This window comes from Actinomycetospora sp. C-140 (genome assembly GCF_054796175.1).
The window spans coordinates 56,575-113,654 of sequence record NZ_JBTWNF010000021.1 but is presented as its reverse complement, the minus strand read 5'-3'; the positions used below and the strand labels follow the sequence as shown (position 1 = coordinate 113,654).

At 75.2% G+C, this 57,080-nt stretch carries 50 protein-coding genes and 1 riboswitch (2 of these 51 only partly in view); of the genes, 17 read left to right on the top strand and 33 right to left on the bottom strand.

Annotated elements, in window-relative coordinates; genetic code table 11:
- Both ACR9E3_RS27790 and ACR9E3_RS27785 read left to right on the top strand, forming a co-directional pair.
- Positions 1-337, top strand: partial view of a DUF4396 domain-containing protein gene (locus ACR9E3_RS27790; protein ID WP_460384083.1) — the 3' portion only. The gene continues 122 nt to the left of window position 1, outside the view; only the last 337 of its 459 coding nucleotides appear in the window; its start codon lies off the left edge, out of view; its stop codon occupies positions 335-337.
- 10 nt (positions 338-347) lie between these two features.
- A complete protein-coding gene (locus tag ACR9E3_RS27785; RefSeq protein WP_460384081.1) occupies positions 348-1,358 on the top strand; it encodes an aminotransferase class V-fold PLP-dependent enzyme in 1,011 nt (336 codons plus the stop codon).
- A 1-nt stretch (position 1,359) separates the two neighbouring features.
- On the opposite strand, the gene ACR9E3_RS27780 is transcribed toward ACR9E3_RS27785, so the two are convergent.
- Entirely contained in the window at positions 1,360-2,835 is a 1,476-nt protein-coding gene (locus ACR9E3_RS27780; RefSeq protein ID WP_460384112.1) for an MFS transporter, read from the bottom strand.
- A gap of 45 nt (positions 2,836-2,880) precedes the next feature.
- Between ACR9E3_RS27780 and ACR9E3_RS27775 the strand changes: the two genes are divergently transcribed.
- Positions 2,881-3,687 carry a M50 family metallopeptidase gene (locus ACR9E3_RS27775; RefSeq protein ID WP_460384080.1) on the top strand — a complete coding sequence of 269 codons (807 nt, stop codon included), beginning with the start codon at positions 2,881-2,883 and terminating at the stop codon, positions 3,685-3,687.
- Here the strand turns inward: ACR9E3_RS27775 and ACR9E3_RS27770 are convergent, their stop codons facing one another.
- Positions 3,688-4,494, bottom strand: coding sequence for a (2Fe-2S)-binding protein (locus ACR9E3_RS27770; protein WP_460384078.1), 807 nt, complete (start codon positions 4,492-4,494; stop codon positions 3,688-3,690).
- Between the two features lie 20 nt (positions 4,495-4,514).
- Between ACR9E3_RS27770 and ACR9E3_RS27765 the strand changes: the two genes are divergently transcribed.
- Both ACR9E3_RS27765 and ACR9E3_RS27760 read left to right on the top strand, forming a co-directional pair.
- On the top strand, positions 4,515-4,847 hold the full coding sequence (locus tag ACR9E3_RS27765) for a hypothetical protein (RefSeq protein WP_460384076.1): 333 nt from the start codon (positions 4,515-4,517) through the stop codon (positions 4,845-4,847).
- Positions 4,848-4,979: 132 nt separating this feature from the next.
- Positions 4,980-6,692: a hypothetical protein gene (locus ACR9E3_RS27760; protein WP_460384074.1), complete on the top strand. Its 1,713-nt coding sequence runs from the start codon at positions 4,980-4,982 to the stop codon at positions 6,690-6,692.
- On the opposite strand, the gene ACR9E3_RS27755 is transcribed toward ACR9E3_RS27760, so the two are convergent.
- From ACR9E3_RS27755 to ACR9E3_RS27725, 7 genes are all read right to left on the bottom strand, one after another.
- A complete protein-coding gene (locus tag ACR9E3_RS27755) occupies positions 6,653-7,390 on the bottom strand; it encodes an urease accessory protein UreD (protein WP_460384072.1) in 738 nt (245 codons plus the stop codon). The genes ACR9E3_RS27760 and ACR9E3_RS27755 overlap by 40 nt on opposite strands.
- Positions 7,387-8,070, bottom strand: a complete 684-nt coding sequence (ureG, locus tag ACR9E3_RS27750) for an urease accessory protein UreG (RefSeq protein ID WP_460384070.1) — start codon at positions 8,068-8,070, stop codon at positions 7,387-7,389. Before ureG ends, ACR9E3_RS27755 begins: the two co-directional genes overlap by 4 nt.
- Positions 8,060-8,809 carry an urease accessory protein UreF gene (locus ACR9E3_RS27745; RefSeq protein WP_460384068.1) on the bottom strand — a complete coding sequence of 250 codons (750 nt, stop codon included), beginning with the start codon at positions 8,807-8,809 and terminating at the stop codon, positions 8,060-8,062. Before ACR9E3_RS27745 ends, ureG begins: the two co-directional genes overlap by 11 nt.
- Complete coding sequence (locus ACR9E3_RS27740) at positions 8,806-9,279, bottom strand: methylated-DNA--[protein]-cysteine S-methyltransferase (RefSeq protein WP_460384066.1); 474 nt, start codon at positions 9,277-9,279, stop codon at positions 8,806-8,808. Before ACR9E3_RS27740 ends, ACR9E3_RS27745 begins: the two co-directional genes overlap by 4 nt.
- Positions 9,279-11,330, bottom strand: coding sequence for an urease subunit alpha (locus tag ACR9E3_RS27735; RefSeq protein ID WP_460384064.1), 2,052 nt, complete (start codon positions 11,328-11,330; stop codon positions 9,279-9,281). Before ACR9E3_RS27735 ends, ACR9E3_RS27740 begins: the two co-directional genes overlap by 1 nt.
- Complete coding sequence (locus tag ACR9E3_RS27730; RefSeq protein WP_460384062.1) at positions 11,327-11,629, bottom strand: urease subunit gamma; 303 nt, start codon at positions 11,627-11,629, stop codon at positions 11,327-11,329. Before ACR9E3_RS27730 ends, ACR9E3_RS27735 begins: the two co-directional genes overlap by 4 nt.
- 75 nt (positions 11,630-11,704) lie before the next feature.
- Positions 11,705-12,295, bottom strand: coding sequence for a hypothetical protein (locus ACR9E3_RS27725; RefSeq protein ID WP_460384060.1), 591 nt, complete (start codon positions 12,293-12,295; stop codon positions 11,705-11,707).
- 110 nt (positions 12,296-12,405) lie between these two features.
- Here ACR9E3_RS27725 and ACR9E3_RS27720 point away from each other — a divergent pair, with 110 nt between their 5' ends.
- A complete protein-coding gene (locus tag ACR9E3_RS27720; RefSeq protein ID WP_460384058.1) occupies positions 12,406-13,368 on the top strand; it encodes a GlxA family transcriptional regulator in 963 nt (320 codons plus the stop codon).
- 2 nt (positions 13,369-13,370) lie between these two features.
- On the opposite strand, the gene ACR9E3_RS27715 is transcribed toward ACR9E3_RS27720, so the two are convergent.
- A complete protein-coding gene (locus tag ACR9E3_RS27715) occupies positions 13,371-14,330 on the bottom strand; it encodes a cation diffusion facilitator family transporter (RefSeq protein WP_460384056.1) in 960 nt (319 codons plus the stop codon).
- Positions 14,331-14,412: 82 nt separating this feature from the next.
- Between ACR9E3_RS27715 and ACR9E3_RS27710 the strand changes: the two genes are divergently transcribed.
- Both ACR9E3_RS27710 and ACR9E3_RS27705 read left to right on the top strand, forming a co-directional pair.
- Positions 14,413-15,048 (top strand): class I SAM-dependent methyltransferase, encoded by a 636-nt coding sequence (locus ACR9E3_RS27710; protein ID WP_460384054.1) that lies wholly within the window; start codon positions 14,413-14,415, stop codon positions 15,046-15,048.
- A complete protein-coding gene (locus ACR9E3_RS27705) occupies positions 15,045-16,634 on the top strand; it encodes a Na+/H+ antiporter (protein WP_460384052.1) in 1,590 nt (529 codons plus the stop codon). Before ACR9E3_RS27710 ends, ACR9E3_RS27705 begins: the two co-directional genes overlap by 4 nt.
- Before the next feature lie 51 nt (positions 16,635-16,685).
- On the opposite strand, the gene ACR9E3_RS27700 is transcribed toward ACR9E3_RS27705, so the two are convergent.
- The 6 genes from ACR9E3_RS27700 to ACR9E3_RS27675 form a co-directional block, all read right to left on the bottom strand.
- Positions 16,686-18,170: a sodium:solute symporter family transporter gene (locus ACR9E3_RS27700; protein ID WP_460384050.1), complete on the bottom strand. Its 1,485-nt coding sequence runs from the start codon at positions 18,168-18,170 to the stop codon at positions 16,686-16,688.
- Positions 18,167-19,327 (bottom strand): agmatinase family protein, encoded by a 1,161-nt coding sequence (locus ACR9E3_RS27695; RefSeq protein WP_460384048.1) that lies wholly within the window; start codon positions 19,325-19,327, stop codon positions 18,167-18,169. Before ACR9E3_RS27695 ends, ACR9E3_RS27700 begins: the two co-directional genes overlap by 4 nt.
- Before the next feature lie 52 nt (positions 19,328-19,379).
- Positions 19,380-19,484, bottom strand: a riboswitch (guanidine-I (ykkC/yxkD leader).
- 146 nt (positions 19,485-19,630) lie between these two features.
- Positions 19,631-19,936, bottom strand: coding sequence for a hypothetical protein (locus ACR9E3_RS27690; protein WP_460384046.1), 306 nt, complete (start codon positions 19,934-19,936; stop codon positions 19,631-19,633).
- Between the two features lie 97 nt (positions 19,937-20,033).
- Positions 20,034-20,843, bottom strand: coding sequence for a helix-turn-helix transcriptional regulator (locus ACR9E3_RS27685; protein ID WP_460384044.1), 810 nt, complete (start codon positions 20,841-20,843; stop codon positions 20,034-20,036).
- Positions 20,844-20,936: 93 nt separating this feature from the next.
- A complete protein-coding gene (locus ACR9E3_RS27680; protein WP_460384042.1) occupies positions 20,937-21,548 on the bottom strand; it encodes a hypothetical protein in 612 nt (203 codons plus the stop codon).
- Positions 21,545-22,450 carry a cation diffusion facilitator family transporter gene (locus tag ACR9E3_RS27675; RefSeq protein ID WP_460384040.1) on the bottom strand — a complete coding sequence of 302 codons (906 nt, stop codon included), beginning with the start codon at positions 22,448-22,450 and terminating at the stop codon, positions 21,545-21,547. The genes ACR9E3_RS27680 and ACR9E3_RS27675 overlap by 4 nt, the downstream gene beginning before the upstream one ends.
- A 161-nt stretch (positions 22,451-22,611) precedes the next feature.
- On the opposite strand from ACR9E3_RS27675, the gene ACR9E3_RS27670 reads away from it, so the two are divergent.
- Entirely contained in the window at positions 22,612-24,774 is a 2,163-nt protein-coding gene (locus ACR9E3_RS27670) for a bifunctional lysylphosphatidylglycerol flippase/synthetase MprF (RefSeq protein WP_460384038.1), read from the top strand.
- 10 nt (positions 24,775-24,784) lie between these two features.
- Entirely contained in the window at positions 24,785-25,012 is a 228-nt protein-coding gene (locus tag ACR9E3_RS27665) for a DUF2630 family protein (RefSeq protein ID WP_460384036.1), read from the top strand.
- A 1-nt stretch (position 25,013) separates the two neighbouring features.
- Here the strand turns inward: ACR9E3_RS27665 and ACR9E3_RS27660 are convergent, their stop codons facing one another.
- From ACR9E3_RS27660 to ACR9E3_RS27635, 6 genes are all read right to left on the bottom strand, one after another.
- A complete protein-coding gene (locus tag ACR9E3_RS27660) occupies positions 25,014-25,373 on the bottom strand; it encodes a nuclear transport factor 2 family protein (protein ID WP_460384035.1) in 360 nt (119 codons plus the stop codon).
- A gap of 92 nt (positions 25,374-25,465) precedes the next feature.
- Positions 25,466-27,019, bottom strand: a complete 1,554-nt coding sequence (locus ACR9E3_RS27655; protein ID WP_460384033.1) for an amidase — start codon at positions 27,017-27,019, stop codon at positions 25,466-25,468.
- Between the two features lie 93 nt (positions 27,020-27,112).
- Positions 27,113-28,810 (bottom strand): MFS transporter, encoded by a 1,698-nt coding sequence (locus ACR9E3_RS27650; RefSeq protein ID WP_460384032.1) that lies wholly within the window; start codon positions 28,808-28,810, stop codon positions 27,113-27,115.
- Between the two features lie 40 nt (positions 28,811-28,850).
- On the bottom strand, positions 28,851-29,507 hold the full coding sequence (locus tag ACR9E3_RS27645) for a TMEM175 family protein (RefSeq protein WP_460384031.1): 657 nt from the start codon (positions 29,505-29,507) through the stop codon (positions 28,851-28,853).
- Positions 29,507-30,133 (bottom strand): histidine phosphatase family protein, encoded by a 627-nt coding sequence (locus tag ACR9E3_RS27640; protein ID WP_460384029.1) that lies wholly within the window; start codon positions 30,131-30,133, stop codon positions 29,507-29,509. The genes ACR9E3_RS27645 and ACR9E3_RS27640 overlap by 1 nt, the downstream gene beginning before the upstream one ends.
- The gene (locus tag ACR9E3_RS27635) at positions 30,130-30,558 is read right to left on the bottom strand and encodes an HIT family protein (RefSeq protein WP_460384028.1); all 429 of its coding nucleotides are present in this window, start codon (positions 30,556-30,558) and stop codon (positions 30,130-30,132) included. Before ACR9E3_RS27635 ends, ACR9E3_RS27640 begins: the two co-directional genes overlap by 4 nt.
- A 95-nt stretch (positions 30,559-30,653) precedes the next feature.
- On the opposite strand from ACR9E3_RS27635, the gene glgX reads away from it, so the two are divergent.
- The 3 genes from glgX to nhaA are packed head-to-tail and all read left to right on the top strand — an operon-like array spanning position 30,654 to position 37,107.
- On the top strand, positions 30,654-32,876 hold the full coding sequence (gene glgX, locus ACR9E3_RS27630) for a glycogen debranching protein GlgX (RefSeq protein ID WP_460384027.1): 2,223 nt from the start codon (positions 30,654-30,656) through the stop codon (positions 32,874-32,876).
- Positions 32,873-35,233, top strand: coding sequence for a malto-oligosyltrehalose synthase (gene treY / locus ACR9E3_RS27625; protein ID WP_460384026.1), 2,361 nt, complete (start codon positions 32,873-32,875; stop codon positions 35,231-35,233). The genes glgX and treY overlap by 4 nt, the downstream gene beginning before the upstream one ends.
- A gap of 8 nt (positions 35,234-35,241) precedes the next feature.
- Complete coding sequence (nhaA, locus tag ACR9E3_RS27620) at positions 35,242-37,107, top strand: Na+/H+ antiporter NhaA (RefSeq protein WP_460384025.1); 1,866 nt, start codon at positions 35,242-35,244, stop codon at positions 37,105-37,107.
- Here the strand turns inward: nhaA and ACR9E3_RS27615 are convergent.
- From ACR9E3_RS27615 to ACR9E3_RS27590, 6 genes are all read right to left on the bottom strand, one after another.
- Positions 37,091-37,480, bottom strand: coding sequence for a VOC family protein (locus ACR9E3_RS27615; protein WP_460384024.1), 390 nt, complete (start codon positions 37,478-37,480; stop codon positions 37,091-37,093). The genes nhaA and ACR9E3_RS27615 overlap by 17 nt on opposite strands.
- Positions 37,481-37,511: 31 nt before the next feature.
- Positions 37,512-38,372 (bottom strand): ferric reductase-like transmembrane domain-containing protein, encoded by an 861-nt coding sequence (locus tag ACR9E3_RS27610; RefSeq protein WP_460384023.1) that lies wholly within the window; start codon positions 38,370-38,372, stop codon positions 37,512-37,514.
- 13 nt (positions 38,373-38,385) lie between these two features.
- Positions 38,386-38,565 carry a hypothetical protein gene (locus ACR9E3_RS27605; protein ID WP_460384022.1) on the bottom strand — a complete coding sequence of 60 codons (180 nt, stop codon included), beginning with the start codon at positions 38,563-38,565 and terminating at the stop codon, positions 38,386-38,388.
- A gap of 142 nt (positions 38,566-38,707) precedes the next feature.
- The gene (locus ACR9E3_RS27600) at positions 38,708-39,505 is read right to left on the bottom strand and encodes an alpha/beta fold hydrolase (RefSeq protein WP_460384021.1); all 798 of its coding nucleotides are present in this window, start codon (positions 39,503-39,505) and stop codon (positions 38,708-38,710) included.
- Positions 39,506-39,611: 106 nt separating this feature from the next.
- A complete protein-coding gene (locus ACR9E3_RS27595) occupies positions 39,612-40,652 on the bottom strand; it encodes an aldo/keto reductase (protein WP_460384019.1) in 1,041 nt (346 codons plus the stop codon).
- Between the two features lie 92 nt (positions 40,653-40,744).
- Positions 40,745-41,491, bottom strand: a complete 747-nt coding sequence (locus ACR9E3_RS27590; RefSeq protein WP_460384018.1) for a hypothetical protein — start codon at positions 41,489-41,491, stop codon at positions 40,745-40,747.
- Positions 41,492-41,646: 155 nt separating this feature from the next.
- Between ACR9E3_RS27590 and ACR9E3_RS27585 the strand changes: the two genes are divergently transcribed.
- Both ACR9E3_RS27585 and ACR9E3_RS27580 read left to right on the top strand, forming a co-directional pair.
- Positions 41,647-43,758 carry a sensor histidine kinase gene (locus ACR9E3_RS27585; protein WP_460384016.1) on the top strand — a complete coding sequence of 704 codons (2,112 nt, stop codon included), beginning with the start codon at positions 41,647-41,649 and terminating at the stop codon, positions 43,756-43,758.
- Positions 43,755-44,411 carry a response regulator transcription factor gene (locus ACR9E3_RS27580; RefSeq protein ID WP_460384014.1) on the top strand — a complete coding sequence of 219 codons (657 nt, stop codon included), beginning with the start codon at positions 43,755-43,757 and terminating at the stop codon, positions 44,409-44,411. The genes ACR9E3_RS27585 and ACR9E3_RS27580 overlap by 4 nt, the downstream gene beginning before the upstream one ends.
- On the opposite strand, the gene ACR9E3_RS27575 is transcribed toward ACR9E3_RS27580, so the two are convergent.
- Complete coding sequence (locus ACR9E3_RS27575) at positions 44,408-49,513, bottom strand: SpoIIE family protein phosphatase (protein WP_460384012.1); 5,106 nt, start codon at positions 49,511-49,513, stop codon at positions 44,408-44,410. The two genes, ACR9E3_RS27580 and ACR9E3_RS27575, sit on opposite strands and share 4 nt — an antisense overlap.
- 87 nt (positions 49,514-49,600) lie before the next feature.
- Between ACR9E3_RS27575 and treZ the strand changes: the two genes are divergently transcribed.
- Positions 49,601-51,322 carry a malto-oligosyltrehalose trehalohydrolase gene (treZ, locus tag ACR9E3_RS27570; protein WP_460384010.1) on the top strand — a complete coding sequence of 574 codons (1,722 nt, stop codon included), beginning with the start codon at positions 49,601-49,603 and terminating at the stop codon, positions 51,320-51,322.
- A gap of 45 nt (positions 51,323-51,367) precedes the next feature.
- On the opposite strand, the gene ACR9E3_RS27565 is transcribed toward treZ, so the two are convergent.
- The 3 genes from ACR9E3_RS27565 to ACR9E3_RS27555 are packed head-to-tail and all read right to left on the bottom strand — an operon-like array spanning position 51,368 to position 52,925.
- Positions 51,368-51,991, bottom strand: coding sequence for a protein-L-isoaspartate(D-aspartate) O-methyltransferase (locus ACR9E3_RS27565; protein WP_460384009.1), 624 nt, complete (start codon positions 51,989-51,991; stop codon positions 51,368-51,370).
- Positions 51,988-52,506: an STM3941 family protein gene (locus ACR9E3_RS27560; RefSeq protein WP_460384008.1), complete on the bottom strand. Its 519-nt coding sequence runs from the start codon at positions 52,504-52,506 to the stop codon at positions 51,988-51,990. The genes ACR9E3_RS27565 and ACR9E3_RS27560 overlap by 4 nt, the downstream gene beginning before the upstream one ends.
- Complete coding sequence (locus ACR9E3_RS27555; protein ID WP_460384007.1) at positions 52,503-52,925, bottom strand: CoA-binding protein; 423 nt, start codon at positions 52,923-52,925, stop codon at positions 52,503-52,505. The genes ACR9E3_RS27560 and ACR9E3_RS27555 overlap by 4 nt, the downstream gene beginning before the upstream one ends.
- Before the next feature lie 110 nt (positions 52,926-53,035).
- Between ACR9E3_RS27555 and ACR9E3_RS27550 the strand changes: the two genes are divergently transcribed.
- A complete protein-coding gene (locus ACR9E3_RS27550; protein WP_460384006.1) occupies positions 53,036-55,990 on the top strand; it encodes an FAD-binding and (Fe-S)-binding domain-containing protein in 2,955 nt (984 codons plus the stop codon).
- Between the two features lie 71 nt (positions 55,991-56,061).
- On the opposite strand, the gene ACR9E3_RS27545 is transcribed toward ACR9E3_RS27550, so the two are convergent.
- Positions 56,062-57,080, bottom strand: partial view of a MalY/PatB family protein gene (locus ACR9E3_RS27545; protein WP_460384005.1) — the 3' portion only. Its footprint extends 169 nt past the window's final position; only the last 1,019 of its 1,188 coding nucleotides appear in the window; the start codon falls outside the window, past its right edge; it ends in the stop codon at positions 56,062-56,064.

Sequence of the window (57,080 nt, the reverse complement as noted above, 5' to 3'; positions counted from 1 at the left end):
CGTGACCGTCGTCCTGTCGGTCGTGCTGGCGTTCGTCTTCGGCTACGCGCTCACCATGCGCGGCGTCCTGCGGTCCGGCGCGGACCTGCGCACCGCACTGCGCGTCGCCCTCGCCGCGGACACGGTCTCGATCGCCGTGATGGAGGTCGTCGACAACGGGGTCGTCCTCGCCGTGCCCGGAGCGATGGACGCGGGCCTCGGGTCGGTGCTGTTCTGGGCGTCGCTGGCCGTCTCGCTCGCGATCGCCTTCGTCGTCACGACGCCGGTCAACCGCTTCATGATCAGTCGCGGGCGGGGCCACGCCGTCGCCCACGCGTACCACCACGCGGATCACTAGCCTCGCGGGAGTGCGCCACGCGTTCGGCACGACGTTCGACGTCGAGGACATCTACCTCAACACCCCCTCGATCGGGGTCCCGCCCGGTCCGGTGGTGGACGCGGTGTCCGCCGCGGTCACCGCGTGGGGCCGGGCGGAGACCTCGGCGCCGGGGTTCGACGGCGTCGTCGCTACGGGGCGGGAAGCGTTCGCGCGGCTCGTCGGCGTGCCCGTGTCGTCGGTGGCGCTGGGCACCGTGGTGTCGGGCATGGTCGGGCTGATCGCGACCTCGCTGCCCGCCGGCGCGCGCGTGCTCACCGCCGACCGCGAGTTCACCAGCGTGAGCTTCCCGTTCGCCGCCGCCGGGCACGACGTCTCCGAGGTGCCGCTCGAGGAGCTGCCCGAGCGCGCCCGCGCCGCCGACGTCGTCGCGGTCAGCGTCGTGGCCTCCGCGGACGGGGCGCTGCTCGACCTCGCGGCCCTGCGGGCCGAGGTCGGCCCGGACACGCTCGTCGTCCTCGACGCGACCCAGTCGCTGGGGTGGCTGCCCGCCGACCTCGCGTGGGCCGACGCCGTGGTCGCCGGCGGCTACAAGTGGCTGCTCGCCCCGCGCGGCGCGGCCTGGATGGCGCTCTCGGACCGGCTCGCCGAGCGCCTGACCCCCGCCCTCGCCGGCTGGTACGCCGGGGGCTGGGACGCGATCTACGGCCTGCCCCTGCGCCTGTACGACGACGCGCGGCGCTTCGACCTCTCCCCCGTGTGGCTCGCGCACGTCGGCGCCGCGGTCGCCCTGCCCTGGCTCGCGTCCCTCGACGCCGCCGCGGTGCACGACCACGCCGTCGGGCTCGCGAACCGCGTGCGCACGGGGCTCGGGATGCCGCCGGGCGAGTCCGCCATCGTCTCGGTGCGCCACGACGGCGCGGCCGACCGCCTCGCCGCCGCCGGTGTGCGCGCGGCGGTCCGCGACGGCGCCGCCCGCCTGGGCTTCCACCTGCACAACACCGCGGCCGACGCCGACGCGGTGCTCGAGGCGCTCGCCTGACCTACGAGCGCGGGTACTGCTGGGGCGCGGCGACGCCGCAGTGGGTGCAGGACTCGGTGGGGAAGCGCGGCGGGGCGTGATCGTCCGGGTCGTCGGGCGGCGTCGCGGCCGTCCTCCGGGGACGCAGCAGCACCGCCGAGAGCACCGCGCCCACCACGAGCAGGCCGGCGGCGATCGCCATCGCGATCCGGTAGCCCGCCGCGAAGGACGGCGGGTCGGTGTAGTCCTGCCCCGAGATGCCGGCGACGGCGGGGATCAGCGCGACCGCGAGCAGCCCGGCGGCGCGGGCGATCGCGTTGTTGACCCCGGAGGCGATGCCGACGTGGCGGTCGTCGGCGGCGTCGAGGACGGTCGCGGTCAGCGGGGCGACGGTGCCCGCGAGGCCGAGCCCGAACAGCGCCACCGCCGGCAGCACGTCGACGAAGTAGGACGCGTCCGGCCCGATCCGCCGCAGCAGCAGCATCGCCACCGCCGCGAGCAGCAGCCCGATCGTCATGGGCCAGCGCGGGCCGATCCGCTGCGCGAGGCGTCCCGAGCGGGCCGAGAGCACGAGCATGATGAGCGTGATCGGCAGCGTCGCCATGCCGGCCGCCAGCGGGCTGAAGCCCGCCACGACCTGCAGCTGGAGCACGACGAGCAGGAAGTTCACCCCGAGCGCCCCGTAGACGAGCAACGTGATGATGTTCGTGCCCGTGAAGCGCGGGTTGGCGAAGAGCTCGCCGGGCACCAGCGGCGCCCGGGCGCGGCGCTCGACGAGGACGAAGGCGATCAGCGCCAGCACCCCGATCCCGCCCGCCACGACGGCGGAGACCGTCGAGCCCTCCTCGCCCGCGGCCGTGAGCGCCCAGGTCAGGGCCGCGAGCCCGGCGACGGCGAGCACCGTGCCCGGGACGTCGAGGTGCGTCGCGGCCTGGGGGTCGCGGGACTCGGGGACGTGGCGCAGTGCGACGACCACCACCACGGCGGCCAGCGGCAGGTTGATGAGGAAGACCGCGCGCCACGTCCACTCGACGAGGAACCCGCCCAGGAACGGGCCGACCGCGCCGGCCACCCCGCCGAGCCCGGACCACGCCCCGATGGCCGCGGCCCGGTCCTCGCCGTGGAACGACGCCGAGATGAGCGCGAGGCTGCCCGGCGTCAGCAGCGCCCCGCCGACACCCTGCAGGGCGCGCCCGGCGATGAGCAGCTCCACCGACGGCGCCAGCCCGCACAGCGCGGAGGCGACGGCGAACCAGACCACGCCGACGAGGAAGATCTTCCGGCGCCCGAAGCGGTCGCCCAGCGACCCGCCGAGCAGGATGAGCCCGGCGAGCGTGAGCGTGTAGCCGTTGATCGTCCACTGCAGCGCGGCGAAGCTCGCGTCGAACTCCGCCCCGATCCGCTCGAGAGCGATGTTGACCACCGTGGAGTCGAGCATCGCGAGCCCCGACCCGAGCACGGTGGTCAGCAGGATCCAGCGGCCCCGTGCGGTCCCCATCCGGATCGTCTCGGCGGCCCCCGCGGTGTCGGTCACGCGATCAGCATGGCCGCCGGCGGGACGCTCGGCGAGCGCGACACCGAGGCGCGACGGGGCACCTACTACCGTGCCCCCATCGTGACGACCGGCCTCCCGACCTCGCTGCCGTCGCCCTTCGACGGCCTCGACCAGCTCAGCACCGGCCAGACGCAGGCCACGCTCGTCATCGTCAGTGGTCTGGTGGCCCTGCTCGTCGTCGCGGTGCACGGCACCTGGCGGCTCGCCCGCAACGTCGTCACGATCGCGCACGAGGGCGGGCACGCCCTGGTCGCGATCCTCTCCGGGCGCACGCTGACCCGGATCCTCCTGCACTCCGACACCTCGGGCGTCACCGTCTCGAAGGGACGCCGCGACGGGCCGGGCATGGTCGCCACCGCCGCCGCCGGCTACGCGACGCCGCCGGTGCTCGGGATCGGCGCGTCGGTGCTGGTGGCGGCCGACGCGATCTCGGCGATGCTCGTCGTCGCCGTGGTCCTGCTGCTCGCGACGCTGATCCTCATCCGCAACGCCTACGGCGTGCTCTCGGTGGTGCTCACCGGCGCCGTGTTCGTCGTCGTCGCCGCCTACGGGTCGGCGAACGTGCAGTACGGCTTCGCCTGCTTCGTGACCTGGTTCCTCATCATCGGCGGTCTGCGCACCGTGATGGAGGTGCAGCGCAAGCGGTCCCGCCGCCGCGCGCCGGACTCCGACGCCGACCAGCTCGAACGGCTCACCGGGGTCCCGGGCGGGATCTGGGTGGCGATGTTCGCGCTGGTCGGGGTGTTCGCGCTGATCGGCGCGGGCCGGCTGTTGGTGGTCTGGCCGCCGGTGTAGCTAGCGGCGGTTGAGCACGCAGTCGCCGCACTTCCCGCCGCCGGGCACCTGGTAGTAGAGGCAGCAGGTGGTGCGCGCGAAACCGAGGCCGCTGGGGTGGTCGGGATCGGCGACGAAGCCCCCGAGCCCGGCGAAGGGCTCCTGGCCGAGCACGCCGCGGGCGAGGGCGAGGGCGGCGTCGTGAAGATCCGGGCGGGCGGAGCCCAGCACCCGGACGGCCCCGCCGAGGGCCCCGGCGGCGTTGCCCCACAGCACGCGCTCGGACACCGACGCCCGCGCCCGCATCGCCGCCACGACCGGCGCGACGTGGTCCTCGGCCAGCGCCCGGGCGACGGCCGCGGCCGTGCCCGGGTCGTCCGGCGCCCCGAGCAGGACGCCGTCGAGGCGCTCCGGGTCGGCCCACAGCGGCATCGGCCCGCCCGGCCAGGCCCGCGCGTGCAGGACCGACACCGGGGAGAGGTCGGGCAGGACGCCCTGGGCGGCCGCGGCGAGCAGGACCGAGACCGACCGCGACGCCAGCGACTGCCCCAGGAGGGACGCCGCGACGCGGCGGGGTGCGCCGAGCCCCGCGGCCACCTGCTCGAGCCGCTGGGCGAGCGGGTCGGCGCCCTGCTCGGGGACGGCGAGGAAGCGCGCGAGCGGTCGCCACGAGGGGTCGGCCGCCTCGACGTCGCGGGTCGAGATCGCGAAGAACCCGTCGACCGCGTCGCACGCCGCGAGAACCGTCCGGACCCGATCGGGCCCGGCGTTCGGGGCAGCACCGGCCCCGGGGATGTTCCTCCGTCGGCCGGTCGTCCCGCTGCTCACGGTGAACCATGCTGGCGGACGTGACCGCCGCGAGCACGGGCGGCCGACCCCGCAGACCCGTTCGGCCCGCCCGCCCCCGCCGTCCCGCCCGGCCTCCCCGCCTCACGTTCTGGGTCGATCGCGGCGGCACCCTCGGCCCGACCCTGCTCCGCTACGACCCCCGGAGCACCGGTGTCCACCGCGGCGCCCGGTTGGGGGTCGACGGTCGGTGGCACGCCAGCACCCAGCCCGAGGAGCTCTGGTGGGCCGGCCGGGGTGCGGGCGAGGAGATCGGCCTCGACGAGGCGCGGCGCATCGCCCGTGCTCTGGGCCTCGGCGACGCCGACCTCACCGACCCCCGCGTCCTGCCGTGAGCCCGGCGATCACGCCCGTCATCACCCTGCCATCACGCTGCCATCACCCCGTCATCACGCCGGGGCATCCACGATCCGTGCCGCGGAGGTCGATGCTCCGCCGTTCGGTCCCGTTCCGTTAGGTTCGTCGCCATGCTCGACTCCGGCGCCCGACTCGCCGCCGCCTTCCTCCCCGCGGGCGTGCCGATCATCGTCGGTCTCGTGGTGGCCCTGCTGCGTCGCCGCGAGCTGCCCGCCGTCTCGGGCCCGGCCATCGCCGGACTCGCGGTGCAGCTGGTCGCCCTCCTGATCCCGGCGTACCTCATCGCCGAGGCGACGCTGCACCTGTCCGGCCTGGCGCCGGAGTCGCTGGCGTCCGTCGCGAGCTCGCTCGGCCTCCTCGCGATCGTGCTGCAGGTGGTGTCCTGGACGCTGATCCTCATCGCCCTGTTCCGGCGCCTGCCGAAGAAGCCCGAGGACCGCACGCCGACCGGCCGGCACGCCCTGGTCGACGACCGCGGCGACCAGGTGATCGCCGAGGCCGGCACCACCCTGCTCCCGGTCGGCGCGGCCGCCGCCGGCGCGGGCGCCGGGATCGGGCTCGGCGCGGCCGCGGCCCGACCCACCGGCCCGCCGTCTCCGGGCATGCCCGTTCCCCCGCACGGCACCCCGCCCTGGGGCACCGGGCCCACGGCCTCCCCGCCGGCCGGGACCCCGTCGCGCCCCGTCCCGTCGTTCCCGATCCCGCAGGTCGGTGACGAGGAGCACGACGACCACACGGACACCGAGACCTTCGCCGCGGTGACCGAGGCCGATGTGGCGCCCGACGAGGAGGTCTCCGAGCCGAGCGCCGAGGAGTCGTCCGAATCGTCGGCGGAGGAGCCGACCGAGGAGGCAGGCGGGCGGCTCCACGACCCCGACGCCGACCGCTACCCCGGCTACCTGCAGGGCGCGGGGCGCGGCGGTGTCGTCCCGCCGCCCCCGGCCGCGCCCGAGGAGGACGAGACCACCGAGTACCCGGGATACGTCCAGGGCGCCGACGCGTCCGCGGACAGCGCCGCATCGTCGGAGGACGCCGAGGACGAGGAAGAAGGCGACGAGGGTTCCGGAGACGCTTCGGGAACCGAAGCATCCGCGTCGGCTCCGGCCGCCGGGTCCGCAACCGGCGCCGCCGGCCCCGCGACGGACGCCGAAGTCCCGCGCGACGCTTCGAGAACCGAAGCATCCGCGCCGGCTCCGGCCGCCGGTGCCGCCGCCGGTGCCGCCGCCGGTGCCGCCGCCGGTGCCGGGACGAACGCCGAAGCCCCGCGTGACGCTTCGAGAACCGAAGCATCTCCGTCGGCTCCGGCCGCCGGGTCCGCAACCGGCGCGCGGCCCGTCTCGGCGGCGGCGACCTTCGTGCCGGGCCGGTCGGCCGCCGAGGCCACGCCCGGCAGCGCCACGCCCGGCAACGCCACGCCCGGCAACGCCACGCCCGGCAACGCCACGCCCGGCAACGCCACGCCCGACAGCTCCACGGGGCAGGACGCCGAGGCAGCCCACGCTCCTGGGACCGACGGGGCGGACGACGACCAGGGTCGCGACGACGCGGAGGACGAGACCGGCGACGCCGGCCAGGCCGCGGATGTCACCGACGACCACGAGGACCACGACACCGACACGGCCGAGGCCGGGGACCACGCCGATGGCGCCGCGGACCCGGACGACGACGGGGCCGAGGCGGCCGGCGGCACGCCGTCGACGCCGCCCGCGCGGCCGGGCACCTCGCCCACGCCGCCGACGTCGCGGGGCGGCCACCCGTGGTTCGACCCGGACGGTGTGGCGGCTCAGGACGCCCGGGTCCCCCGGTCGCCCGAGCACCGCTGAGCCGACAGCACCCCGTCCAGCACCCCGGACACCGCCCGGGGCGTGCCCAGCGCGGTCAGCAGGGAGCCCGGCCCGGCGAGCGGGCTGCGGGCCCAGAGGACGTCCGCGTCGCCTCCGGTCGCGTCGTCGTCCGCGACGTCCGGGCCGGCGCGCAGGACCGTGCCCACCGACCGGGCGCCGGCGGTGCCGCCCGGTCCGGTGAGGGCGGGGTCGGCGCCGTCGAGGTGAGTGGTCGTGACGAGCAACGGCCGGCCGCCGGCCCGGACGTCGAGGGTGCCGGCGACGCGCCCGCCGTCCTGCCCGGAGCGGCCGAGCACGACCTGCTCGGCGACGGTCGCCGCGGCGTCCGCGGCGAGGTCGAGGCGCAGGCGGACGTCCCACACCGCGCCGTCGGTGACGACGGTGGGCTCCGGGCGCCAGACGAGGCTCCCGCCGGAGGCGACGCTCGCGGTCACCACGAACGTCGCCGCGGCGCCGGGCTCGCGGCCGGGCTGCACGACCGTGGCGGCGGCGCTGCGGAGCTCCAGGTGCTGGCCGGGTCCGACGACGACCTCGAGGCCCAGCTCGTCGCCGCCGAGCGGTCCGCCGCCGACCTGGACGAGGTGCACCCGCGCCGTCCCGGTGCGCCGCAGGACGACCGGCGGACGGGAGGTCCAGGTGACGCGCCCGGCGTCGACGGCCAAGTGGGCCGGGATCACGCCGCCAGGGCCCGTGCGGCGACGCGGGCGCGCACCCAGTCGGCGATCTCGGTGACCTCGGGGCGGGTGCGCACCGAGGTCAGGACGGTCGGGCGGCCCTGGCGGACGCGGGCGGCGTCGGCGGCCATCCGGTCGACGTCGGCGCCGACGAGCGGGGCGAGGTCGATCTTGTTGACCACCAGCAGGTCCGCGCCGGCGACGCCCGGCCCGCCCTTGCGCGGCACGTCGTCCCCACCGGCGGTGTCGACCACGAAGATCTGACGGTCGACGAGGCCGTAGCTGAAGGTCGCGGTGAGGTTGTCGCCGCCGGACTCGACGAGCACGAGGTCGGGGTCGAAGCGGGCGGTGAGGTCCTCGACGGCGTCGAGGTTCGCGGTGATGTCGTCGCGGATCGCCGTGTGGGGGCAGCAGCCGGTGCGCACGGCGACGATCCGCTCCGGGTCGAGGACGGCCTCGCGGCGCAGGAAGTCGGCGTCCTCGGTGGTGTAGATGTCGTTGGTGACGACGGCGACCGAGAGCTCGTCGCGCAGTGCCCGGCACAGGGCGGCCGTCAGCGCCGTCTTCCCGCAGCCGACCGGGCCACCGATGCCGATCCGCACCGCGTGGTCGTGGCGGTGGGGCGCGGCCGGCCCGTCGGCCGCGCCCCCGGAGAGATCCGTCTCGTGCAGCTCATGACGCAAAGAGGGCTCCCTCGGCTCGGGCGTGGACGACGGCGAGCACCTCGGGTCGCGGGGTGGTCGCGGCGGGCAGGAGGTCGGGGTCGTCGGCGGCGGCCGCGGCGACGCCGGCCGCGGTGGCGCGCGCGACGGTCGTCGCGGCGTCCTCGAGCGCGCGGGCGTGGACGCCGGCGAGGGCGAGCGGGTCGAGGCCGAGCAGGCGCACGGCGGCGGTGGTGGCCTGGCCGACGAGGTGGTGCACGGCGAGCGCGGCGGCGTCGTCGGGACCCGCGCCCGCGGCGGCCGTGGCGACGCCGAGCACGAGCGCCTGGTGCGGGCGCGCATCCAGGCCGTCGAGCTGCGCGTGGGGCCACACCCGGCGAACCGTGCGCACGAGGGCGCGCCCCTGCGCCCGCGACACCTCGCGCAGCGCGGCGACCGGGGTCCGCGCGTCGATCGCGTCCTCCCAACGCGCCCACCCCGGCGCGCCTGTGGGGAGCGAGGGACGCCCTGACTGCGCCCCACGCAGCGAAGGTGACCCTCGCTCCTCCCCCGCGAGCCCCAGGAGCGCGCACGCCGCGGCCGCGAAGGACGCGGTGACGAGGCCCGTGGTCGGCACGCGGGCCGCGAGGAACGTCGCGAGGTCCGCCGGGCCCGTCACGTCACCGCGGCGCACGGCCTCCTCGACGCCGCCGGAGTGCGCGTGCCCGCCGGTCGGCAGGCGGGAGTCGGCGAGCAGCAGCAGCCCGGGGGCGAGGGTCACGCGCGCGCCTCGAGGTCGAGCAGCGCGCGCTTGCGGTCGACGCCGCCCGCGTAGCCGGTGAGCGACCCGCTCGCCCCGACGACGCGGTGGCACGGCACGACGATGCTGATCGGGTTGCGCCCGTTCGCCAGGCCCACCGCGCGCGACGCCGACGGCGTGCCGAGGGCCGCCGCGAGCTCGCCGTAGGTGCGCGTCTCGCCGTACGGGATGGCGCGCAGCTCGGTCCAGACGCGGCGCTGGAACGCGGTGCCCCGCAGGTCGAGGGGCAGGTCGAACGCCGTCAGCTCGCCGTCGAAGTAGGCCGCGAGCTGCTCGCGGACGGCGGGCAGACCGTCGTCGTCGCGGTCCCCGAGCGTCTCGGGCGCCGGACCGTGGCGGTGCTCGGGCATGTACAGCCCCGAGAGCACGCCGTCGTCGGCGCGCAGGGTCAGCGGGCCCAGGGGGCTGTCCACGACGGTGTGGGTGCTCATCAGAACAAGAAGTACCGCTGGGCCATGGGCAGCTCGCGGGCGGGGGCTGCCTCGACGACCTCGCCGTCGACGCGGACGGTGAAGGTGTCCGGGTCGACGGCGATGTCCGGGGTCGCGTCGTTGCGGGGCAGGTCGGCCTTGGCCACCGCGCGGGTGTCGGTGATCGGCGCGAACCGGCGCCGCACGTCGACGCGCTCGGAGAGCCCGGCGGTCAGGGCCGCCTCGGTGACGAAGTGCACCGACGTCGCGGCCGCGGCCGGCGCGGCGGCCCCGAACATCGGCCGCGAGAGCTCCGGCTGCGGGGTCGGGATCGAGGCGTTCGCGTCGCCCATGCGGCCCCAGGCGATCATCCCGCCCTTGACCACGACCTGCGGGCGGACGCCGAAGAACGCCGGGTCCCAGAGGACGAGGTCGGCGAGCTTGCCCACCTCGACCGACCCGACCTCGCGCTGGAGCCCGTGCGCGACCGCCGGGCAGATCGTGTACTTCGCGACGTAGCGCCGGGCGCGCAGGTTGTCGTCGTCGGCGTCCCCGGCGAGCAGGCCCCAGCGCTTCTTGGCGGCGTGCGCGGTCTGCCAGGTGCGCATGACGACCTCGCCGACCCGCCCCATCGCCTGCGAGTCCGACCCGATCATCGAGATCGCACCGAGGTCGTGCAGGAGATCCTCGGCGGCGATCGTCGAGGCGCGGATGCGGGACTCGGCGAAGGCGAGGTCCTCGGGCACCGAGGGGTTGAGGTGGTGGCAGACCATGAGCATGTCGAGGTGCTCGTCGACGGTGTTCACGGTGTGCGGGCGGGTCGGGTTGGTGGAGCTGGGCAGCACGTGCGGCTGCCCGGCGACGGTGATGATGTCCGGCGCGTGCCCGCCCCCGGCGCCCTCCGTGTGGTAAGCGTGGATGCCCCGGCCCGCGATCGCCGCGAGGGTGTCGGCGACGTAGCCCGCCTCGTTGAGCGTGTCGGTGTGCAGGGCGACCTGGACCCCGGTCTGGTCGGCCACGCGCAGCGCCGCGTCGATCGCCGCCGGCGTCGCGCCCCAGTCCTCGTGCACCTTGAACCCCGAGGCGCCCGCGACGACCTGCTCGTGGAGCGCGTCGACGCCGACGGTGTTGCCCTTGCCGAGCAGCGCGAAGTTCAGCGGCACGGTGTCCAGCGCCTCGAACATCCGCGCCAGCCACCAGGCGCCGGGCGTCACGGTCGTGGCCTTGGTGCCCTCGGCGGGGCCCGTACCGCCGCCGATCATCGTCGTGACCCCCGACCCGAGCGCCTCGGGCAGCTGCTGGGGGCTGATGAGGTGGACGTGGCAGTCGACGCCGCCGGCGGTGAGGACCAGCCCGTTGCCGGCGAGGATCTCCGTCGACGGGCCGATCACCAGCTCCGGGTCGACGCCGTGCATGGTGTCGGGGTTGCCGGCCTTGCCGAGCCCGACGATGCGCCCGTCCCGCACGCCGACGTCGGCCTTGACGACGCCCCAGTGGTCGAGCACCAGCGCGCCGGTGATGACGAGGTCCGGTGCGCCGTCGGCGCGCGGGGCCCGGGACTGCCCCATCGACTCGCGGATGACCTTGCCGCCGCCGAACACCGCCTCGTCGCCGCCCCGCGGGCCGCGGCTGCGGTCCTCCTCGACCCGGATCGTGAGGTCGGTGTCGGCGAGCCGGACCCGGTCGCCGGTCGTCGGGCCGAAGAGGTCGGCGTAGGTCTCGCGGGTCACGCTCCAGCCGGGACCCGCCGATCCGCTGCGCCGGCCGGCGGGGTCGTCGACGTCGAGCCGGATGCCCGGCACCGTGCCCGTCCCGCCGAGCGCGACGAGCGCGACCTCCTTCTCCACCCCCGGCTCGAAGCGCACCGACGTGCCCGCGGGGATCGCCAGGCGCATCCCGGCGGCGGCCTCGCGGTCGAACGCCAGCGCCGGGTTGGCCGCGGCGAAGTGGACGTGGGAGCCGACCTGGATCGGGCGGTCGCCGGTGTTGGCGACGACGAGGTCCAGCGTCTCGTGTTCCTCGCCCCAGGTGACGTCGCCGTCGCCGTGGAGGATCTCGCCGGGCACGCTCATGCGATCGGGTCGTGCACGGTGACGAGCTTGGTGCCGTCCGGGAACGTCGCCTCGACCGCGACCGTCGGCAGCATCTCGGGCACGCCGTCCATGACGTCGTCGCGGGTGAGGACGTTCTGCCCGTCGGTCATGAGGTCGGCGACGCTGCGCCCGTCGCGGGCGCCCTCGAGGATCCAGGAGGTCAGCAGCGCCACGGTCTCGGGGTGGTTGAGCCGCAGTCCCCGGGCCCGACGGTCGCGGGCCAGGCCCGCGGCCACGTGCACCAGCAGCTTCTCCTGCTCGTGGGGGGACAGCAGCACGGGGACCTCCGGCACGGCGCAGGGACAGCGGCGGGACCCCGCACGCTAGGCGCCCCGTGTTACCGGGATGTTGAATCACACGACGAACGCGAGGAGCAGCACCGCCACGCCGGCGGGCACGTCCAGCGCCACGCAGGCCTCGGCGAGCGACGGCGAGACGTCGTCACGGTGGCGGCGCAGGTGCCAGAGATCCCACGCTCCGTGCCCGATGAGGGCCAGCGCCGCGACGGCGAGCCCGGGCCCGGGCGGGACGGTGAGGGCGACGAGGACGAGGGCGCCGTAGAGCACGAGACCGGCCGTCTGGCGGGCGAGCGCCGGACGCGCGGCACCCCGCACGATCCCCACGACCACCAGCGCCACGGCGGCCACGCCGTTGACCAGGATCGGCGAGACGTCGAGCAGCCGGGACGCCACGACGAGCACGGTGCCGACCCCGCACCAGGCCCAGGCCATCCAGGGCCGGGAGAAGGCGGCCGCGGCGAGGTAGCAGGACACCGCGACGGCGACGCCGGTCGCGACGTCGGCGGGACCGAGCGGGCCGGCGAGGACGATCGCGACGGCCGCGAGCAGCCCGACCGCGACCGGCCAGCGACGCCGGAGGACGGCCGACAGGCGGGCGGGGCGGGTGGCGTGGGCCGGGTGGGTGGTGGTGACGTCGGTGCTCATGGCCACGACGATGGACCCGTGACGGATACCCCCCGGGCGTATCCGACAAGCTTGTCCGGATTCCTGCGCACCCCGTCCGGACGGACCGGCCCGGCGCTACGCTGCGGGCCGTGGACCCGAGCGTGGCGGTCGTCGCCTACGAGGACGCGGAACTGCTCGACGTCTCGTGCGTGACGACGACGTTCTCGGTGGCCGGCGACCTCGGCGCCACCCCGCGCTACGGGGTGCGCCTGCTCACGCCGGGCGGGCGGACGGTCACCTGCCGGCCCGGGCTGCGCCTCGAGGCGCACGGCGCGCTCGAGCGGCACACCGCGCCGGTCGACACGCTCGTCGTGGTCGGCGGGATGGGCAGCGACGCCGCGGCGCGCGACGAGACCCTCGTGGCCCACGTCCGGCGTCTCGCCCGTGACGCGCGCCGGGTGGCGTCGGTGTGCACCGGCGCCAGCGTCCTCGCCGCCGCAGGTCTCCTCGACGGGCGCCGGGCCACGACCCACTGGGGCTTCGCCGCCCGCCTCGCGCGCGAGCACCCCGCGGTCACCGTCGACCCGGGACCGATCTTCGTGCGCGACGGGCGCATCGCGACCTCGGCGGGTGTCACCAGCGCGCTGGACCTCACGCTCTCGTTCGTCGCCGAGGACCACGGCCCCGCCCTCGCCCGGCGGGCGGCGCAGGCGCTCGTCACCTACCTCCAGCGTCCGGGCACCCAGGCGCAGATGAGCATGCACGTCGCCGCGCCGGCGCCCGCCGACGACGTGGTGCGCGGCGTCGTCGAGCACGTCGCGGAGCACCTCGACGGCGACCTCGGCGCGCCGGCCCTCGCCGCGCTCGCGGGGGTCAGCGAACGCCACCTCACGCGTCTGTTCCGGGCCCACCTGGACCGCACCCCGGCCGAGCACGTGCGCCGCGCGCGCACCGAGGCCGCGGCCCACCTGCTCGCCACCACCGACGTGCCGCTCGCCCGGGTCGCGGCGCGCTGCGGCTTCCGGTCTACCGAGACGATGCGCACCGCGTTCCTCGACGCGTTCGGCCGCACGCCCTCCGAGCACCGGCGCGCGTTCGCGGCCGCGTCCTGATCTCAGCCGGGCGGGGACCCGCCGGCACGCGACGGCCGCGGGGTCACCAACGGCTCGCACGCCTGCTCGTGGTCGGCGTGCTCGGGCGCCTCGACCTGCAGCGTGCTGTGGTGCAGCCCGAAGCGGTCGCGCAGCAGGGTCGTCGCGCGGTCGAGCACGCCGTGCTCGCCGCAGTCGGCGGTGGCGCAGCCCTCGTCGGAGATCACGAGGTGCGCCGAGACGGCGGGGCTGCGGTCGTTGATGGCCCAGACGTGCAGGTCGTGGACCTCGGCGACGCCCTCGACCTCGAGCAGCACGGCGTGCACCTCGTCGACGTCGATGCCGGCCGGCGCGCCCTCGAGCAGGACGTGCCCGGTCTCGCGCAGCAGCGCCACGGTGCGCGGCAGCAGGATCGCGACGATGACGAGCGAGGCGATCGTGTCGGCGTAGGCCCAGCCCGTCGTCAGCGTGACCGTCGCCGCGGCGAGCACCGCCACCGAGCCCAGCGCGTCGCCGAGCACGTGCAGGGCCGCGCCGCGCACGTTCATCCCGCCGCTGCCGCGCTGCAGCACCGCGAGCGCGACGAGATTGCCGACCAGGCCGACGAGGCCGTAGAGCAGCAGGCCGCCGCCGGGCACCTCCGTGGGCGTGACCAGGCGCTCGACCGCCTCGATCGCGACCCACACGGTGACGCCGAGCAGCAGCACCGCGTTCAGCGCGGCACCGAGCACCTCGGCGCGGCCGAGCCCGAAGGTCCGGCGACGGCTCGGGGGGCGGGCCGCGAGCGCCGAGGCGGCGAGCGCGGTGGCGAGGGCGACGACGTCGGTGCCGACGTGCCCGAGGTCGGCGAGCAGGGCCAGGGAGCCGGTGACGATCGCCCCGACGGCGCCCACCACGAGGACCAGGGCGGTGATGCCGAGCGCGAGCCCGAGCCGGCGACGGTCGTCGCCGCCGTGGCCGCCATGACCGTGTCCGTGTCCCACGCCCCGGACAATACATGCAGAGATTCGCATACGGCGGCCGGTGTGCGGCGTGCCTCGGTCGCGCCGGTCCTAGAGTGTGCCGGTGCCCGAGAACCCTTGGCTCGCCGTCACCGGCGGGACCGCCGGACCGGGGTACGCCCAGCGGTTCGCCGCGCTCGAGGCGCAGGGCGAGGACCTGCACGGGGAGGCCCGGCGCGTCCACGCCCTGCTCGGCGAGCGGCCCTCCGACGTCCTCGACGCGGGGTGCGGGACCGGGCGCGTCGCGATCCACCTCGCCCGCCTCGGGCACCGCGTCGTGGGCGCCGACCTCGACCCCTCCATGCTCGCCGAGGCGCGCGCCGCGGCCCCCGGCGTCGAGTGGCACCTCGTGGACCTGGTCGACCTGCACCTCGGACACCCGGTCGACGCCGTCGTCGCCGCGGGCAACCTGTGGCCGCTGCTGACGCCGGGAACCCACGCGCGCGTGGTCGCCGTCCTCGCCCGACACCTGCGTCCCGGAGGGCTCCTCGTCGCCGGGTTCGGGCTCGACGCCGCGCACGTGCCGTTCACGCTGCCCGAGGGCGTCGCCTTCCCGACGCTCGAGGACTACGACACCGCCTGCCACGAGGCCGGCCTCGTCCGCACCCACCGCACCGCCGACTGGGACGGCGCCGAGGCCTACGCCGGCGGGGGCTACGCGGTCAGCGTGCACGCCCGGCCCGGAGGGACCGCGCCGTGACCGAGACCGACCCGCGCGCCCTCCTGCTCGTCTTCGTCCTCGCGCTCGCCGTCACCGCCGTCGCGCGCCGGTTCTCGCTCTCGGCGCCGCTGCTGCTCGTCGTCGTCGGGCTCGCGGTCTCCTTCGTGCCCGGCATGCCGGCGGTGCCCCTCGACCCCGACCTCGTGCTGTTCCTCGTGCTCCCGCCGCTGCTCTACTCGGCCTCGCTGGAGAGCTCGACGCTGCGGCTGCGGGAGAACATCAAGCGGATCAGCCAGCTGGCGGTCGGGCTGGTCGTGTTCTCCACCGCGGTGGTCGGCGTGGCCGCGTGGTTCCTCGTGCCCGAGCTGCCGCTGGCGAGCGCCCTCGTGCTCGGGGCGGTCGTCGCACCGCCGGACGCGGTGGCGGCCGCGTCGATCGGCCGCAGGCTCGGCCTCCCCCGGCGGATCATGGCGATCCTCGAGGGCGAGAGCCTGCTCAACGACGCGACCGCCCTGACCCTGTTCCGGGTGCTCCTCGCGGCCGCCATGTCGACGACCACGGTCAGCACCGGGGCGACCGTCCTCGAGGGGCTCGGGGAGTTCGCGCTCGCGGCCGTCGGCGGGGTGCTGATCGGCGCGGGCGCGGGCTGGCTGTTGCACCAGGTGCGGCTGCGGCTGCACGACGGCGTGCTGGAGAGCTCGGTCGGCCTGCTCGTGCCGTTCGTGATCTACCTGCTCGCCGAGGAGCTGCACACCTCCGGGGTGCTCGCCGTCGTCGTCGCCGGGCTCTACCTCGGGCACAAGGCCACCGAGGCCGGCTACGCCACGCGGCTGCAGGACCAGGCGGTGTGGAAGGCGCTCGACACGCTGCTCGAGGCGCTGGTGTTCGGCCTCATCGGGCTCCAGCTGCGCATCGTCGTCGACGGCCTCGGCACCGACGCCGGCCGGATCCTGCTGGTCTCGCTCGCCCTGCTCGTCGTGACGATCCTGGCCCGGTTCGTCTTCGTGTTCCCCACGATCTACCTGTCCCGGCTGATCCCCCGGGTCCGGCGGCGGGGTCCCGCGCTGTCCTGGCGCGGCCCGTTCGTCATCTCGTGGGCCGGGATGCGCGGGGTGGTCACGCTGGCGGCCGCCTTCGCCATCCCCGCGGGGGCCGGCGGCATGCCCGGGCGCGACGTCGTCGTGTTCGCGGCCTTCGTCATCACCGTGGGGACGCTGCTGGTGCAGGGCCTCACCCTGCCCGCGCTGATCCGCCGCCTGCACGTCCGCGACCAGGGCGGCCAGCGCGACGTCCTCGACGAGGCCGCGGTGAAGCAGGCGGCCGCCGAGGCCGCCATCGCGCGCCTCGACGACCTCGCCGACGACGGCACCCCGGCACACGTCACCGAACAGCTGCGCACGTGGGCGCAGCACCGCTCGAACGGCGCGTGGGAACGCCTCGGGCGCTCCGACGACGAGATCGGCGAGGCCCCGTCGGTCGCGTTCACCCGGCTGCGCCGGGAGATGCTCACCGCCGAGCGCGCGACGTTCGTGCGCTTCCGCGACATGGGTCGGATCGACGAGGGCATCCTGCGCGACATGCTCCGCGAGCTGGACTACGAGGAGGCCATGCTCGACCGGGGATAGGTGCCCTGCGGGCTCGTGAGCACTTCGGAGTGCCAGAGCACTCCGAACTGCTCACGTGCCAGCAGGCACCAGGTCCTCCCGGCGGCTCAGGACCGCGGGTTCGCGGGCCGGGCGCAGGAGCGCGACGACGACGAAGGCCAGCAGCGACGCCGCGAAGCCGAGGAAGGTCGGGTAGCCGTCGAAGCCGGGGCCGACGAGGTCGTTCGGCACGTAGAGCAGCGTGTTGTCCGCGCCGAAGATCGTCGGGGTCAGCGCGAAGAGCGTCAGCCGCACGACGAGGCCCACGACGATCGCCGCGACCGCCGCCGCCCGCGTCGCCCGCCGGGGCCACCAGTGCCCGGCGACGAAGGGCACGAGCAGGCACGCGAGCAGCAGGTCGAACGCGAGCGTGAGCAGGATGCCGGTCTGCGGGACCTGCAGCGCGAACAGGATCGACACCCCCACCACCGGCAGCATGGTCGCGCGCACCGCGCGCAGCAGCGGGTCCGTCCGCGACGAGCCGGTGCCGATCGACGGGTCGCGCAGGCCCCGGATGTTGCGCACCGCGACCGACGCCGTGCCGAGGATGACGCCGTTGGCCGTCGAGCACGACGCCGCCACGATCGCCGAGAGCACGAGGATCGCCAGCCACGCCGGCGCGAACTGCCCGAGCAGCGTGAACAGGATCGGCGTCTCGGCGTCCGGCCCGAGCGCGCTGCCGACCGCGAGCGCGACGAGGGCGTAGCAGATCCCGACGGCGGCGGTGAGGACCGCGGCGGTGAAGCACGCGTTGCGAGCCGTCCGCGGGGAGCGCGCCGAGAAGATCCGCTGCATGAAGTCGATGGCGACGATGTCACCGATGCCCAGCGAGATCAGCGTCGCCCAGTTGATCGGCGCACCGCCGGCGGCCGTCGTCAGCTGCTCGAGGTCGAACGGCCCCGTCCCCGGCGCGGCGGAGAGCCCGAAGTGCACCGTGGTCCACACCAGCAGCGACAGCGACCCGACCACGGTGATCACCATCTGGATCAGCGCGGTCCAGGCGTCGGAGAACATCCCGCCCGTGATCGTGTAGGCCAGGACGACGGCGACGATGATCAGCACGCCCACGGTGTAGGACGTGCCCAGGAACCGCTCGAAGAGGTAGCCGCCCGCCACGAGGTTGCCCGCGAGCAGGATGCAGAAGCTCGCGATCATCAGCACCGAGGCCGTGACCTCGACGCCGCGGCCGTAGATCTGGCGGTAGAAGTCGGGCAGCGTGAACAGGCCCATCGCGTTCATGCGCGCCGCGAAGAACAGCCCCGTGATCAGCAGGCACAGCGACAGCCCGAGCGGGAGCGAGGCACCCGCCCAGAACCCGAGCGAGAAGCTCAGGTCCATGTTGCCCAGCGTCGCGTTCGAGTCGACGGCCTGGCCCATCAGCCCGGCCGCGGACAGCGGCAGGAGCAGCGAGCGGCCGGCGACGAGGAAGTTGGTCGAGTCGCCGTCCACGCGCCGGGCCACCAGGAGCCCCACGGCGACGACGATGACGACCCCGATCGCCACTCCGACAATGATCATGACCCGCTCCCCTTCGGCAGGTGCCCGGAGCGCACGAGGCACCCGAGCGTGTCGCAGATGACGCGGCACGCGATCAGCGCGGTGATCTCGGCGTTGTCGTAGGGCGGGGAGCACTCGACGATCTCGATCCCGGCCAGTGGGCGGGCGTCGGCGATGAGCTGGATGAACTTCAGGACCTCGCGGGGCAGGAACCCGCCGGGCTCGGGCCAGCCGGTCCCGGGCACGAACGCGGCGTCGAGGCAGTCGACGTCGAACGACAGCCACACCGCGTCGGCGCCGTCCCAGGCCACCTCGAGGGCCCGTTCCGCGGCGGCCTCGATGCCCATCTCGACGCAGTCGGTGACCGTCATGATCGTCGTGCCGCGGTCGCGGCCGACCTCGACGCCGGGCCGCGGCGCCTGCCAGCCGCCGATGCCGATCTGGACGAGGTTCTCCGGCGGCACGTTCGGCAGGTCCGTGGCGTGGAACCACGGGGTCGTGTGCATCCGCTCGTCGAGGTCGGTCTCCTGCGTGTCGACGTGGCGGTCGAAGTGGATGATCCCGAGCTTGCCGTCGCCGAGGTTCTCGGCGACGCCGCGGCTGGTCGGGTAACCGATGGAGTGGTCGCCGCCGAGCACCACGGGGAACGCCCCGGACGCGTACACGTGGCTGACGGCCTTGGTGATCTGGTCGAACGTCTTCTCGATGTTCGCCGGGATCGTGAAGATGTCCCCGACGTCGCACATCGTGATCGACTCGCGCAGGTCGACGCCGAGCTCGAACGAGTAGGTGCCGTAGAGCAGCGAGATGTCGCGGATGCCCTTGGGCCCGAACCGCGTCCCGGGCCGGTAGGTCGTACCGCCGTCGAACGGTGCGCCGACGATCGCGACGTCGTACTCGCCGCACCGGCGCACGTCCTCGACGAACGGCGCCTTCATGAACGTCGGGATGCCGGCGAAGTGGGGCAGCTCGCCGCGGGAGAACAGCGGGATCGTGCGGTCGACCACCGAGTCGGCGGCCTCGAGGCCCATCTGCAGGCCGCGGGCGATCTCGGCGTCGCGACCTGCGTGGCCCAGCGTGGCCTCGACCTCGACGGCGCGGGCGGCCTCGGGGCCGTGGCGCGGGGCCTTCCGGGGCGGGCCGCCGTGGGGGGCGGGGAGGGACGGGGCGATCTGCACGGGCGACTCCCGGGGTCGCCGGCCGCCTCACCGAGACGACCGGACGTCGGTCATCTCCCGGGCTTTTCTCCCGCCGTGGAGCACCGGGGCGCGCCCGGTGCCTGCGTCTCTCGGACCAGCCCCGGCCGGAGCCGGCGGAACCCTAGACGCGCCCCACCGCGTGGTGGGTCGCCGACGAGTGAAGGGCGTGTGTGTTGCCCCGCCGCGTCGGCGGCGTTGCGATCGTGTGCCCTCCGGGCATGTGAGCACTTCGGAGTGCTCGGGCACTCCGAAGTGCTCACGTGCGCCGGAGGCGCACCCGCCTCAGACCTCGGTCTTGAGGATGCAGATCGCGAGGTGGGCGGCCTCGACGGACTCCCGGGCCGCCCCTCCGAGGCCCGGGTCCGCCGCGGCCGCCACGCGCGCACTGTCCGCGGCCTGTTCCAGCTCGATCACGGCGTCGCGGGCGTTCTCCGCGCCGTCGGCCTTCGCCCCCTTGCTGTCGAACTCCCCGACCACCGCGACCGTGACGACGGACGCGCCGCTGTCGGCCTGCACGTCGCGCAGGGCCTCGGCGATCTTGGCGCGCACCTCGTCGAGGCGGCTGTGGATGTCGGTGGTGGCGAGCATGGGTCCTCCCCTGGGTGGTGGTGACGACGCGAAGCGGACGACCGCATCGCGCTCGACCCATTGGCGGAGGATCGTGACGAGCGCGACAGGGCGGGAACTACGTACGCACCAGCCCCGGCGGCGGGAGCAGGCCGATGAGCTGGGCGCGCTGCACCGCCGCCAGCCGGTCGGCGACACCGAGCTTCGTGTAGATGCGCTGCAGGTGCTTCTGCACCGTCCGCTCCCCCACCGCGAGCCGTCGCGCGATGGCCCGGGCGGTGCCGCCGGCGGCGAGCAGGTCCAGCACGGCGCTCTCGCGCGGCGTCAGCCCCACCTCGCCGGCCACCGGGATCGCGTGGGCACCGGTGCGCGCCGACCAGCGGGCGTGCGCGGCGATCTGGCGGTCGAGGCCGATGAGGACCCGCTGCACCCTTCCCAGCAGCGCCATCTCCTCCGCGGCATAGGCGTCGCACCGCCCGACGAGGAACGACCGGTTCGTCCGCGGTCCGAGCCGCAGGGGCATCGAGACCTGGGAGACGACGTCGGCGCCGAGCAGGTCGTCGCAGACCACACGCCAGCGTTCCTGCACGCGGCGACCGGCGAAGCGCTCGGGCACGTCGGCCACCTGCATCACCTCGCACCGGCCGGTCGCGAGGTAGAAGCGCAGGAGCGGATGCTCACGGAAGGCGTTCTCGGCGCTCCATCGCTCGACCTCCGCGCGGTACCCGCCGTAGAGGTCCGCCGGCGCCGACACCTGCTCGATCGGTTCGGCACCCTCCTGCGTGTAGAACACGGCGGCCGGGGCCTCGAAGCTCGCCGCGAGCAGCGAGAGGATCTCGGGTGCCGGCCAGCCGATCAGTGGACGTCCGACCATGTCGGCGACGAGGTCCAGCCACTTCTCGTGCGCGTGCTCGAGCCCTGACCCCATCGCTCGACTCCGTCGCCGACATCCCCTTGCGCGGGAGGATCCACCCACAGCGACGCGAAGCGCACGAAAGCTCACCTGTCCGGCGGTGAGCTGTCACTCGGTCGGAGCAGCCTCCCGCAGGCGCACCTCCACCGGCATCGCGAGCAGCGCGTCGAGGGCCTTGCTGCGCCGCTTGACCGGCAGCCGGGCGAAGAACAGCGAGTCCAGCGGGTACCAGAGCCCGACCCAGGCGATGACGAGGAAGACGCCGTTGCCCAGCAGGTTCTGGAAGAACTCCGGGACGTCCGGGGCGAGGAAGTCGGTGGAGAAGAGCAGGCCGACTCCGAAGAGCGGGATGCCCGGACGCAGCGAGGCGACGCCGAGACGCCGCATGACGTCCTGCTCCCGCTCGTCGCCCTCGATGCCGCGGCGGCACCAGCGGTGCAGGGCCGTGGTCAGGCGCGCCGTGACGGTCTCGAGGTCCTCCGCCGCGGTGCTCGCGGGCAGCGTGAGCACCACGCGGTCGCCGCGCCGCGACTGGCGCCGGCGCGCCAGGACCTCGTCGAGCAGCTCCTGGGCCCCCGGCACGATCCGCGCGTCGTCGCCGTCGGGCTCGAGCAGCGCGGCCGGGTCGACCGTCAGCAGATCCTCGGGCCGGCGCAGGTGCACGACCAGGTCGCGGCGCACCGTCCTGTCCGCGCTCGCGGTACCCACCTCGGGGCTCACAGCGCCCACCGCCGCTCGGTCGTGAACGCGACGACCACCGAGCGCTCGTAGCCGAGCGCCGCGAGCCGCTCGTGCAGGGCCTGCCGGACCACGTCCCCGTCGGCCACCGTCCGCACCGTCGATCCCTCCCCCACCACGTAGTCCACCTCCACGTCCACCCGGCCCCCGACCTTCGAGGCCCGCAGGAACGACTCCGCGAGCCCGAACTGCTCGCGCACCTCCTCGACGGCCGCGGTCAGCGCCGCCTGGGTCTCGGCCGGCGGGGACATCTCGAGGATCTCCCGCATCCCGCCGCCGACCAGGCGGGCGGGCACCCGCAGGAACGCCAGCGACACGATGACCACCATCGCCGGGTCGACGTACGCGGCGAGGTCGGGGTGACCGGAGGCGACGAGCACCGCCGCGATCACGAACCCGACCAGCACCCCGACCGAGAGCAGGGTGTCGCCCAGCCACTCGGCCGCCTCGGCCCGGACGAGGTCGGAGCGCCCACCGCGGCGCATGAGGACCGTGACGACGATCCCGGCGGCCGTCGCGACGACGGCGTAGGCCAGCGCCCAGCCGGTGGAGACCTCGCGGCCGCCGGCGAGCAGGTCGGCCACCGCGCCGACGACCGCGTAGACGCACAGCGCCCCGAGCGCGACGGCCTTGACCACCACGACGACGGGCTCCCACATCTCCCGGCCCCACGGGTAGCGCTCGTCGGCGCCCTGCTGCGAGGTGCGCAGGGCGAGCACGGCCAGCATCGAGAGCCCGATGCTCGCGAACGAGTAGAGGCCGTCGAAGACGATCATCGACGAGCCGCTCAGCACGCCCCACACCGACGAGAGCACGGCGAAGGCACCCGACGCCCACACCGAGAGCAGGAGCAGTCGCCGGTCCCGGTCGACGGTGTCCACCACGCCGATGATCGTGGTCGACGCGGGCGGCCACGTCGAGACGGTCGATCACCCAGAGGATTGTCTCGGCGCGTCCGACATCGGACACTTTCCTCGTCAGTCACCCTTTCAGCCGCATCCCGCGACCGATCGGTCGCGGTCCGTGATGTCCGAGGAGATCGTCCATGACGGTGACCGCCCCTCCGGAACCGACCGAGGCCGGCGACGACCCCCGCGGGCGCGCCAGGGCGACCGTCACGCGCGCGCTGACGACGGCGCGGCGCCGGCCCGTCACCGCCGTGACGGTGCTGGTCCTCCTCGTCGCGGGGCTCCTCACGGGTGGTTTCTGGAGCGCGCTCGCCGACCGGCCCTGGGCGTCCGGGCTGGTGACCGGGGTGCCGGCGCTGGCCGCGGGGCACTGGTGGACGCCGCTGTCGGCGGGCCTCGTCGGCGCCCGTCCCGCGGGTGCGCTGGTCGGGCTCGTCCTCGCCGCGGTCGGGCTCGGGTGGGCCGAGGGACGGATCGGCTCCCGACGGACGCTGCTCGTGCTCGTGGTCGCCCAGCTCGCCGGTCTGCTCGTCGCCGTCGGCCTGGTCGCCGCCCTCGCCGCCACCGGCTGGGCCTGGGCCGTCGCGCTGGCCGGCGCCCTCACCGGGGGGATCACCACCGGCGTGATCGCCGTCCTGGCCGTCGCGTCGGCGACGCTCGCGGCCCCGTGGCGGCTGCGGTTGCGCCTCGTGCTCGTCGGCGTCGTCGCGGTCGGGCTCCTCTTCCTCGGCAGCCTCGCCGACACCGCCCACGCGCTCGTGCTCGTCGTCGCGCTCCCGCTCGGCCGCCGCGTCGCCGGCGCCGGGGAGGCGCCCACCGGCCGGCCGGGCCGTCGCGAGTTCCGCCTGGTCGCCGCGGCCGGCCTCGTCGTCATCGCCGTCATCCGGGTGCTGACGCTCGTGGTGCCGGTCGTCGGGCCGCTGGGCGACACGGCGTCCGACTCGACGGTCGTCGAGACCCTGGTGTCCGTCGTGATCTCGCTGCTGCTCGCCGAGGGTCTGCGTCGCGGGCGCCGGCCGGCGTGGGTCGTGGGTCTCGTCCTCGGCGTGTTCTACCTGCTGCTCGGCCTCCTGGTGATCGTCGCGGTGGCGTACGCGCAGGCGACCGGGCAGATGGACCAGATCGAGCTCGTCGGCCTCGCGGTGTTCGTGCCGAACGCCGTGCTCTGGTCGGCGCTGCTGGTGTGGCTCGTGGTCGGCCGGCACGCGTTCGCCGTCCCGTCGCGCCGGCGGCTGCGGCGCCGGGCCGGGCGCTCCGCCGCGGCCGGACCCGAGGTCGCCCGCGCGGCGCTGCACCGGTACGGCGGCTCGACCATCTCGTGGATGGCGACGTGGCCGGAGAACCGCTACCTGACGCACGGCGCCGACGGTGCGGGCGGCGTCACCGCGTACCGGGTGCACGCCGGGGTGGCCGTGGCGCTCGGCGACCCGATCGTCGCGCCCGCGGAGCGCACCGCCGCGCTCGAGGACTTCCGCGCGCTGGCCGAGCGCTCCGGGTGGGTGCCGTGTCTGTTCTCCACCACCGAGGTGCTCGCCGACGACGCCCGCGCCGCGGGCTGGCGGGCCCTGCAGGTCGCCGAGGACACGCTGATCGACCTCGAGGGTCTCGAGTTCAAGGGCAAGCCCTGGCAGAACGTGCGCAGCGCGTTCAACCGGGCCGGCAAGGCCGGGATCTCCCACCGGATGGTGCACCTCGCCGAGGAGCCCCGGTCCGTCGTCGCCCAGGTCCGCGCGATCTCCGAGGAGTGGGTGGGCGACAAGGGCCTGCCGGAGATGGGCTTCACGCTCGGCGGCGTCGAGGAGGCGCTCGACCCGGAGGTGCGCACCGGCCTCGCCGTCGACGCGGAGGGCACCGTCCAAGGGGTCACCTCGTGGCTGCCGGTGTACGGGCCCGATGACGTCGTGGTGGGCTGGACCCTCGACGTCATGCGGCGGCGCCAGGACGGTTTCCGTGCCGTCGTGGAGTACCTCATCGCCTCGGCGTGTCTGACGTTCCAGGCCGAGGGCGCCTCGTACCTCTCGCTCTCCGGCGCCCCGCTGGCCCGCACCGGGGACTCGGAGGACGCCGCGGAGGGCGAGCACGTCCTGGACCGCGTCCTGGACCGCATGGGCGAGCTGCTCGAGCCCTACTACGGCTTCCGGTCGCTCCACACGTTCAAGGCCAAGTTCCAGCCGCGCTACGCGCCGATGTTCCTGGTCTACCGCGACGAGGCCGACCTGCCCCGCGTGGGCGTCGGGATCGGGCGGGCCTACCTGCCCGACGCCCGCGTGCGCGATCTCGTGGCGCTGGTGCGGAGCTAGGCTCGGGCCCATGGCCGACGACGAGACCCTCTCCCGCATCCACTCCCTCGTGGACGAGGAGCACCAGCTGCGGGCGCACGGCGAGGCGATCAACGACGACGACCGGGCGCGCCTGGAGCAGATCCAGCGCCAGCTCGACCAGTGCTGGGACGTGCTGCGGCGCCACCGCGCCGGTCGCGACTTCGGCGGCGACCCGGGTGAGGCGACCGAGAAGCAGGTGCACGACTACCTGCAGTAGGTCAGCGGAAGGGCGCCTCGAGATCCAGGGTGGCCGCCATCCGCACCACCACCCCGTCCCGGACGGTGAAGACGTCGGCGACGTCGACGGTGTTCGCCGTGCCGTCGAGCAGGGTGCCCTCGACGTGGTGGATCACGACGACGTCGCCGCCGGCGACGCTCGCCCGGCGCCGCGAGCGCATCTCCCGCCAGCTCTCCCGGGAGGCGCGCAGGTACTCCGCCACCGCCGCCGGCCCGCGCCGTTCCCCGCCCATCGGGAACTCGTCCGGCTCGATCCACACGATCTCGGGGTGCATGGCGGCCACCGCGGCGTCGATGTCGCCCCGTTCCCACGCCGCGTAGGCCCCGAGCACCAGCGCCACGTCGTCCTCGCCCGCCGTCGTCGTGCCCCGGGACGCTAGGGGCGGCCCGTCCCGGCCCGCGCCGGTGTTCGCGCAGGGCAGAGCGTCGGTGCTCAGCCGGCGGCCACCGCGCCCGCCGCGACGGGCGGGGCCGGGAAGCCGCCGACCGCCTGCTCGAAGTGGCGGGCGACGCGCAGGCAGGTGAGGTCGTCGAAGTGCCGGCCGACGATCATCATCCCGACCGGCAGCCCGTCGACCGGGGACGCCGGGACCGAGGTGGCGGGGTGGCCGGTGACGTCGGTGGGCGCCGTGTTGACGATCATCTCGAGCGCCCGGGCGACGCTCTCCTCCACCGGCGCGTCGTCCGCGATGATCGTCGAGGGGACGATCGGCACCGTCGGCATGACGAGCACGTCGTACTGCGCGAGCGCCGCGTCGTACCCCGCGCGGGCGGCCGGGACGAGGTTGCGGGCCATCGCGTAGTGCCGGCCGTGCTCGCGCGCGAGCGTGTGGCGCCCGGCCATCGCGATCATCTTCACGGTGTCGGAGAACAGGTGGCCGCGCTCGGCACGCAGGCGGCCGTAGTGCGCGATGAGCTCCGGGTCGTAGAGCCCGTCCCAGTTCAGCCCGTAGCCGTTGCCCTCGATCATCTGGGCGACGACGCCGTCGGTGGCGACGACGCTCCACACCGCGAGCGCGTCCCGGTGCCAGGGCACGGACACCTCCTCGACGGCGAGGCCGGCGCCCGCGAGCACGTCGACCGCCGCGCGCACGCTCGCGTCGACGCCGGGCTGCGAGAGCCCGGCGTGCCCGAAGCCCTCGGTGACGACGCCGACCCGCAGGCCCTCGGCGCCGCGGCCGATCCCGGCGAGGTAGTCGACCGGCTCGATCACGTCGGGCTGGCGCGGGTCGTGGCCGTCGGGGCCGGCCATGATCCCCAGGCAGAGCGCCGCGTCGGAGACCGTGCGGGTCATCGGGCCGAGGTGGTCGATCGTGGCCTCGATGGGGAAGGCGCCGGTGTAGGGCACGAGCCCGTAGGTGGGCTTGTGGCCGACGATCCCGCTCATCGCGGCGGGCATGCGCACCGAGCCGCCCTGGTCGCCGCCGGTCGCGACGTCGACCTCGCCCGCGGCGAGCAGCGCGGCGCTCCCGCTCGACGAGCCACCGGTGATGCGGGTCGGGTCCCAGGGGTTGCGCACCGGTCCCGACACCGAGGTGTGGCTCGATCCCGAGAAGCACAGGTCCTCGCACACGGACTTGCCGGTGACCGTCGCGCCGGCGTCGAGCAGGCGCGTCACGACGGTCGCGTCGCGGGCGGGGACGAAGCCGTCGACCAGGTGGGAGCCGTTGGCCATCGGCACGCCGGCGACGGCGGTGTTGTCCTTCACCGCCATCGTGCGCCCGGCGAGCGGGCCCTCGGCCGCGCCCTCGACCCGGCAGCGGACGTACCAGGCGCCCCACCGGTTCTCGCCCTCGGCGGGCCACGACCACGGGCGGTCCGGGGCGGCGGGTGCGTGGTCGGCCCAGAGCTGCTCGACCCGGTCGTAGGCCCCGAGCGACCCCGCGACCAGCGGGCCGTAGGCCGCGAGCGCGGCGGCGTCGAGGCCGAGGCGGTCGCGCTCGGCGAGGGCGGCGAGCTCTTCGGGCGTGGGTGGCGTGACGGGCACGGCGTCTCCTCGGTGTCTCGCGGACCGCGGGCGGGACGCCTCACGGTAGGGAGGACGGCGCACCCGTGGGTCACGAGCGGGTGACGGTGGCGGTCAGCCGGACGCCCGTCGGGCCCGTTCGGCCGACGACGCCAGCCGCGCGGGTCGCACCGGGTGACGCGCGGGCGCCGCGGGATCGCCGAGGAGGTCCAGACCCGGCTGGTCGGGCTCGGTGCCCCACGCCGACTCGGGGACCTCGGCCGCGGCGACCTCCGTGTCCGGCGGCGGTGGGCGCCGCACGAGCCACGCGGACGTCACCGCCCCCACGACCGACAGGACGGTCACCGCCAGGAAGGCCACGGCGTAGCCCTGGTCCGAGGCGTGGCGGGCCGCCTCGAGGTACTCGGCGACCCGCGGGTCGAACGTCCGGGGGACGAGGCCCGTCTGCTGCGCGTCGGCCAGCGCGTCACGCAGCTCGACCCCGGTCTCGGCGGTCAGGGGCGGGAGCCCGCGCGCCGCGATCCCGTCGGTGAGCGACGAGAGATAGGTCAGGTGGAACACGGCGTAGAGGAGGGCGATCCCGACCGCGCCGCCGCCCTGCTCCGCGGTGGCGGACACCCCGGAGGCCTGCCCGTGGTCGCGCTCGGGGACGGTGTCGAGGCTGACCGGGTCGTTGACGGTGAGCACGACGGCGAGCCCGACGCCGTAGACCACGAGACCCGGCAGCAACCACCAGAAGTCGTTGGTCGAGATGCCGAGCGCGAGCAGCACCCCGGAGACGGCCAGCAGCACGAAGCCCACGACCAGCGGCGGGCGGCCGCCGGCCTTGTCGTACCAGCCGCCCACGAGCGGGGCGATCACGACCATGGGCACGGTGGTCGACAGCAGGGCGAGCCCGGCCAGCGCGGGATCCATCTCGAGGTTGAGCACGAGGACGAGCGGCAGGATCAGCCCGAGGCCCATCTCGGCCATCCCGGCCAGGCCCTGGGAGATCGTGGCCCCGCGGTAGTCGGCGCTCGTGGACAGCAGGCGCAGGTCGAGCAGCGGGTCGGCGATGCGCCGCTCCCGGCGCACGAAGAGCACGGCCGCGACGACGGCGACGACCAGGGAGACGACCACGTCCGGGGCGGTCCAGCCGTCGGTCGTCGTCTGGGCGAGGCCGAACACGAGCCCGACGAGCACCAGGCCCAGCAGCGCGGCGCCGGGCAGGTCGACGTGCAGGCCCTTCTGCCGCGGCCCGTCGGCCGGGACGGACCGCAGGGTCGCCCACAGCGTGACGACGAGCAGCGGCAGGTTGATCAGCAGGACCGCGCGCCAGCTGATCGCCGAGGTCAGCACGCCGCCGATGGTCGGGCCGAGCGCGCCCGCGGTCGCCGCGATCCCGCCCATGAGCCCGAGGGCCCGGCCGCGCTCCCGGGCGTCGAACGTGCTCGACAGGATCGCGACGGTCGCGGGCAGCATCAGGGCACCGCCCGCGCCCTGGCAGACCCGCGCCGCGAGCAGGACCGGGAAGTCCGGTGCCGCGCCGCCGACCGCCGAGGCCCCCGCGAACACGACGGAGCCGAGGAGGAACACCCGGCGGCGCCCGACGAGGTCGCCGAGGCGCCCGCCGAGCACGAGCAGTCCCGCCAGGGGCAGCAGGCTGGCGGTGAGCACCCACTGCACGAGCAGCGAGCTCACCCGGAAGTCCTGGGCGATGTCCGGCAGCGCCAGGGGCACCGCCGTCTGGTCCACGAGGATCATCGCGTTGGCGAGGGTCATCGCGGCGAGGACCGTGCGCTGCGCCGCACGACCCGTCGTCGACGTGGTCATGGGGCGAGCGTCGTCCACCGCCGCGGGGCGGACAAGCCCGTCATCGGCCGGTCGAGCGGTTGAGCCGGCGGTCGACCACGGGGCCGAGGAGCCGCTCGAGGGGGTTCGTCGCGAGGAGCAGCAGCAGCGGCCAGTACCCCCACTGGGGTGCCACGAGCGTCACCAGGAAGACCAGGAGGAACAGCGAGGCCGTGCTCCCCGTGGCGATGTGGCGCGGCGCGGCGGGATCCGCGTCGGTGCGCGAGCGCCGAACCATCACCGTCATGACCGAGAGCAGCGCGCTGCTGACGAACAGCGTCAGCACGTAGAACCGCAGCGTGAACGGGTCGTCCTCGAACGCCCCGACCATCTCGGTGGGGAAGGGCAGCACCACGATCGTGAACAGCCAGGCCGTGTTGACCCACACCAGGCGCGAGCTGACGCGTTCGGCGGCGTTGAACACCCGGTGGTGCGCGGCCCAGAACCGGCCGATGACGACGAAGCTCAGGACGAAGCTGCCGATCGGCGCGAGGTTCTCGGTGATCACGCTCAGGCCGGAGCGCCCGGCCTCGCCGGCCTCGGGGACGAGCTCGGCCAGCGGGAGGATCAGCAGCGTCAGGGCGATCGCGACGACGCCGTCGCTGAAGGCCAGCAGGCGTTCGGGACCGAGCCAGCCGACGTCGTCGGGACGATCGGCGTCGGCCGCGGGGTCGGTCATCAGAGGATCTCCGCGACGTGCTGGGTCTCGTTGACCGCGCTGACCCGGCGGGTCCCCGACCGCGAGACCAGCACCCGCGTCACCGAGGTGTGGTGCAGGGGGAACACCAGCGGGCGGTCGATCCCGAGGATCCCCGTGACGTAGGTGTTGATCACCCCGGCGTGGCACACGACGACCGCGGTCGCCCGCGGGTCCTGGCGGGCCGCCACGGCGTCGAGGGCGGCGGCGACCCGCGCGGCGAACGCGGGCCCGTCGACGTAGGAGGGGTAGACCCCGGCGCGGATGCTGCGCCAGTCCTCGTCGGCCTCGTCACGTAGGTGCACCGGGCGGTAGCTCGCCCGGCCCCGGTCGAACTCGCAGAGGTCCTCGACGGCGGCCGGCTCGGGCACCCCGAGCAGGCGCACCGCCGGCGCCGCCGTCTCCTTCGCCCGCCGCATGGTCGAGGTGACGACCTCGGTGACGTCCGCCCGCTCGGGGGCGGCGGCGAGCCAGGTGGCGAACCGGTCGGCCTGCTCGTGCCCGCGGTCGGAGAGCCCCGGGTCGGCGCCGACCCCCTCGTCGGGGGCGCCGGGCTCCACGGTGGCCGCGAGGGGCTCGCCGTGGCGGACCAGCAGCAGCTGCGTCACGCGTCCGGGACCGCGGACCCGTGGCCCGCGGCGCGCAGGCCGGCGCGGATCGACTCCGCGTGCCGGTCCATCTCCCCCGCGTCCGGGTCGCTGTCGGCCTGCGAGAAGTCGAACGCCTCGAGGCCCCACGCCGGGTGGACGTGCACGTGGAGGTGCGGGACCTCGAACCCGGCGATCATCAGCGCCACGCGCGGCGGGGAGAAGGTGTCGCGGATCACCGACCCGATCGCCTTCGCGACCGTGAGGACGTGGTCGAAGAGACCCTCCGGGGCGTCGAGCCACTGGTCGACCTCCTCCCGCGGGACGACCAGCACGTGGCCGGGCCCCAAGGGGTTGATCGACAGGAACGCCACCACCTGGTCGTCCGACCAGACGAAGCGCCCCGGCAGCTCGCCGTTGATGATCTTGGTGAAGACCGTGGCCACGGCGGCGATCGTAACGGCGCCCGTATCCTCGCCGTGCCGGTCGGGCACCCCCGCCCGTGTCCACCGACGGTCTCCCACTCCCCGGAGGAAGCTCGATGCAGCCCTGGCCCGGCACGTCCTACCCCTTGGGCGCGACCTACGACGGGGCGGGGACCAACTTCTCGCTGTTCAGCGAGGTCGCCGAGGGCGTCGATCTGTGCCTGTTCGACGACGCCGGGCGCGAGACGGTCGTCCCGCTGCCCGAGCGCGACGGCTTCGTCTGGCACGGCTACCTGCCCGGCGTCGTCCCCGGCCAGCGCTACGGCTACCGCGTCCGCGGCCCGTACGAGCCCGACCAGGGGCTGCGGTGCAACAGCCACAAGCTGCTCATCGACCCCTACGCGAAGGCGGTCGACGGCACGCTCGGCACCACCTACGCGTGGGACGAGGCGCTGTTCGGCTACCACTTCGACGACCCCGACGAGGTCAACCACGACGACTCGGCCCCGCACGTGCCGAAGTCCGTGGTGATCAACCCGTTCTTCGACTGGCACGACGACCGCCCGCCGCGCACGCCCTACCACGACACCGTGATCTACGAGGCGCACGTCAAGGGCCTCACGCAGCTGCACCCCGAGGTGCCCGAGGAGATGCGCGGGACCTACTCCGGGGTCGCCCACCCGGCCGTCATCGCGCACCTGCAGCGCCTCGGCATCACGGCGATCGAGCTCATGCCGGTGCACCAGTTCGTGCACGACGACGCCCTGGTCCAGCGCGAGCTGCGCAACTACTGGGGCTACAACACGATCGCCTTCTTCGCCCCGCACTTCGGCTACGCGACGCCGTCGATCACGGGCGCGCCGGCGCCCGGGGCGCACGTGCAGGAGTTCAAGGCGATGGTGCGCGACCTGCACGCGGCCGGCATCGAGGTGATCCTCGACGTCGTCTACAACCACACCGCCGAGGGCAACCACCAGGGCCCGACCCTGTCGATGCGCGGCGCGGACAACCAGGCCTACTACCGCCTGGTCGACGACGACCCGCGGTACTACATGGACTACACGGGCACCGGGAACTCGCTCAACGTCCGGCACCCGCACACGCTGCAGCTGATCATGGACTCGCTGCGGTACTGGGTCACCGAGATGCACGTCGATGGCTTCCGGTTCGACCTGGCCGCGACGCTCGCCCGCGAGTTCTACGACGTCGACCGGCTCTCGACGTTCTTCGACCTCGTCCAGCAGGACCCGGTGATCTCCCAGGTCAAGCTCATCGCGGAGCCCTGGGACGTCGGCCCCGGCGGCTACCAGGTGGGCAACTTCCCGCCGGGCTGGACCGAGTGGAACGGCAAGTACCGCGACACCGTCCGCGACTTCTGGCGCGGCACCCCGGGGACGCTCGGGGAGTTCGGGTCGCGGCTCACGGGCTCGTCGGACCTCTACCAGGACGACGGGCGCCGCCCTTACGCGTCGGTCAACTTCGTCACCGCGCACGACGGGTTCACCCTCACCGACCTCGTCTCGTACAACGACAAGCACAACGAGGCCAACGGCGAGGGCGGCCAGGACGGCGCCGACGACAACCGCTCCTGGAACCACGGGGTCGAGGGGCCCACCGACGACGCGGCGGTCAACGAGCTGCGGCACCGGCAGCGGCGCAACTTCCTCGCGACGCTGTTCCTGTCCCAGGGCGTGCCGATGCTGCTGCACGGCGACGAGATCGGCCGCACGCAGTACGGCAACAACAACGGCTACTGCCAGGACTCCACGATCTCCTGGATGGAGTGGTCGCCGGAGAAGGCCGACTCCGAGCTCATGGACTACACCGGGAAGGTCGCCGAGCTGCGCGCCTCGCATCCGGTGTTCCGGCGGCGGCGGTTCTTCAACGGCCGCCCGATCCGGCCGGCCGTCGGGGCCCCCACCGACGAGGTCCAGCGCGACATCGCGTGGTTCACCTCCTCGGGCGAGGAGATGGGCGACGCCGACTGGGAGTCGGGCGAGGCGGCCGTGCTGACGGTGTTCCTCAACGGCGACGGCATCCTCGAGAGCGACGCCCGCGGCCAGCGGGTGGTCGACGACAGCTTCATGCTGATCTTCAACGCCCACCACGAGGACGTCGACGTCACCGTGCCCGGCGAGGGCTTCCCCCACCGCTGGGCGACGGTCCTCGACACCACCACCGGCGAGGTGGTCGTGGGCACCGCGCGGACCACGCAGACCTGGAACACGCCGGCCCTGCCCGACGACGTGGCCGACCACGTCGGCGGCGACGTCCTGCGGGTCGCGTCCCGCTCGATGATGCTGCTGCAGCGCACCGACCTCTCGGAGCACTCCTCATGACAGCCGCGGAGCGCAGCGGAGCCGGCGCATCGACCGGAGTCCCTCCGTCGACCTACCGGCTCCAGCTCTCCCCCGCCCAGCCCTTCGCGGCGGCCCGCGAGCTCGTCGGCTACCTCGACGCGCTCGGCGTCGGGGCCCTGTACTGCTCGCCGATCCTGCAGGCGGCGCCCGGGTCGACCCACGGCTACGACGTCGTCGACCCGACGCACGCGAACGACGAGCTCGGCGGCGAGGAGGGGCGGCGCGAGCTCGTCGCCGCCCTGCGGGCCGCCGGGCTCGGCGTGCTCGTCGACCTCGTGCCCAACCACATGGGCGTCGCGGCGCCGGCGGCCAACCCGTCGTGGTGGTCGCTGCTGCGGTCCGGGCCGGACTCGGAGTACGCGTCCTGGTACGACGCCGACCTGACGCAGCCGCTGCTCATCCCGGTGCTCGGGTCGCCGGAGGACACGTCGGCGCTGGAGATCGTCGACGGGGAGCTGCGCTACTACGAGCACCGCTTCCCGATCGCGCCCGGCACCGAGGGCGGGACGCCGCAGGAGGTCCACGAGCGCCAGCACTACCGGCTCGTGCACTGGCGGCGGGGCAACGCCGAGCTGACCTACCGGCGCTTCTTCGACGTCTCCGACCTCGCCGCCGTGCGGGTCGACGACCCGGCCGTCTTCGACGCCACCCACGCCGAGGTGCTGCGCTGGCGGGCCGCGGGCGAGATCGACGGCCTGCGCATCGACCACCCCGACGGCCTCTCGGCGCCGGGCGCCTACCTGCGTCGCCTGCGCGCCGGCCTCGGCGACGAGGCGTGGCTGCTGGTCGAGAAGATCCTCGGCCCCGACGAGGTGCTGCCGCTGTCGTGGCCCGCCGACGGCACCACCGGCTACGAGGCGCTGCGCGAGGTCCAGGGCCTGTTCGTCGACCCCCGCGGCGAGGCGCTGGTCGACGCCGTGGCCGCCGAGCACACCGGGGTCCGGGAGGGCCTCGCCCCCGCCGAGCACGCGGCCCGCCGTCTCGTGACCGACGAGATCCTGGTCGCCGAGGTCCGCCGGATCGCGGCGCTGGTGCCGGGTGGGGGTGACGAGCAGAAGGTCCGCGACGCCGTCGCCGAGCTCCTGTGCTCGTTCCCCGTCTACCGGTCCTACCTGCCCGAGGGGCGGGCCGACCTCGACCGCGCGGTCGACACCGCGGCGACCGCGCGCCCGGAGCTCGCGGACACGGTCCGCGCCATCCACGCCGCGATGCTCGCCGACCCCGACGGCCTGCTGGCGCAGCGCGTCCAGCAGACCAGCGGGATGGTCACCGCCAAGGGCGTCGAGGACACCACGTTCTACCGGTGGAACCGCTTCGTCGCGCTCAACGAGGTCGGCGGGGCCCCCGACCGCTTCGGGGTCTCCCCCGCCGAGTTCCACGCCCGGGCCGCGGCGCGCGAGGCGGCGACGCCCGCCACGATGACCACGCTCTCGACGCACGACACCAAGCGCTCCGAGGACGTCCGGGCCCGCCTGGCCGTGCTGAGCGAGCTGACCGCCGAGTGGGGCGCCTTCCTGCGCTCGGCGTCGGCCCGGCACCCGCTCCCCTCGCCGTCGCTGGAGCTGCTCGCCTGGCAGTCGGTGCTGGGCGCCTGGCCGATCTCCGCCGAGCGCCTGTCGGGCTATCTGCTCAAGGCGGCCAAGGAGGCCAAGCTCGTCACCGCCCACGTGGACGCCGTGGCCGAGGTCGACGAGGCCGTCGCGGCCTGGCCGGACCGGGTGCTGGGCGACGACGCGGCCGTGGCGGAGATCGAGGCGTTCGTCGCCCGGCTCGACGCCCCGGGCCGCGCCAACGCGCTGGGCCAGAAGCTGCTCCAGCTCGCCGGCCCCGGTGTCCCCGACGTCTACCAGGGCACCGAGTGCTTCGAGTACTCGCTCGTCGACCCGGACAACCGCCGTCCCGTCGACTTCGACGCGCGACGCCGGCTGCTCGAGCGCCTCGACGGCGGGTGGGTCCCCTCGATCGACGCCGGCGACCCCGACGAGGTCGCCGCCACCAAGCTCGCGGTCGTCTCCGGGGCCCTGCGCCTGCGCCGTTTCCGGCCCGAGCTCTTCGCCGGCTACGCGCCCCTGCCCGCGGCCGGGGTGGCCGCGGACCACGCGGTCGCCTTCGCCCGGGGCGGCGCGGCGGGCCGCGAGCGGCTCGTCGCCGTCGCCACCCGGCTTCCGGTCGGGCTGGCGGCCGCCGGCGGCTGGCGTGACACCGTCCTGCCCCTGCCCGGGGGCACGTCCGACTGGACCGACGTGATCACCGGCCGCCCCGTCGAGGGCTCCGCGCCCGCTCTGTCGCGTGTGCTCGATCGCTACCCGGTGGCACTGCTCGTCCGCCCTGCTTGAATCCAGGCATGGCCGACGTGACGGACAGCCGTCCCCCTTGGCACGGCGTCCTCGAGCGGATCGCGGCGGCCCGCAAGGGTGACGCGAGCGAGTCGCTCGCCGCGGTGTTCGTGCTCGGCGCGACGGTCCTCGCGCTGGTCTGGGCGAACTCGCCGTGGGCGTGGACCTACGACGCGTTCTGGCACACGCCGCTCGGGATCTCGGTCGGCGGGGCGTCGATCGACCTCGACCTCCAGCACTGGGTCAACGACGGGCTCATGGCGCTGTTCTTCTTCGTCATCGGGCTGGAGGTCAAGCGCGAGTTCGCGCTGGGCGAGCTGCGGGACCGGTCGAAGGCCGCGGTCCCGCTCGCGGCCGCGCTGGCCGGGCTCGCCCTGCCCGCGGTGCTGTTCCTGCTGCTCAACCCGTCGGGCGAGGCGGCGGCGGCCTGGGGCGTGGTGATCTCGACGGACACGGCGTTCCTGCTCGGCGCGCTCGCGGTGGTCGGGCCGGGGCGCGCCGAGCGTCTGCGGATCTTCCTGCTGACGCTCGCCGTCGCCGACGACGTGGGCGCGCTGGCGATCATCGCCCTCGTCTACACCGAGGAGGTGCACGTCGTCCCGCTGATCGTGGGGGTCGGCGGGCTCCTGCTCATCTGGCAGCTGCGCCGGCTGCGGGTGTGGCGCGGTGGCGGGTACCTCGTCGTCTCGCTGGTGACCTGGGTGGCGTTCTACGAGTCCGGGGTGCACGCGACGCTGGCCGGGGTGCTGATCGCCCTGCTGCTGCCCGTCTACCCGCCCAAGCGCCACGAGGTGGAACGGGCGGCGGCGCTGGCCCGCGCGTTCCGCCAGTCGCCCAACCCGGAGTACGCGCGCAGCGCCCGGCTGGGGCTCGAGCGGGCGGTGTCGGTCAACGAGCGCCTCATGCGGCTCTGGCAGCCGTACACCGCGTTCATCATCGTGCCGGTGTTCGCCCTGGCCAACGCGGGCGTCCCCCTGACCGGCGAGGTCCTGCGCGCAGCCGCGACCTCACCGCTGACCTGGGGCATCGTGCTCGGCCTCGTCGTCGGCAAGTTCGTGGGGATCACCGGTGCGACGGCGGTCCTGGTGCGGCTGCGTCCCGGCAGCCTCGCCCCCGGGCTGACGATGCCGCAGGTCGCGGGCGGCGCGGCGCTCTCCGGCATCGGCTTCACGATCTCGCTGTTCATCGTCGACCTGGCGCTGCCCGACCCGCTGCTCGCCGACGAGGCCCGCGTCGGGGTCCTGCTCGCCTCCGTGGTCGCGCTGGCGCTCGGCGCCGCGGTGTTCCGGGCCGGCCGGTCCTCGCTGCCCGAGGAGCCCTCCCACGACCTGCTCCGCGCGGTGGACCCGCGCCGCGACCACGTCCGCGGGCCGGTCGACGCGCCCCTGACGATCGTCGAGTACGGCGACTTCGAGTGCCCGTTCTGCGGCAAGGCCACCGGCAACATCCGCCAGGTCCGCGAGCACTTCGGCGACGGGATGCGCTACGTGTTCCGCCACTTCCCGCTCTCCGACACCCATCCGCACGCCCGGCTGGCCGCCGAGGTCGCCGAGGCGGCCGCGGAGCAGGGCCGGTTCTGGGAGGTCCACGACACGTTCTTCGCGCACGCCGACGCCCTCGAGCGCGACGACCTCCTGGGCTACTGCGCCGACCTCGGCCTGGACCTCGACCGCATCGAGGACGACCTGCGCGACGGCGACGCCGCGAACCGCGTCACCGACGACGAGATCGACGCCCGCAGCAGCGACCTGCCCGGGACGCCGACGTTCTACCTCGGCGTCGGCGACGAGGTGCCGCAGCGCCACATCGGGCCCTACGACGCCGCGACGCTGATCGCCGCGCTCGAGCGGATGCGGGTCAGCTCTTCTCGCTGAGCAGCTGGACGAGGTTGCCCTGGGTGTCGTCGAGGACGGCGACGACGGCCGGGCCGATGTCGGTCGGCGGCTGGGTGAACGTGACGCCCAGCCCGGTCAGGCGCTCGTACTCGGCGGCGACGTCGTCGACGGCGAACTGGGCCTGCGGGATGCCGTCGGCCACGAGCGCGTCCCGGTAGGGCTTGACCGCCGGGTGGCCGGCGGGCTCGAGGAGCAGCTCGGGGCCGTCGGGGTCCTCCGGCGACGCGACGGTCAGCCAGGAGTCGTCGCCGAGGGGGATGTCGTGGCGCTTCGTGAAGCCCAGGACGTCGGTGTAGAAGGCCAGCGCGGCGCGCTGGTCGTCGACGAACAGGCTGGTCAGGCGGATTCTCATGCGGTGTCCTTCCCGGGCGGTCGGGTCGGGGTCAGCGTTGTCGGGGTCGGGGCGGCAGGGCGACGGTCGGCGCTTCGGGACCGCCGAGGGCCTCGGTGCGGGCGTCGGGGTCCGGCCCGGGTTCCGGGTCCTCCCGGGCCGCGTGACGTCCCGGGGACGCCGGGCGCGGGACGACGCGCATCTCCCGGACCGCGGGCCGGGGTGCCGGGGGGTCCGGGGTGGGGTCCGGGGCGGGCTGCGGAACGGCTCCTGGGCCGGGCTCCTCGACCCGGACGACCGGCTGGGAGCCGGTGGCGTGGTCCGCGGCGCGCTGCGCCTCGGCCGGATCCGTGCGGCCGCGCTCGGCGAGCGGGAGCGCGGCGCGGCGGCGGGCGGTGCGCCGGTAGAGCAGCGCCCACACGACGAGACCGAGCGCGAGCACGGGGACCAGCAGCGTCCACCACGTGCCGCCGCGGAACGAGGCGTTGGCGACGGCGTGCGCGATCGCCACCGGGAAGCACACGTACGACGTCCAGTGCACGACGAGCCAGGCGCGCTTGGACAGGTACCGCCGCAGGCTCGAGGAGATCACCACCGCGAGCAGCAGGTCGAGCGCCACGGCGCCGAGCGCGGCGGGGACCGGGTTGTAGAGCGCGGTGCCGGGCACGAGGACGTCGAACCACCGCAGCGGCAGGTACGGCGAGATCAGCACGGTGACGACGTGGAGCGCGACGAACACCACGGTGATCAGCGCGAGGTTGCGGTGCAGGGCCACGAGCACGAAGCGCGGCAGGGCCTGCCCGGCGAGCCGGCTCAGCGAGGTGTTGTGCAGCGCGCCGAGGGCGAGGACCACGCCCATGAGCAGGAGGGCGACGAGGCCGAGCGCCCGCGAGACGTTCCAGAGCTCGATCATCGACGGCCGGCGCTCAGCGGTACTCGGCCGTGCTGACCCGCGGGACGTCGGCGGCGGTCGACGTCTCGGAGATCCCCGCGTGCAGCGCCACCACCAGCACCGCGGCGCCGACGGTGATCCACGCGGTCAGCTCGACGATCGTGCGCTTGTTCTGCTCGTGCTGGGCGGCCTTCGCGCTGCGGCGGCTGGGCACCGGCGTCTCCCTCCGTCCGCTCCAGGATGGACGATCGCGGAGTGTGACCCGGGTCAGGGGTCGGCGTGACACGCCGCCCGGCCGCCGGGAGCGGTTACTGGCTGGTACCGCTCGCCTGGCGAGCGATACCAGCCAGTAGCCGTCACGGGAGGTGGCGCGCGAGGACCTCGCCGACCATCGCCGGCGCGGTCTGGAGCGCGGCGTGCCCCTGCCCCGGCAGCTCGACGACCTCGGCGTCGGTCAGCGTCGCCGCGACCGCCTCCGTCGAGGCCCGCAGGTGCCCGGGGCTCTCCTCGCCGAGCAGCATGAGGGTGCGCAGTCCGACGCCGCGCAGGACGTCCGTGCCGAGCGGCATGCGCAGCAGCTCGCGCCCTTCGCGCGGCCAGGCCCGGACGTTGACCAGCCGCTCTGCCCAGGACGGCGCCCGCTTCATGCCCTCCACGGCCTGCGCCGGCATCCCCACCAGCTGCGTCAGCCCGATCTCCACGGCACCCTCGGCGTCGCCGGCGGCCAGGCGGGCGTCCATCGCGTCGAGGATCGGCGTGTCGTCCGGGCGGCCCGGCAGGGGCCACGGGGGCTCGTACACGACGAGGGACGCCGCCGGGAGGTCGAGCGTGGCCGCGCCGAGGAGGCACAGCGCGCCGGACGAGTGCGCGGCGAAGACGGCCTCGCCGTCGAACCACCGGGCGAGGGCGTGGAGGTCCTCGTACTCCCGCTCGAAGGAGTAGGGCTCCGTGTCCCCGGAGTCGCCCTTGCCGCGCCGGTCGGCGAGCCAGACCGCGTACCGGCCGTCCAGCGCGGCGGCGGCCTCCGCCCAGATGCGGCGCCCGTTCGTACCGCCCGGCACGGTGACCATCGGGCGCGGCCCCTCGGTGACCTGTTCGAGCGCGATGGGCGTGCCGTCGGGTGACGTGACGTGGTGCAGCGATGGTGCGGACATGAGGACCCCCCGGTCGGCGACTGGTGTGCCGCAGTGTGCGGCTTCCGGCCGCGGAGGGACCAGGGTCGGTGCTCCCGGGTCGGCCGGGAGCACCGTCCCGGGCGCGTCAGCCCAGCAGCGTCGCGTCGGCGGGCGAGAGCCGGTCGGTGATCGTGTTCTGCTGGTGCCAGTAGGGGTAGAGCAGCGGCGTCGCGCTGACCTCGTCGAGGCGGCGGACCTCGTCGTCGGTGAGCGCGAGCTCGGCCGCGGCGAGGTTGTCGGTCAGCTGCTCCTCGGTGCGGGCACCGATCACCAGCGAGGTGACCCCCGGCTTGCGCAGCAGCCACGCGTTCGCGACCTGCGCGACCGAGACGCCGTGGGCGTCGCCGATCTCCGCGGCGACCTCGATGATGTCGTAGAGACGCTCCCGGTCGTGCACCGGCGGCTCGGACCACTCGCCGAGGTGCCGCGAGGTCGCCGGGTCGTCCTGGCCGCGGCGGAACTTGCCCGAGAGCAGGCCACCCGCGATCGGGCTCCAGACGAGGATGCCGAGGCCCTGGTCGATCGAGACCGGCACCAGCTCGTTCTCGGCCTCGCGCGCCTGCAGCGTGTAGTGGATCTGCTGGGAGACGAAGGGCTGGTAGGACTCGCGCTCGGCGACCCCGAGCGCCTTCATGATGTGCCAGGCCGAGTAGTTCGAGCAGCCGATGTAGCGGATCTTGCCCTTGCTGACCAGCGTGTCGAGGGCCTCGAGCGTCTCCTCCAGCGGCGTGACGCCGTCCCAGCCGTGCAGCTGGTAGAGGTCGATGTGCTGGGCGTCCAGCCGGCGCAGGCTGTCCTCGACGCTGCGCACGATGTGCTGCCGCGACGCGCCGGCGTCGTTGGGGTCGTCGCTCATCGGGAAGCGGCACTTGGTGGCGAGCAGCAGGTCGTCGCGGTGGTTCTTCGTCGCCTGCCCGACGATCTCCTCCGACGCGCCGGCGGAGTACATGTCCGCGGTGTCGACGAGGTTCACGCCGTGGTCGACACAGAGGTCGATCTGCCGGGTCGCGCCCTCGACGTCGGTGTCGCCGAGGGAGGCGAACCCGCCCTTGCCGCCGAAGGTCATCGTGCCCATCGTCATCGTCGAGACCTTCAGCCCCGACCGTCCGAGTGTGCGGTACTCCATGCCCGTCGAGTGCCCGCGTCCGCACGAGCCGGAACGTGACGTGAGCGGAGGGCCCCCTCGCTCGAGGGGACCCTCCGCCCGGATCGGCGGGGTCAGCGGCGCGTCAGCTCCGGGCGCACGGCCAGCAGGACGCCGAGGACGGTGTAGCCGACGAGGAAGTGCACGCCGGCGACGACCGAGCCCACGGCCTGGCCGAAGATCATCATGGACGGCACCGCGACGAGGACCCAGGTCTCGGCGACCACGGGCCACGCCCGCAGCGCGCCCCGCCAGCGGCCGGCGACGGCCACCTTGATGCCGAGCACCGCCATGCCGAGCATCGACAGCGGCCAGAAGGGGTCGAGCACCGTGGCGACGGTGCCCCACTCACCGCCCAGCGACGGCAGCGTGGTGAACGACTGGACCGTCGCGATCCCGAGGACCACCGACTCCACGACGATCATGGCGCGGGCGAGGCGCGTGGTGCCGGTGGCGCCCGTGCGCCACATCGCGGCGAGCAGGCAGAACACCCCGAGCTGGAACGCGATGCCGGTGGCGTCGATGAGGAAAGCGCCGGTCCCGCTCTCCGCGGTGCCGAAGAGCATGAAGGTGACCCCGTAGACCGCGGCGCCGACGGCCAGGCCGGCGCCGAGGGCGCGCAGGGTCCCCGAGCCCGAGCCGGCGGGGACGGGGGCGGTCGCGACCGGGGCGGTCGGCGCGGCGGCGTCGGTGCGGACGCGGGCGGGGGTGGTGCGGACGGTCGTCATGGCGGGCTCCCGGGTGAAGTGGTCGGTGACGGGGCGGGTGCCGATCGGGCGGCGCGTGCGGTGGTGACGGGCGGGGTGCTCGGTCGGCGGCATGGCGAGAACCCTGCGGCGCCGCCGTCCCGGGTGGGCAGGGCCGCGCGCCCCGTCCCGCGTCCCGGCGATGTCCCGGGGATCCGGGACACGGGACGGGACCTCGACGGGACCGCGCGAGCGGGACAACCCGGGCCCCGACCTGGGACGATCACCGTGTGCGACCCGTAGCCGAGGACAGCGCGCGCCCCGCCGCGCCCCCGGCCGAGAACCCCGGACCCGACGCCCCCACACCCGACGCGCCCGACTCCCCCGGCCGGCGCCGCGACGCCGCCCTCGCGCTGATCGCGCTCCTCGGGCTGGCCGTGGCGGCGGCGATCGTCGTGCTGGCGGTGCGCCACCGCGACGTGGTCGTCGGCCCGGACGAGGGCGGCGGCATCGTCGAGGTCCTGGCCGGTCCCGTCCTGCTCGCCGCGGGCCTGCTGGTCCTGCGCGGGGCGGACCGGCGCGGGCGTCCCGTCGGCGTCGTCCTCACGGTGGCGGGGCTGGGCTGGCTCGTCTCGGGGCTGGCCGCGCAGTGGATCGTCGAGGGCCTGTACGAGACGCCGGGCGCGCCCGGCACCTCGCTCGCCTACGCGGTCAGCGCGCGGTACGGGGCGTTCCTGCTGCTCGTGCTGCCCCTGGTGCTGATGCTCTTCCCCGACGGGCGCCTGCCCCGGGGCCGGATCGGGCGCCCTGTCGCGCTGGCGAGCCTCGCCGGCACGGCGCTGCTGCCGCTGACCCTGCTCGTCGTGCCCTCGACGGTGGTCGAGGCGCGCAGCGGGGTGCCGTTCACCCCGCGGGTCGCGGCGCTCGACCTCGACCCCCACTCGATCCCGCTGCCGATCTGGCCCGCGGTGCTCGACCTCGCGTTCGCCCTGCTCCCGCTCGGCATGGTGGTGCCGTTCGTGGTGGTCGCCGTGCGCTACCGCCGGGCGGGCGGCCGGGCCCGGCTGCAGCTGCGGTGGCTGGTGTGGGCAGGGATCGTCGACGTCCTGGTCATCGGGTTCGCGCTCCTGCTCCCGGAGCCGTGGCCGTCGGTCGCGCTGCTGGTCGCGATCACGGTGACGTGCGCGGCGATCGTGGTCGCCGTCGTCCGCGAGCGCCTCTGGGACGTCGACCGGCTGCTGCCGACCACGATCGTCGCCGTCGCGCTCGGCCTGCTCGTGCTCCTCGTCGACGGGCTCGTGCTGCTCGTCGCCGGCGCCGCGTTCGGCGGGCGCGACTCGGCGCTGGTGGCCGTGGCCGTGGTGGCCGTGCTCTACACCCCGCTGCGCGGGCGGCTCTGGCGCGCGGCGCGCCGTCTCACCCGCGGGTCCCGCGACGACCCGTACGCCGCCGTCGCCACGCTCGCCGGCGCCCTCGAGAGCGCGGCGGCGCCCGGCGACCAGCTCGCCGCGCTGGCGCGCTCGGTGGCCGAGGCGTTCCGCCTGCCCTACGTCCGCGTCGAGATCGACCGCGCCGACGGGGCGCGGGCGGTCGTCGAGCACGGGCACACCGACCGGCCCACCGTCGACCTCCCGATCCGCTACCGCGACGAGACGATCGGGCGGGTCGCCGTGGCCGAGGGGCGCCGGCTCTCCGAGTCCGAGCAGCGCCTGCTCGGCGACCTCCTGCGGCAGGCGGCCGGGGCCGCCCGCGCCGGGGCGCTCTCGGCGTCGCTGCAGCAGACCCGCGCCGACCTCGTCACCGCCCGGGAGGAGGAGCGGCGACGCCTGCGCCGCGACCTGCACGACAGCCTCGGGCCCGGCCTCGGCGCGGTGACACTGCGGATCGAGACCGCCCGCGGGCTCGCCGACCGCGACCCGCAGCGGGCCGACGCCGCCCTCGCGCAGGCGGTCTCCGACGTCGGCGCGCTGCTCGCCGACGTGCGCCGCCTCGTGCACGACCTGCGCCCGCCCGCCCTCGACGAGCTCGGCCTCGCCGGCGCGCTGCGGGCCCAGGCCCGGCGCCTGTCCGGCGACGGGCTGGAGATCACCGTCGGCGGCGAGCCCGGCGAGCTGCCCGCGGCCGTCGAGGTCGCCGCGTTCCGGATCGCCTCCGAGGCGATGACCAACGTCGTCCGCCACGCCGCGGCGACCCGTGCGTCGGTCACCCTTGAGCACGACCCGGCCCGCCTCGTCGTCACCGTGACCGACGACGGGCGCGGGATCCCCGCCGACGTCGTGGCCGGGGTGGGCACCCTGTCGCTGCGCGAGCGCGCCGCCGAGCTGGGCGGGCGCGCCGCCGTCGCGTGCCCGCCCGACGGCGGCACCGTCGTCACCGCCGACCTCCCCCTGGAGCCCCCGTGACCACCCCGATCCGGGTCGTGCTGGCCGACGACCACCCGGTCTACCTCGACGGGCTGGCCGGGCTGCTGGCGACGGTCGACGGGCTCGAGGTGGTCGGCACGGCCACCGACGGTGCCGCGGCGGTGGAGACCGTGGGCTCCCTGCGGCCCGACGTCGTCGTCATGGACGTCCAGATGCCGGTGCTCGACGGGATCACCGCGACCCGGCGCATCGTCGACGCCGACCCCGGCACCGGGGTGGTCGTGCTGACGATGAGCGAGGAGGACGAGACCGTCTTCGCCGCCCTGCGCGCCGGCGCCCGGGGCTACCTGCTCAAGGGCGCCACGAAGGACGAGATCGTCCGCGCGGTGACCGCCGTGGCCGAGGGCGACGCGATCTTCGGGCCCGCGCTGGCCCGGCGCGTCACCGAGTTCCTCGCCCCGCGCCGCGGCGGGGTCGACGTCTTCCCCGAGCTGACCTCCCGCGAGCGCGAGGTGCTCGACCTCGTCGCCGCGGGCCGGGCCAACCCGCAGATCGCCGCCGCGCTCTTCCTGTCGCCCAAGACCGTCCGCAACGTCGTGTCGGCGATCTTCACCAAGCTCCACGTCGCCGACCGGGCCGAGGCGATCGTGCGCGCCCGCGAGGCCGGGATGGGCCGGCGCCCGACCAGCTAGGGGATCATCCGCCCGCCGGTCGGCAGCGCGACCTCGAGGACCCGCGCCGGTGCACTGCCGGGCGTGGTGCGCACGTCGGCGGAGCCGCCCCGGCCCCGCACCGCCTGGAGCGCCTCCAGGACCAGACCGACCCCGGCGCTCGCCAGGTAGCCGACGCCGCGCAGGTCGATCTCGAGGTGCGCCACGGCACCGAGCGGGCCGAGCACCTCGTCCCGGTGCGCGGCGACCGCGGCGAGGTCGAGGTCCCCGTGCAGCACGAGCCGGCACCGGTCGTCGTCGTCGGTGACGGTCACGCTCATCGGCGTCCCCGCGGCGGGGGCCTCCGGCGCGGGCGCCGGTCCCTCCGTCGCCGGCTCTGTGTCCTTGGTCGGGTCCTCCGCGGGCACCACGCGGAAGCGCACCTCGGTGCCGCCCTCGGGACGCGGTGTCACGCTCGTGTCGCGGGTGAGGTTTCGGACGATCGTCAGGCCGCGTCCGCGGTAGCCCGGGTCGCTCGGCACCGGCCGCCAGGTGCCGCGGTCGCGCACGACCGCCTCGGCGGCGCCGTCGGCCGCGCGGGCGACGCGCACCTCGACCGCTCCGGTCCCGTCGGTGTCGCGGTACGCGTGCTCGACGGCGTTGGTGGCGGCCTCGCCGAGCGCGAGCTGCAGGTCCTCGTAGGCGATCTCCGGCAGGGCAGCGGCGCGCGCCCACCGGGAGACCCGCCGGCGCAGCAGGGCGAGCGAGTCGGGCCGGGCGGGCAGGTCCAGCTCCAGCGGCGGCGGGGACAGCCGGGCGACGACGAGGGCGACGTCGTCGTCGCGGGTGTGTAGCTCGCGCAGCAGCGCCCCGGCCAGGGGTTCGGGAGCGGCCGCGCGTTGCCGCTCGGCGGCCTCGGCGAGGCGCGCGTACCCCTCGTCGAGCGACTCGCCCCGGCGCTCGACCAGGCCGTCGGTGTAGAGCAGCAGCACCGCGCCGGCGCCGAGCGTCGTGACGGCCTCGCCGTGGTCGCGGTGCCCGGGCGGCAGGCCGAGCAGCGGCCCGTGCCCGGCGGGGTCGTCGAGGTAGCGCACCGGGCCGCCGTCGGCCTCGACGAGCAGCGCGGGCAGGTGCCCGGCCCGGGCCCAGCGCAGCTCGCCGGTGTGCGTGTCGAGCGTCAGGCACATGGCCGTCGAGGCGCGCGAGCCCGGGATGCGCGCGGTCAGGCCGTCCAGCAGGCCGAGGGCCTCGGCGGGGCCGTGCCCCGCGAGCAGGTAGCCCGACAGCGCCGTCCGCAGCTGTCCCATGACCGCCGCCGCGGCCGTGCCCTGCCCGACGACGTCGCCGACGGCGAGGGCCACGCGGTGCTCGTCGATCTCGACGACGTCGTACCAGTCGCCGCCGGCCTGCGTGCCGACCGCGCCGGGCAGGTAGCGCACGGCGAGCCCGAGACGGTCGAGCGCGGGCAGGGCCTGGGGCAGCAGGCTGCGCTGGAGCGTGTCGGCGATCTGGTGCTCGCCGCGGAAGAGGCGTGCCCGGTCGAGGGCGATCGCGCACGGCTCGGCGAGCGCCTCCAGCGTGATCCGCTCGGTGCGCGAGACGCGGCCGCGGTCGGTCAGGCCGACCCCGACCGCCCCGACCGTCGTCCCCGCGGCCACCAGCGGCAGCGCCATCGACCCGAGCACCCCGATCTCGCGCATCAGGGCCCGCAGCTCCGGGGTCCCGGCGTCGGGGCCGCCCGCGCCGCCGACCAGCCAGAGCGGCGCCCCGGTGCGGACCGCCGTCCCCACCATCGTCACCGGCTCCCGCTCGCCGACCACCGGGGGATCCACGTTGCGCGCCGCGAGCGGGGTGAGCGTGCCCGCTCGCCGGTCGTACTCGAACACCGCGACGTAGGCGGTGGCACCGAAGAGCGCCCCGAGGTGCTCGACGGTCACCTCGGCCACCTCGGTGGGGGTCGCCGCCGCCGACAGCTCCCCGGTGGCGCGCTGCAGCAGCGACAGCCGCTCGGCGACCGCCCGCTCCTCGGCCAGCAGCAACGCGTTGTCCAGCGCCAGGGCGGCGCGGGCCGCGACGTCGGCGACGAGCTCGCGGTCCTCCGTAGTCCAGCCCGGGTCCCCGGGCGCCCGCTCGAGCGAGAGCACGGCCACGGGCCGGTCGCGCACCGTCAGCGGCAGCGCGAGGACGCCGCCGGTGGTCACCGCGCGGCGCCGGTGCAGCGCCTCCTGCTCCGGGGCGCCGACGCTGTCGGCCGGCACCGTGGCGAGGGCACCACCGGCCGCCCGGTCCGCCACCTGCCCCTCGCCCGGACGGCCCTCCTCGTCGACGGGCCGGGCCACGACCCGCGCGGCGACGCGGACCTCGGCGAGCAGCGCGGCGAGACGCCCGAGACGCGCGGCTACCTCCGGCGCGCCGTCGAGCTCGGCGCCGATCCGGGCGAGCAGCCGCTGTCGTTCGGCGTCGAGGGCCCGCGCGTTGACGTCGATCCCGGTGCCGACCCAGCCGGTCGTGCCGAACTCGCCGGGGAGCGGGACGGCCTGCTCCACCACGCGGTGGTACTCGCCGTCGGCCCGCCGCAGCCGGTACTCGACCTCCCAGCCGCGGCCCCCGGCCATCGCCGCCGCGGTGACCTCGCGGTGGTGGTCGCGGTCGTCGGGGTGCAGCGAGACCCGCCAGCCGTCGCCGCGCTCCGCCTCGTCACTGCGGCCGGTGTAGCGCCGCCACCCGGCGTTGTGGAACGTCCGGCGCCCGTCCGGGCCGGCCGCCCAGATCATCGCCGGCGCCAGGTCGGCCATCGCGGTGAACCGGGCCTCCGCGCGCCGGCGGGCGCGGCCGAGCTGCAGGTGGGCGTCGACGCGGGCCAGCAGCTCGGGGGCGGCGAAGGGCTTGACCAGGTAGTCGTCGGCCTGGGCGGCGAGCCCCTCGACGGCGGCGTCCTCCCCCGCCCGGGCCGAGAGCAGCAGCACCGGGACCCGGGCGGTGCGCTCGTCGGCGCGCAGGGCGGCGAGCAGGGCGAGCCCGTCGCGACCCGGCATCATGACGTCGGAGACGACGAGGTCGGGCGGGTCGGCGAGCGCCGAGTCCAGCGCCTCGTCGCCGTCGACCACGAGGCGCACGTCGTGGCGCGGCACGAGCAGACGGTGCAGGTAGGACCGCATGTCGGCGTTGTCGTCGGCCACCAGCACGCGGCCGCGGACCGCGGCGGGCCGCGCGGTCTCCTGGGTCTCGTCGGTCTCCTCGGTCTCCTCGGTCTCCTCCGTCTCCTCGGCCTGCTCGTCGGCGGGCCGGGCGTCACCTGGCAGCCAGCCCAGCGCCTCGGACACGAAGGACTCGGCGTCCGCCGACGCCCCGCCGGGCGGCTCGTCGCCCCCGCCGCCGGTCCGGGCCGGGACCTCGGCGCCCGCCGCGAAGGGGAGGCTCACGGTCATCGTCGTCCCGACGCCGGGTGCGCTCTCCGCGCCGACCTCCCCCGCGTGCAGGGCGACGAGCTCGCGCACGAGGGCCAGCCCGATGCCGCTGCCCTCGCCCGAGCGCGCCCCCGTGCTCGGCACGCGGTGGAAGCGCTCGAACAGGCGCGGCACCTGGTCGGCGGGCACCCCGACGCCGGTGTCGGCGATCCGCAGCACCGCCGCGGGCTCCCCCGCCGCGTCCTGCCCGGCCTCCACCCGCACCGAGACCCGGCCCGCCGTCGTGAACTTCAGCGCGTTCGACAGCAGGTTGAGGACGACCTTCTCCCAGGCGTCGCGGTCGAGCATCACCGGGCGGCCCAGCGGCGGGGTGTCCACGGTGTAGTCCAGCCCGGCGCGCGCCATCGCGGACTCGAAGAGGGCGGCCAGCTCGCCGGTGGCCGGCCCGAGGTCGACCGGGACCCGGTGCGACTCGCGGCGGCCCGCCTCGAGCCGGGAGAAGTCGAGCAGGCTGGTGACGAGCCGGCCGAGGCGCCGACCGTTGCGGTGGACCACCTCGAGCTCGGCGCGCCAGCGTTCCGGCTCGACGTCGGCGTCACCCAGCAGCTCCTCGACCGGACCCATGATCAGGGTGAGCGGTGTCCGGAACTCGTGGCTGACGTTGGAGAAGAAGTCGGTCTTCGCGCGGTCGAGCTCCGCGAGCGCCTCCGCCCGGCGGCTCTCGGCCTCGTACCCCCCGGCGTTGGCCAGGCCCGCCGTGATCTGGCCGCCCAGGAGCTGCAGGAAGCTGTCGGTGCGCTCGTCGTGGCGCCGGTGCGGGTTCAGGCCGACGACGAGGGCGCCCGCGACGTCGCGAGCCTGGTCGTCACCCGCCCCCGGGATCGTCGCCAGCGGCACGAGCACCGCCTCGGTGGGCGGCCGGTCCCAGGCCCCGCGGGGCAGGTCCCCGCCGCAGCGGGCACGCAGGTCGCCCACGATCGTCGGCTTGCCCACCTGGAGGTCCGTCAGCGGCCACGGTCCGGCGTGGGGCTCGACGACCTCGGGCGCGACGGGGCTGCCGGGGACGGCGCCGGCGCTCGCGGCGAGGCGGAACTCCCCGCCGGTCTCGTCGACCAGGTACACCAGCCCGAACGGCACGTCGCGGGCGTTGTCGGCGAGCGTGTGCTCCACCGCGGCGAGCACGTCGGACCGCGAGCGCGCGCTGCCCGTCGCCGTCGCGAGGTCCCGCAGGGTGGCCATCCGCCGGTCGCCGATGACGCGGTCGGTGTTCTCCGTGACCACGCAGAGCATGCCGCGCACGGTGCCGTCGACGTCGGCGAGCGGGCTGTAGGAGAACGTGTGGTACGTCTCCTCCGGGTAGCCGCTGCGCTCGAGGAACAGCAGGAGGTCCTCGTCCCAGGTCGCGGTGCCGGTGTCGAGCACCGACGCGATGCGGGGCCCGGCCGCGTCCCAGACCTCGCTCCACACCTCGCGTGCCGGGCGGCCCAGCGCCCAGGGGTGCTTCGACTGCAGCGTGTCGCGCCAGTAGGCGTCGTTGTAGAAGACGGTGAGCTCGGGGCCCCAGGCCATCCACATGGAGAACCGCGAGGTCAGCAGCATCTGCACGACCGTCCGCAGGGGCGTGGGCCACTGCTCGGGCTCGCCGAGCGGGGTCGCGGCCCAGTCGACCGCCGCCATGTCCGCGCCGACACGCCCGCCGCCCGCGAACAGGGCGTCGGGCGGGCGTCCCGTCCCCATAGGCGCTCCCCTGCACGACGTGTCTGTCTCATCATCGCGGGCAGGTGGCGCGCATGCCCAGGCGGCCCGGTGGGAACGATCGGACCCGTGGCACACGAGTTCGCGGTGTGGGCCCCCGACAGCACGTCGGTGGGCCTGGTCCTGGACGACCGGACCGAGGAGATGGCCGGCGGGCCGGACGGCTGGTGGCGCGTGACGGTGCCGGACGCCGGTCCGGGCACGGACTACGCGTTCTCCCTCGACGGCGGCGACCCGCTGCCCGACCCCCGCTCGCGCTGGCAGCCCCACGGGGTGCACGCCGCCTCGCGTCTCGTCGACGTCGAGCCCTCCCCCGCCGACGCCGCCTGGACCGGGCGCGCCCTGCCGGGCTCGGTGATCTACGAGATGCACGTCGGCACGTTCACCCCGGGCGGCACGTTCGCCGACGCCGAGGAGCGGCTCGACCACCTCGTCGAGCTCGGCGTCGACTTCGTCGAGGTCCTGCCGGTCAACGCCTTCGACGGGACGCGGGGCTGGGGCTACGACGGCGTGCTCTGGTATGCGGTGACCGAGAACTACGGCGGTCCCGCGGCGTTCCGCCGGTTCGTCGACGCGTGCCACGCCCGGGGCCTCGGCGTCGTGCTCGACGTCGTCTACAACCACCTCGGCCCGTCGGGCGCCTACCTCGACCGGTTCGGGCCCTACTTCCTCGGCGAGAACGTCTGGGGGCCGTCGCTGAACCTCGACGGCCCGGGCTCGGACACCGTGCGGGCCTACATCCTCGACAACGTCACGATGTGGCTGCGCGACTACGGCGTCGACGCCCTGCGCCTCGACGCCGTGCACGCCCTGCGCGACGCCCGGGCGACACACCTGCTCGAGGAGATGGCCGACCACGTCGCGTCGCTGTCGGCGCACCTGCGCCGCCCGCTGACGCTCATCGCCGAGTCCGACCTCAACGACCCGCGCCTCATCACCTCGCGGGAGGCCGGCGGGTACGGGCTCGACGCGCAGTGGTGCGACGACATCCACCACGCCCTGCACTCCGCGCTCACCGGCGAGACGCAGGGGTACTACGCCGACTTCGGCGCGTTCTCGGCGCTCGCCGAGGTCCTGCACCACCCCTTCCACCACGCCGGCACCTGGTCGACGTTCCGCGGCCGCACCCACGGCCGGCCCGTCGACCTGCTGCGCACGCCCGGGCACCGGTTCCTCGCCTACCTGCAGGACCACGACCAGGTCGGCAACCGCGCGGCGGGCGACCGCCTGTCCGCGACGGTCTCGCCGGGCCTGCTCGCGTGCGGCGCGGCGCTGGTGTTCTGCTCGCCCTACACGCCGATGATCTTCATGGGCGAGGAGTGGGGCGCCGGGACGCCGTGGGCGTTCTTCGTCGGCTTCTCCGACCCGGACCTGCAGGCCGCGGTGCGCGAGGGGCGCACGAAGGAGTTCGCCGAGCACGGCTGGGGCGCCGCCGACGTGCCCGACCCGACGGCCCTGGCGACCTTCGAGGCGTCGCGCCTGGACTGGTCCGAGCCGTCGCGCGAGCCGCACGCCGCGTTGCTCGAGGTCTACCGGACGCTGATCGCCCTGCGCCGCGCGCAGCCCGAGCTGACCGACCCGCACCTCGACCCGGTGCGCGTCGACCACGACGCCGACGCCCGCACCCTCGTGGTGCACCGCGGCACGCTGCGCCTGGCGGTGAACCTGGGCGGGGCGCCGGCGACGCTGCCGGTGGCGGCGTCGGAGGTGCTCTACGCCCCGGCCGGCGTCGACACCGCCCCCACCGCCCTGACCCTTCCCGCGGAGTCGTTCGCCCTCGTCCGTACGTGAGCGAACTTCGGGGCTATAGCCCCGAAGTTCGCTCACGGACGCGGATCAGAGCAACGGGACGAACGAGACGGGCATGAGGTGCTCGGTGCGGCCGTCGCGGCGCATCCGGACGAGGTCGCCGCGGCGGCCGTGACCGACCGGGCACACGAGGACGCCGTCGTCGGTCAGCTGCTCGAGCAGCGCGGCGGGCACCTCGCCCTCGGCCATGGCGGCCACCGAGACGGCGTCGAACGGTGCGCGGTCGGGGGCGCCCTCGCGGCCGTCGCCGTGGCGGACCTCGACGTTCCCGTAGCCCGTCGCGGCGAGCGCGGCGCGGGCGCCGGCGGCGAGCGAGGGGTGGTACTCGATCGTCACCACCTCGCGGGCGAGCCGGGACAGCACCGCCGCGGCGTACCCGCTGCCCGCGCCGACCTCGAGCACGCGCTCGGTGCCGGTGAGCCCCAGCGCCGCCGCCATCGCGGCCACCATCGCCGGCGCGGAGATCGTCTGCCCGCACGAGATCGGTAGCGGGCCCGCCCCGTAGGCGTCGCGGGCCCGGTGTGCGGGGACGAACCGGTGGCGCGGCACCTCGGCCATCACCGCGAGGACCCGCTCGTCGTCGATGCCGCGCCGCCGCAGCTCGCCGACCATCGCGGCCCGGCGCCGTTCGTGGCCCACGGCCGGTGTCACACGGCGTCCGGCCGCAGACGCTCGAGGTCGTCGGCGAGCTCCTGCGCCGGCACCGGCAGGACCGTCGGCGGCAGGACCACGGGGCTGCCGAGCCGCCCGGCCTGCGCGCGGCCCACCTTCGCCCGCGCGGGCGTGGTGCGGGCGAGGACGGCCTCCGGGTCGCGGACGCCGATCACGAGCATCGCCCCGCCGCGCGCGGGCAGCACGTCGACCGACCCGACCTCCGACCAGGGCAGGAACCCGGCGGCGACGACCGACCCGCCGTCGTCGACGCCCTCGGGCGTGACCACCAGCAGGGGCTTGCCGCGCACCAGGCGCCGGGCCCCGGTGCCCGCGCTCACCGCGCCGAAGAACGCCAGCACGATCCCCATGACGACGACACCGCCGCTCGCGCCGGTGGCCAGCAGCCACAGCCCGGCGGCCAGGACGATCAGCCCCGTCACCAGGGTCATCACCGGCACGGCGCGCGGGGCCTGGACCACCACACGGCCCGGCTCGCGGACGACCGCGCTCATGCACACCACCTCCGGTGGTCGGTCCGCAGGTCCCGGTCGGCGACGGCCGCGATGCCCGCCCGGTGGGCGCGGGCGATCGTCCGGGCCGTCACGTTCCCGTCGGCCACCCCCGTCGGCAGCCAGACGGCCCCGCCCCCGACGCCGGCGACCTCGTCGACCACGGCGTCCCACGCGTCCGGCGCCCGGCAGACCACGACGAGGTCGGGCGGCGGGACGTCGGCGAGCATCGGGGCGCACAGCCGCCCGAGTGTCTCGACGACGTGCGGGTTGACGAGGTCGACCGTCCACGCGGTGCGGTCGAGCAGGTAGGCCGCGAGCCGGAAGCTGGGCCGGTTGAACCGGTCGCTGACCCCCAGCACCGCGACGCGCTCGACCGTCGCCAGCAGCGCGCCGACCGCGGCGTCGTCGGTCCCCGTCACTCCCCCATCCTCCCGCACCTGACGTGAGCGGTTCCCGACCCCGTGACGCAGGAAAGTGCTCACATCGGCGAGAACTTGCACGGCCCCGCGGGGGCGCCCAGAGTCGTCCGGTGGCCACGGTCGACCTGCCCTCACCCCGCACTCGCGCGCCGGCCCCCGAGGAGGCCCTGGAGCGGGCGTTGGCCGACCGGGTGGACGGCGAGATCCGGTTCGACGCCGGCTCCCGCGCCACGTACGCCGTCGACGCCTCGAACTACCGCCAGGTCCCGATCGGCGTCGTCGTCCCGTGCTCGATCGACGCCGGGGTCGAGGCGCTGGCCGTCTGCCGCGAGCACGACGTCCCCGTCCTGTCCCGTGGCGGCGGCACGAGCCTCGCCGGGCAGTGCTGCAACGCCGCGGTGGTGATCGACTGGTCGAAGTACTGCACGCGCCTCGTCGCCGTCGACGAGCAGGAGCGCACCTGCGTCGTCGAGCCCGGGATCAAGCTCGACGACCTCAACGCGGCGCTGCCCGGCCGGCTGATCTACGGGCCGAAGCCCGCGACGCACGTCAGCTGCACCCTCGGCGGCATGATCGGCAACAACTCCTGCGGCTCGACCGCGCAGGTGTTCGGCAAGGTCGCCGACAACGTCCGCCGCCTGGAGATCCTCACCCATGACGGGCTGCGGATGTGGGTCGGCCCGACGACGGCCGCCGAGTACGACGCGATCCAGGACGCGGGCGGGCGCCGTGCCGAGATCTACCGCGGTCTGCGGGCGATCGCGCAGGACAACGCCGCCCTCGTCGCCGATCGCTTCCCCGACATCCCGCGACGGGTCTCGGGCTACAACCTCGACGACCTGCTGCCCGGCCCGGACGCCGACGGCCACGGCTTCGACGTCGCCAAGGCGCTGGTCGGCACCGAGTCGACGCTGGTCACGGTGCTGCACGCCGAGCTCGACCTCGTCACCGAGGCCCGGCACACCGCGCTCGTCGTGCTCGGGTTCGACGACGTGGTGGCGGCCGCGCGGTGCGTCCCGGCGATCCTGCCGCACGCCCCGCACTTCCTGGAGTGCATCGACCGCGTCATCGTCGAGTTCGAGCGCGCCCGCGGCTTCCACCAGGACGCGATGGCGGCGATGCCCGCCGGTCACAGCTGGCTGATGGTGCAGATCCGCGACGAGGAGCCCGCGCGGGTCACCGAGCGCACGCAGGCCCTGACCGACGCGCTGCGGGAGCACGGGCCGTCGATCCTCACCGTCACCGACCCCGCCCAGCAGGCCGAGCTCTTCGCGATCCGGGAGTCCGCGCTGCCGGTCTCGGCGCGCGACCCGCTCACCGGCCGCGACAACTACGAGGGCTGGGAGGACGCGGCGCTGCCCACCGACCGGCTCGCCGACTACCTGGCCGAGTGGGTGGCGCTGCTCGACGAGTACGGGTTCAGCGAGGGCACCGCGATCTACGGCCACTTCGGGCACGGCTGCATCCACACCCGTATCCCGTTCGACCTCGGCTCCACCGCGGGTATCGCGGTCTACCGCACCTTCATGGAGCGCTCCGCGGACCTGTGCGTGAAGTACGGCGGGTCGCTCTCCGGCGAGCACGGCGACGGCCAGTCGCGCGGCGAGCTGCTGGAGCGGATGTACGGCCCGGAGCTGGTGCGCGCGTTCGAGTCCGTGAAGGCCCTGTTCGACCCGCGGAACCGGATGAACCCCGGCAAGGTCGTGCACCCGTACCGCCTCGACGAGCACCTGCACGTCGGCGCCGACTACGCCCCCCACGACCCGGCCTCGGCGTTCTCCTATCCCTCCGACGACGGCCGCTTCACCCGCGCCGTCGAGCGCTGCATCGGCGTCGGGCGGTGCCGGCGCTCCGACGGGGACGTGATGTGCCCCTCGTACCGAGCGACCGGCGAGGAGCACCACTCCACGCGGGGCCGGTCGCGACTGCTCTGGGAGATGCTGCGCGGCCACGCCGACTCGCCGATCCGCGACGGCTGGCGCTCGACCGAGGTCCGCGACGCCCTGGACCTCTGCCTGGCGTGCAAGGGCTGCCTGTCCGACTGCCCGGTCAACGTCGACATGGCGACGTACAAGGCGGAGTTCCTGCACCACCACCACGCGGGCCGGCCGTGGACGCGGCCCCGCTCGCACCTGTCGATGGGCTGGCTGCCCGCGCTCGCCCGGGTCGCGTCACCGGTCGCGCGGCTGGTGAACCGGGTGACGTCGTCGCGGGCGGCGCCCCTGCTCAAGCGCCTCGGCGGCATCGACGAGCGCCGCGGCATCCCGGCGTTCGCCACGCCGCGGTTCTCGCACTGGTACCGCGCCCGCGGCCCCCGTGGCGCGGGGACGCGCGGCGAGGTGCTGCTGTGGCCGGACACGTTCACCGAGTTCCTCCACCCCCGCGCCGGGGCCGACGCGGTCCGCGTCCTCGAGGCGGCGGGCTTCCGCGTGCGTCTGCCCGAGCGGGAGCTGTGCTGCGGGCTGACGTGGGTGACCACCGGCCAGCTCGACGTCGCCGCGCGGGTGCTCGGGCGCACGCTCGACGCGCTCGCCCCCGCGGTCCGCGCCGGCATGCCGATCGTGGGGCTGGAGCCCAGCTGCACGGCGGTGCTCACCGACGACGCGGTGAACCTGCTGCCCGGTCCGCGCGCCGACGCCATCGCCGCGGCGACGACGACGCTGGGCCGACTGCTCGCGGAGCGCGCCCCGGACTGGTCGCCGCCGGGTCTGGAGGGCCGGGACGTGATCGTCCAGCAGCACTGCCACCAGCACGCGACCGGGGGCTACGGCGCCGAGACCGCGGTGCTGCGGCGAGCGGGCGCCGAGGTCGAGGTGCTCGACTCCGGGTGCTGCGGGCTGGCGGGCAACTTCGGCTTCGAGCAGGGGCACTACGAGGTGTCGGTCGCGTGCGCCGAGCACGTGCTGCTGCCCCGGGTGCGGGCGGCGTCCCCCGGCACCGCCGTGATCGCCGACGGCTTCTCCTGCCGCACCCAGATCGACCAGCTCTCCGAGCGCCGCGGCGACCACCTGGCCTCCCTGCTCGCCTCCGGCCTCCCCGACGAGCCCCTCCCCTGGCCCACGTGAGCAGTTGGCGCCCCCATGAGGGCGCCGACTGCTCACGTACCCGGCGGCCCCCATGTGAGCGAACTTTGGGCCTATAGCACCGAAGTTCGCTCACGTAGGGCGGTGCGGAGGCGGTCGAGGGCCTCGGCGAGGACGGGGCGGGACATGGCGAGGTTGAGGCGCATGCCGCCGCGGCCGGCCTCCCCGCAGGCGGCGCCGTCGGTGAGGACGACGCCGGCCTCGCGCGCCAGGAACGCCGACGGCGGCTCGTCGAGGTCCAGCCCGCGGCCGTCGAGCCAGGCGAGATAGGTGCCCTCGGGGACGGTGACGCCGAGGCCGGGCAGGTCGGCGCCGGCCAGCAGCGCCCGGTTGCCGTCGAGGTAGGTCAGCACGTCGTCGAGCCAGTCGCGGGAGTCCCGGTAGGCCGCCGTGGTCGCGAGCACGCCCGGCGTGGCGGTGCCGTGCTCGGCGAGGTACCCGGTCGCGGTCCAGTGCTCGGCGTCGGCGGCGTTCGACAGCACCACCTGCCCGCACTTGAGCCCCGGGGTGTTCCACGCCTTGGACGCCGAGGTCGCCGTCACCGTGTGCGCGGCCGCCGCGTCCGAGGACGCCGCGTACGGGCGGTGCCGGTGCCCGTCGAACGTCAGCGGCGCGTGGATCTCGTCGGCGAACACCCGCGCCCCGTGCCGCTCGACGACCCCGGTGACCGCCGCGAACTCGGCGTCGTCGAACACCCTCCCGCTGGGGTTGTGCGGGTTGGTCAGCACGAGGAGCCCCGCACCCGCGGCGAGGGCGCGGTCGATGCCCTCGAGGTCGAGCACGAAGCGGTCGCCGTCGCGGGACATCGGGACCTGCACGAGCTCGCGGTCGACCATGGCCGGCACGGTCAGGAACGGCATGTACGCCGGGGTCGGCAGCACGATCGGGCTGCCGGGCCGGGTGAAGTGCCGGACCGTGGCGGTGAACGCGGTGAGGACGTCGGGCACCGGGCGCACCCACGCCGGGTCGGGCGCCCAGGAGAACCGATCGCCCCAGAAGGACGAGCAGGCCGCGGCCATGTCGTCGACCCACGCGTCGGGCAGGTAGCCGAGCAGCGACGCGTCCGCCGAGC

Bases quoted from the DNA above. Each gene is read 5' to 3' on its own strand.
- ACR9E3_RS27780 (WP_460384112.1), bottom strand. From the start codon at position 2,835: ATGGGGACCGCACGGGGCCGCTGGATCCTGCTGACCACCGTGCTCGGG.
- ACR9E3_RS27775 (WP_460384080.1), top strand. From the start codon at position 2,881: ATGGCCGCCGGCGGGACGCTCGGCGAGCGCGACACCGAGGCGCGACGG.
- ACR9E3_RS27760 (WP_460384074.1), top strand. From the start codon at position 4,980: ATGCTCGACTCCGGCGCCCGACTCGCCGCCGCCTTCCTCCCCGCGGGC.
- ACR9E3_RS27740 (WP_460384066.1), bottom strand. From the start codon at position 9,279: ATGAGCACCCACACCGTCGTGGACAGCCCCCTGGGCCCGCTGACCCTG.
- ACR9E3_RS27735 (WP_460384064.1), bottom strand. From the start codon at position 11,330: ATGAGCGTGCCCGGCGAGATCCTCCACGGCGACGGCGACGTCACCTGG.
- ACR9E3_RS27725 (WP_460384060.1), bottom strand. From the start codon at position 12,295: ATGAGCACCGACGTCACCACCACCCACCCGGCCCACGCCACCCGCCCC.
- ACR9E3_RS27700 (WP_460384050.1), bottom strand. From the start codon at position 18,170: ATGATCATTGTCGGAGTGGCGATCGGGGTCGTCATCGTCGTCGCCGTG.
- ACR9E3_RS27690 (WP_460384046.1), bottom strand. From the start codon at position 19,936: ATGCTCGCCACCACCGACATCCACAGCCGCCTCGACGAGGTGCGCGCC.
- ACR9E3_RS27685 (WP_460384044.1), bottom strand. From the start codon at position 20,843: ATGGGGTCAGGGCTCGAGCACGCGCACGAGAAGTGGCTGGACCTCGTC.
- ACR9E3_RS27670 (WP_460384038.1), top strand. From the start codon at position 22,612: ATGACGGTGACCGCCCCTCCGGAACCGACCGAGGCCGGCGACGACCCC.
- ACR9E3_RS27665 (WP_460384036.1), top strand. From the start codon at position 24,785: ATGGCCGACGACGAGACCCTCTCCCGCATCCACTCCCTCGTGGACGAG.
- ACR9E3_RS27650 (WP_460384032.1), bottom strand. From the start codon at position 28,810: ATGACCACGTCGACGACGGGTCGTGCGGCGCAGCGCACGGTCCTCGCC.
- ACR9E3_RS27645 (WP_460384031.1), bottom strand. From the start codon at position 29,507: ATGACCGACCCCGCGGCCGACGCCGATCGTCCCGACGACGTCGGCTGG.
- glgX (WP_460384027.1), top strand. From the start codon at position 30,654: ATGCAGCCCTGGCCCGGCACGTCCTACCCCTTGGGCGCGACCTACGAC.
- treY (WP_460384026.1), top strand. From the start codon at position 32,873: ATGACAGCCGCGGAGCGCAGCGGAGCCGGCGCATCGACCGGAGTCCCT.
- nhaA (WP_460384025.1), top strand. From the start codon at position 35,242: ATGGCCGACGTGACGGACAGCCGTCCCCCTTGGCACGGCGTCCTCGAG.
- ACR9E3_RS27615 (WP_460384024.1), bottom strand. From the start codon at position 37,480: ATGAGAATCCGCCTGACCAGCCTGTTCGTCGACGACCAGCGCGCCGCG.
- ACR9E3_RS27610 (WP_460384023.1), bottom strand. From the start codon at position 38,372: ATGATCGAGCTCTGGAACGTCTCGCGGGCGCTCGGCCTCGTCGCCCTC.
- ACR9E3_RS27600 (WP_460384021.1), bottom strand. From the start codon at position 39,505: ATGTCCGCACCATCGCTGCACCACGTCACGTCACCCGACGGCACGCCC.
- ACR9E3_RS27595 (WP_460384019.1), bottom strand. From the start codon at position 40,652: ATGGAGTACCGCACACTCGGACGGTCGGGGCTGAAGGTCTCGACGATG.
- ACR9E3_RS27590 (WP_460384018.1), bottom strand. From the start codon at position 41,491: ATGCCGCCGACCGAGCACCCCGCCCGTCACCACCGCACGCGCCGCCCG.
- ACR9E3_RS27575 (WP_460384012.1), bottom strand. From the start codon at position 49,513: ATGGGGACGGGACGCCCGCCCGACGCCCTGTTCGCGGGCGGCGGGCGT.
- ACR9E3_RS27560 (WP_460384008.1), bottom strand. From the start codon at position 52,506: ATGAGCGCGGTCGTCCGCGAGCCGGGCCGTGTGGTGGTCCAGGCCCCG.